At 57.1% G+C, this 54,626-nt stretch carries 59 protein-coding genes, 1 tRNA gene and 2 pseudogenes (1 of these 62 running past the window's edge); 43 read left to right on the top strand and 19 right to left on the bottom strand.

Annotated elements, in window-relative coordinates; all coding sequences use genetic code 11:
• Positions 1–352 (top strand): annotated as a pseudogene (locus A7P99_RS03485) (DUF4198 domain-containing protein) (it extends 398 nt beyond the left edge of the window).
• A 227-nt stretch (positions 353–579) separates the two neighbouring features.
• Here the strand turns inward: A7P99_RS03485 and A7P99_RS09600 are convergent.
• A pseudogene (locus A7P99_RS09600) lies at positions 580–816 on the bottom strand (NnrS family protein); the annotation flags it as partial.
• Positions 817–920: 104 nt separating this feature from the next.
• A complete protein-coding gene (locus A7P99_RS03475) occupies positions 921–1,529 on the bottom strand; it encodes a nucleoside triphosphate pyrophosphatase (protein WP_067448359.1) in 609 nt (202 codons plus the stop codon).
• Between the two features lie 224 nt (positions 1,530–1,753).
• Between A7P99_RS03475 and dnaJ the strand changes: the two genes are divergently transcribed.
• Together dnaJ and A7P99_RS03460 are read left to right on the top strand one after the other, a co-directional pair.
• Complete coding sequence (gene dnaJ / locus A7P99_RS03470; RefSeq protein WP_067528060.1) at positions 1,754–2,878, top strand: molecular chaperone DnaJ; 1,125 nt, start codon at positions 1,754–1,756, stop codon at positions 2,876–2,878.
• Positions 2,879–3,208: 330 nt separating this feature from the next.
• Positions 3,209–4,009 carry a class I SAM-dependent methyltransferase gene (locus A7P99_RS03460; protein ID WP_067528062.1) on the top strand — a complete coding sequence of 267 codons (801 nt, stop codon included), beginning with the start codon at positions 3,209–3,211 and terminating at the stop codon, positions 4,007–4,009.
• A gap of 165 nt (positions 4,010–4,174) precedes the next feature.
• Here A7P99_RS03460 and A7P99_RS03455 read toward each other — a convergent pair whose 3' ends face one another.
• Complete coding sequence (locus A7P99_RS03455; RefSeq protein ID WP_067528064.1) at positions 4,175–4,978, bottom strand: factor H binding protein domain-containing protein; 804 nt, start codon at positions 4,976–4,978, stop codon at positions 4,175–4,177.
• 385 nt (positions 4,979–5,363) lie between these two features.
• Between A7P99_RS03455 and A7P99_RS03450 the strand changes: the two genes are divergently transcribed.
• The gene (locus A7P99_RS03450; RefSeq protein ID WP_067528066.1) at positions 5,364–6,803 is read left to right on the top strand and encodes a porin family protein; all 1,440 of its coding nucleotides are present in this window, start codon (positions 5,364–5,366) and stop codon (positions 6,801–6,803) included.
• A gap of 278 nt (positions 6,804–7,081) precedes the next feature.
• Here A7P99_RS03450 and A7P99_RS03445 read toward each other — a convergent pair whose 3' ends face one another.
• From A7P99_RS03445 to A7P99_RS03435, 3 genes are read right to left on the bottom strand one after another with little or no spacing between them, the layout of a single operon-like run.
• Positions 7,082–7,873: an SPOR domain-containing protein gene (locus tag A7P99_RS03445; protein ID WP_067448365.1), complete on the bottom strand. Its 792-nt coding sequence runs from the start codon at positions 7,871–7,873 to the stop codon at positions 7,082–7,084.
• Entirely contained in the window at positions 7,870–9,600 is a 1,731-nt protein-coding gene (locus A7P99_RS03440; protein WP_067448367.1) for a biotin--[acetyl-CoA-carboxylase] ligase, read from the bottom strand. The genes A7P99_RS03445 and A7P99_RS03440 overlap by 4 nt, the downstream gene beginning before the upstream one ends.
• Positions 9,597–10,100 (bottom strand): adenylyltransferase/cytidyltransferase family protein, encoded by a 504-nt coding sequence (locus A7P99_RS03435; protein ID WP_067448369.1) that lies wholly within the window; start codon positions 10,098–10,100, stop codon positions 9,597–9,599. Before A7P99_RS03435 ends, A7P99_RS03440 begins: the two co-directional genes overlap by 4 nt.
• A gap of 181 nt (positions 10,101–10,281) precedes the next feature.
• On the opposite strand from A7P99_RS03435, the gene A7P99_RS03430 reads away from it, so the two are divergent.
• The 3 genes from A7P99_RS03430 (at position 10,282) to A7P99_RS03420 (ending at position 14,223) form a co-directional block, all read left to right on the top strand.
• Positions 10,282–10,935, top strand: a complete 654-nt coding sequence (locus tag A7P99_RS03430; RefSeq protein WP_003823759.1) for a cell division ATP-binding protein FtsE — start codon at positions 10,282–10,284, stop codon at positions 10,933–10,935.
• Complete coding sequence (gene ftsX, locus A7P99_RS03425; RefSeq protein ID WP_067528068.1) at positions 10,932–11,849, top strand: permease-like cell division protein FtsX; 918 nt, start codon at positions 10,932–10,934, stop codon at positions 11,847–11,849. Before A7P99_RS03430 ends, ftsX begins: the two co-directional genes overlap by 4 nt.
• Before the next feature lie 346 nt (positions 11,850–12,195).
• A complete protein-coding gene (locus A7P99_RS03420; protein WP_067448373.1) occupies positions 12,196–14,223 on the top strand; it encodes a site-specific recombinase in 2,028 nt (675 codons plus the stop codon).
• 210 nt (positions 14,224–14,433) lie between these two features.
• On the opposite strand, the gene A7P99_RS03415 is transcribed toward A7P99_RS03420, so the two are convergent.
• Entirely contained in the window at positions 14,434–14,832 is a 399-nt protein-coding gene (locus A7P99_RS03415) for a VOC family protein (protein WP_067528070.1), read from the bottom strand.
• 261 nt (positions 14,833–15,093) lie between these two features.
• On the opposite strand from A7P99_RS03415, the gene A7P99_RS03410 reads away from it, so the two are divergent.
• The 3 genes from A7P99_RS03410 (at position 15,094) to glnE (ending at position 18,769) form a co-directional block, all read left to right on the top strand.
• Positions 15,094–15,447, top strand: coding sequence for a hypothetical protein (locus A7P99_RS03410; protein WP_067448377.1), 354 nt, complete (start codon positions 15,094–15,096; stop codon positions 15,445–15,447).
• 65 nt (positions 15,448–15,512) lie between these two features.
• Positions 15,513–15,962, top strand: a complete 450-nt coding sequence (locus A7P99_RS03405; RefSeq protein WP_067448379.1) for an EVE domain-containing protein — start codon at positions 15,513–15,515, stop codon at positions 15,960–15,962.
• A 122-nt stretch (positions 15,963–16,084) separates the two neighbouring features.
• Entirely contained in the window at positions 16,085–18,769 is a 2,685-nt protein-coding gene (gene glnE, locus A7P99_RS03400; RefSeq protein WP_067686491.1) for a bifunctional [glutamate--ammonia ligase]-adenylyl-L-tyrosine phosphorylase/[glutamate--ammonia-ligase] adenylyltransferase, read from the top strand.
• Between the two features lie 50 nt (positions 18,770–18,819).
• Here glnE and A7P99_RS03395 read toward each other — a convergent pair whose 3' ends face one another.
• The 3 genes from A7P99_RS03395 to A7P99_RS03385 form a co-directional block, all read right to left on the bottom strand.
• On the bottom strand, positions 18,820–19,113 hold the full coding sequence (locus A7P99_RS03395; RefSeq protein ID WP_023887636.1) for a chaperone modulator CbpM: 294 nt from the start codon (positions 19,111–19,113) through the stop codon (positions 18,820–18,822).
• Positions 19,114–19,116: 3 nt separating this feature from the next.
• Positions 19,117–20,082: a DnaJ C-terminal domain-containing protein gene (locus tag A7P99_RS03390; protein WP_067686488.1), complete on the bottom strand. Its 966-nt coding sequence runs from the start codon at positions 20,080–20,082 to the stop codon at positions 19,117–19,119.
• Positions 20,083–20,338: 256 nt separating this feature from the next.
• Positions 20,339–21,886, bottom strand: a complete 1,548-nt coding sequence (locus A7P99_RS03385) for a polyamine aminopropyltransferase (RefSeq protein WP_255361748.1) — start codon at positions 21,884–21,886, stop codon at positions 20,339–20,341.
• 212 nt (positions 21,887–22,098) lie between these two features.
• On the opposite strand from A7P99_RS03385, the gene A7P99_RS03380 reads away from it, so the two are divergent.
• From A7P99_RS03380 to speD, 5 genes are all read left to right on the top strand, one after another.
• Positions 22,099–22,497, top strand: coding sequence for a DUF350 domain-containing protein (locus A7P99_RS03380; RefSeq protein ID WP_067442383.1), 399 nt, complete (start codon positions 22,099–22,101; stop codon positions 22,495–22,497).
• Positions 22,498–22,638: 141 nt separating this feature from the next.
• Positions 22,639–23,679 carry an SPFH domain-containing protein gene (locus A7P99_RS03375; RefSeq protein WP_067686696.1) on the top strand — a complete coding sequence of 347 codons (1,041 nt, stop codon included), beginning with the start codon at positions 22,639–22,641 and terminating at the stop codon, positions 23,677–23,679.
• A gap of 92 nt (positions 23,680–23,771) precedes the next feature.
• Positions 23,772–24,128 (top strand): hypothetical protein, encoded by a 357-nt coding sequence (locus tag A7P99_RS03370; protein ID WP_067686482.1) that lies wholly within the window; start codon positions 23,772–23,774, stop codon positions 24,126–24,128.
• 9 nt (positions 24,129–24,137) lie between these two features.
• Positions 24,138–25,697: a DUF4178 domain-containing protein gene (locus A7P99_RS03365; RefSeq protein WP_082881520.1), complete on the top strand. Its 1,560-nt coding sequence runs from the start codon at positions 24,138–24,140 to the stop codon at positions 25,695–25,697.
• A 152-nt stretch (positions 25,698–25,849) separates the two neighbouring features.
• Positions 25,850–26,203 carry an adenosylmethionine decarboxylase gene (gene speD / locus A7P99_RS03360; protein WP_067442389.1) on the top strand — a complete coding sequence of 118 codons (354 nt, stop codon included), beginning with the start codon at positions 25,850–25,852 and terminating at the stop codon, positions 26,201–26,203.
• Between the two features lie 77 nt (positions 26,204–26,280).
• On the opposite strand, the gene sstT is transcribed toward speD, so the two are convergent.
• On the bottom strand, positions 26,281–27,522 hold the full coding sequence (gene sstT / locus A7P99_RS03355; protein WP_067686480.1) for a serine/threonine transporter SstT: 1,242 nt from the start codon (positions 27,520–27,522) through the stop codon (positions 26,281–26,283).
• Positions 27,523–27,913: 391 nt separating this feature from the next.
• Here sstT and A7P99_RS03350 point away from each other — a divergent pair, with 391 nt between their 5' ends.
• Both A7P99_RS03350 and A7P99_RS03345 read left to right on the top strand, forming a co-directional pair.
• A complete protein-coding gene (locus tag A7P99_RS03350; RefSeq protein WP_067528084.1) occupies positions 27,914–29,755 on the top strand; it encodes an autotransporter assembly complex family protein in 1,842 nt (613 codons plus the stop codon).
• Positions 29,756–33,649 (top strand): translocation/assembly module TamB domain-containing protein, encoded by a 3,894-nt coding sequence (locus tag A7P99_RS03345; RefSeq protein WP_067686478.1) that lies wholly within the window; start codon positions 29,756–29,758, stop codon positions 33,647–33,649.
• 144 nt (positions 33,650–33,793) lie between these two features.
• Here the strand turns inward: A7P99_RS03345 and waaA are convergent, their stop codons facing one another.
• On the bottom strand, positions 33,794–35,062 hold the full coding sequence (waaA, locus tag A7P99_RS03340) for a lipid IV(A) 3-deoxy-D-manno-octulosonic acid transferase (RefSeq protein WP_067448399.1): 1,269 nt from the start codon (positions 35,060–35,062) through the stop codon (positions 33,794–33,796).
• Here waaA and A7P99_RS10560 point away from each other — a divergent pair.
• The 14 genes from A7P99_RS10560 (at position 35,061) to A7P99_RS10645 (ending at position 44,211) form a co-directional block, all read left to right on the top strand.
• Complete coding sequence (locus A7P99_RS10560) at positions 35,061–35,195, top strand: hypothetical protein (RefSeq protein ID WP_255361288.1); 135 nt, start codon at positions 35,061–35,063, stop codon at positions 35,193–35,195. The genes waaA and A7P99_RS10560 overlap by 2 nt on opposite strands.
• Positions 35,196–35,335: 140 nt before the next feature.
• Positions 35,336–35,605, top strand: coding sequence for a hypothetical protein (locus A7P99_RS03335; RefSeq protein WP_067442397.1), 270 nt, complete (start codon positions 35,336–35,338; stop codon positions 35,603–35,605).
• 178 nt (positions 35,606–35,783) lie between these two features.
• Positions 35,784–36,140 (top strand): RidA family protein, encoded by a 357-nt coding sequence (locus A7P99_RS03330; protein WP_067448401.1) that lies wholly within the window; start codon positions 35,784–35,786, stop codon positions 36,138–36,140.
• A 143-nt stretch (positions 36,141–36,283) separates the two neighbouring features.
• A complete protein-coding gene (gene lptF / locus A7P99_RS03325) occupies positions 36,284–37,396 on the top strand; it encodes an LPS export ABC transporter permease LptF (RefSeq protein WP_067448402.1) in 1,113 nt (370 codons plus the stop codon).
• Positions 37,393–38,463 carry an LPS export ABC transporter permease LptG gene (lptG, locus tag A7P99_RS03320; RefSeq protein WP_067448403.1) on the top strand — a complete coding sequence of 357 codons (1,071 nt, stop codon included), beginning with the start codon at positions 37,393–37,395 and terminating at the stop codon, positions 38,461–38,463. Before lptF ends, lptG begins: the two co-directional genes overlap by 4 nt.
• A gap of 84 nt (positions 38,464–38,547) precedes the next feature.
• Positions 38,548–39,168 (top strand): riboflavin synthase, encoded by a 621-nt coding sequence (locus A7P99_RS03315; protein ID WP_067448404.1) that lies wholly within the window; start codon positions 38,548–38,550, stop codon positions 39,166–39,168.
• Positions 39,165–39,797 carry a lysophospholipid acyltransferase family protein gene (locus tag A7P99_RS03310; protein ID WP_067686476.1) on the top strand — a complete coding sequence of 211 codons (633 nt, stop codon included), beginning with the start codon at positions 39,165–39,167 and terminating at the stop codon, positions 39,795–39,797. The genes A7P99_RS03315 and A7P99_RS03310 overlap by 4 nt, the downstream gene beginning before the upstream one ends.
• Before the next feature lie 6 nt (positions 39,798–39,803).
• On the top strand, positions 39,804–40,286 hold the full coding sequence (gene tsaA, locus A7P99_RS03305) for a tRNA (N6-threonylcarbamoyladenosine(37)-N6)-methyltransferase TrmO (RefSeq protein ID WP_067448406.1): 483 nt from the start codon (positions 39,804–39,806) through the stop codon (positions 40,284–40,286).
• Between the two features lie 135 nt (positions 40,287–40,421).
• Positions 40,422–41,228 (top strand): RNA methyltransferase, encoded by an 807-nt coding sequence (locus A7P99_RS03300; protein WP_067448408.1) that lies wholly within the window; start codon positions 40,422–40,424, stop codon positions 41,226–41,228.
• A gap of 303 nt (positions 41,229–41,531) precedes the next feature.
• Positions 41,532–42,155, top strand: coding sequence for a superoxide dismutase [Mn] (sodA, locus tag A7P99_RS03295; protein ID WP_067442411.1), 624 nt, complete (start codon positions 41,532–41,534; stop codon positions 42,153–42,155).
• 97 nt (positions 42,156–42,252) lie between these two features.
• The gene (gene yhbY / locus A7P99_RS03290) at positions 42,253–42,537 is read left to right on the top strand and encodes a ribosome assembly RNA-binding protein YhbY (RefSeq protein WP_067448410.1); all 285 of its coding nucleotides are present in this window, start codon (positions 42,253–42,255) and stop codon (positions 42,535–42,537) included.
• A 135-nt stretch (positions 42,538–42,672) separates the two neighbouring features.
• A tRNA-Leu gene (locus A7P99_RS03285) sits at positions 42,673–42,757 on the top strand.
• Positions 42,758–42,978: 221 nt separating this feature from the next.
• On the top strand, positions 42,979–43,434 hold the full coding sequence (locus A7P99_RS10650) for an Arm DNA-binding domain-containing protein (RefSeq protein ID WP_067448412.1): 456 nt from the start codon (positions 42,979–42,981) through the stop codon (positions 43,432–43,434).
• 27 nt (positions 43,435–43,461) lie between these two features.
• Positions 43,462–44,211: a site-specific integrase gene (locus tag A7P99_RS10645; protein WP_197474749.1), complete on the top strand. Its 750-nt coding sequence runs from the start codon at positions 43,462–43,464 to the stop codon at positions 44,209–44,211.
• A gap of 746 nt (positions 44,212–44,957) precedes the next feature.
• Here A7P99_RS10645 and A7P99_RS03270 read toward each other — a convergent pair.
• On the bottom strand, positions 44,958–45,176 hold the full coding sequence (locus tag A7P99_RS03270; RefSeq protein WP_067448416.1) for a hypothetical protein: 219 nt from the start codon (positions 45,174–45,176) through the stop codon (positions 44,958–44,960).
• Between the two features lie 353 nt (positions 45,177–45,529).
• Between A7P99_RS03270 and A7P99_RS03265 the strand changes: the two genes are divergently transcribed.
• From A7P99_RS03265 to A7P99_RS03255, 3 genes are read left to right on the top strand one after another with little or no spacing between them, the layout of a single operon-like run.
• Positions 45,530–45,787 (top strand): type II toxin-antitoxin system HicA family toxin, encoded by a 258-nt coding sequence (locus A7P99_RS03265; RefSeq protein ID WP_067442196.1) that lies wholly within the window; start codon positions 45,530–45,532, stop codon positions 45,785–45,787.
• Positions 45,777–46,127: a type II toxin-antitoxin system HicB family antitoxin gene (locus A7P99_RS03260; RefSeq protein WP_197476513.1), complete on the top strand. Its 351-nt coding sequence runs from the start codon at positions 45,777–45,779 to the stop codon at positions 46,125–46,127. Before A7P99_RS03265 ends, A7P99_RS03260 begins: the two co-directional genes overlap by 11 nt.
• A 47-nt stretch (positions 46,128–46,174) precedes the next feature.
• On the top strand, positions 46,175–46,465 hold the full coding sequence (locus A7P99_RS03255; protein WP_067448418.1) for an addiction module antidote protein: 291 nt from the start codon (positions 46,175–46,177) through the stop codon (positions 46,463–46,465).
• Between the two features lie 76 nt (positions 46,466–46,541).
• Here A7P99_RS03255 and A7P99_RS03250 read toward each other — a convergent pair whose 3' ends face one another.
• From A7P99_RS03250 to A7P99_RS03240, 3 genes are read right to left on the bottom strand one after another with little or no spacing between them, the layout of a single operon-like run.
• Positions 46,542–46,874, bottom strand: a complete 333-nt coding sequence (locus A7P99_RS03250; RefSeq protein WP_067448420.1) for an STAS-like domain-containing protein — start codon at positions 46,872–46,874, stop codon at positions 46,542–46,544.
• Positions 46,875–46,890: 16 nt separating this feature from the next.
• Positions 46,891–47,826: a hypothetical protein gene (locus tag A7P99_RS03245; protein WP_067448422.1), complete on the bottom strand. Its 936-nt coding sequence runs from the start codon at positions 47,824–47,826 to the stop codon at positions 46,891–46,893.
• A 16-nt stretch (positions 47,827–47,842) separates the two neighbouring features.
• Positions 47,843–48,556 (bottom strand): helix-turn-helix transcriptional regulator, encoded by a 714-nt coding sequence (locus A7P99_RS03240; RefSeq protein WP_067686475.1) that lies wholly within the window; start codon positions 48,554–48,556, stop codon positions 47,843–47,845.
• A 115-nt stretch (positions 48,557–48,671) separates the two neighbouring features.
• Between A7P99_RS03240 and A7P99_RS03235 the strand changes: the two genes are divergently transcribed.
• Complete coding sequence (locus A7P99_RS03235) at positions 48,672–48,851, top strand: Cro/CI family transcriptional regulator (protein ID WP_064084449.1); 180 nt, start codon at positions 48,672–48,674, stop codon at positions 48,849–48,851.
• Positions 48,848–49,138: a CII family transcriptional regulator gene (locus A7P99_RS03230; RefSeq protein WP_067528088.1), complete on the top strand. Its 291-nt coding sequence runs from the start codon at positions 48,848–48,850 to the stop codon at positions 49,136–49,138. The genes A7P99_RS03235 and A7P99_RS03230 overlap by 4 nt, the downstream gene beginning before the upstream one ends.
• A 330-nt stretch (positions 49,139–49,468) precedes the next feature.
• Here A7P99_RS03230 and A7P99_RS09590 read toward each other — a convergent pair whose 3' ends face one another.
• Positions 49,469–49,642, bottom strand: coding sequence for a DUF1508 domain-containing protein (locus A7P99_RS09590; RefSeq protein WP_082880713.1), 174 nt, complete (start codon positions 49,640–49,642; stop codon positions 49,469–49,471).
• A 20-nt stretch (positions 49,643–49,662) separates the two neighbouring features.
• Here A7P99_RS09590 and A7P99_RS03225 point away from each other — a divergent pair, with 20 nt between their 5' ends.
• The 7 genes from A7P99_RS03225 to A7P99_RS10550 all read left to right on the top strand — a co-directional run bounded on the left by A7P99_RS03225 (position 49,663) and on the right by A7P99_RS10550 (position 53,256).
• Positions 49,663–49,863, top strand: coding sequence for a hypothetical protein (locus A7P99_RS03225; RefSeq protein WP_067442183.1), 201 nt, complete (start codon positions 49,663–49,665; stop codon positions 49,861–49,863).
• A gap of 69 nt (positions 49,864–49,932) precedes the next feature.
• A complete protein-coding gene (locus tag A7P99_RS10210; RefSeq protein WP_067686474.1) occupies positions 49,933–50,481 on the top strand; it encodes an HNH endonuclease in 549 nt (182 codons plus the stop codon).
• Complete coding sequence (locus A7P99_RS09580; RefSeq protein WP_197481756.1) at positions 50,471–50,836, top strand: hypothetical protein; 366 nt, start codon at positions 50,471–50,473, stop codon at positions 50,834–50,836. The genes A7P99_RS10210 and A7P99_RS09580 overlap by 11 nt, the downstream gene beginning before the upstream one ends.
• A gap of 28 nt (positions 50,837–50,864) precedes the next feature.
• Entirely contained in the window at positions 50,865–51,281 is a 417-nt protein-coding gene (locus A7P99_RS03210; RefSeq protein ID WP_197481755.1) for a GNAT family N-acetyltransferase, read from the top strand.
• Between the two features lie 5 nt (positions 51,282–51,286).
• On the top strand, positions 51,287–51,610 hold the full coding sequence (locus A7P99_RS03205) for a hypothetical protein (RefSeq protein WP_067448436.1): 324 nt from the start codon (positions 51,287–51,289) through the stop codon (positions 51,608–51,610).
• 3 nt (positions 51,611–51,613) lie between these two features.
• On the top strand, positions 51,614–52,642 hold the full coding sequence (locus A7P99_RS10555; protein WP_197481754.1) for a portal protein: 1,029 nt from the start codon (positions 51,614–51,616) through the stop codon (positions 52,640–52,642).
• Entirely contained in the window at positions 52,627–53,256 is a 630-nt protein-coding gene (locus A7P99_RS10550) for a portal protein (RefSeq protein ID WP_197481753.1), read from the top strand. Before A7P99_RS10555 ends, A7P99_RS10550 begins: the two co-directional genes overlap by 16 nt.
• A 49-nt stretch (positions 53,257–53,305) precedes the next feature.
• Here A7P99_RS10550 and A7P99_RS09955 read toward each other — a convergent pair whose 3' ends face one another.
• A complete protein-coding gene (locus tag A7P99_RS09955) occupies positions 53,306–53,698 on the bottom strand; it encodes a surface-adhesin E family protein (RefSeq protein ID WP_156499673.1) in 393 nt (130 codons plus the stop codon).
• 8 nt (positions 53,699–53,706) lie between these two features.
• Entirely contained in the window at positions 53,707–54,459 is a 753-nt protein-coding gene (locus A7P99_RS03195; protein ID WP_067528096.1) for a hypothetical protein, read from the bottom strand.
• Positions 54,460–54,626: the final 167 nt, after the last annotated feature.

Here is a 54,626-nt window from a genome sequence, read left to right as displayed (position 1 = left end):
TGGTGGGTGATTTGCTGGAGATTGTGCCGTTGCAAAACCCGGCCAACGTGCGCGTGGATAAAGTGTTGCCGGTGCGGGTGTTGTTCCGTGGCGAGCCGCTACCGGATGCTACGGTGGTGGCCACGTTTGATGGCTTCTCCCACCGCGATCCGGTCGATAAATCACACCGCCTCGAACCACAGGCGTTCTCCGGCACCACCCGCGCCGACGGCATGGTGAGCACATTCCGCTGCGCCAAGGCAGCTGGAAAGTGCGCGTGGTGCACAAAACCGATTTCGCCGATCAGGCTGTATGCGACCAGCTGACTGCCTATGCCACGCTAACCTTCGAGATCGGCAGCAGCCATCATTGAGTTGGCGGTTTCAGGTAGCCTGCAACTCGACTTTTCTTGCCGTCTACCATCGGTGCGGTCAGCCAATGCAGGTAGTACCAAGTGTAGGGCAGCAGCGAGGCGGTAAAAGAGCTACAAGCCGGGCTGGTGGGCTTGCCGGGTGCAGATACATCAGCATCGCCGTGGTGGCCTGCGGCAAGGCGGCTGCCGCCATCAGCCAAAACGCCAGCGGCATGGAGGCGTACCCAAGTGCGTGGCTGTTTCGTCCAAGTGGTCACTGCCGTGAGCAGGAAAGCCACTACCACCGCGCCGGCATAGCCCCAAATCATTTCGTGGGCATGCCAGAAATAATTGGGCAGCGCGGCCGTGCCTTGATAGCCGAAGCTCCACAGCAGGATGGAAAGCGTACCGTAGAGGGCGGTCAGCGGGTAGAAGGGGCGGAAGGCCATGCCCCAAACGGGATGGTTTTTGGAAAGCAGATTCATGATGTGTCGATTATTGGTTTGTAGGGGGAGGGGTTAAACGGGGAAGGCTACCTGAAAAACGGCAGGCTTTTCAGGTAGCCCTTAAATCATGCGGCAATACGTTTTCAGGTAGCCTCGGCAAACGGCGGCACGGGCGCGCCCAATTGGCGCAGCAGCTGCACGGTTTCAAACACGGGCAGCCCCATCACGCCGCTGAAGCTGCCGGAAAGGTGCGCCACAAACACGCCGCCAATGCCTTGGATGCCGTATGCACCCGCTTTATCCAGCGGTTCGCCGCTGGCAATATAGGCCGCGATTTCCTGCGCGCTCAGTTCTTTAAACCTCACATCGCTGCGCTGTGCCGTTTCCAGCGTTTGGCCGCCGAGCGATACGCATACCGCCGTCCACACTTGGTGTTCGCGCCCGGAAAGGCTTTCCAGCAGCTCGCGGGCGTGCGCCGCATCGCGCGGTTTGCCCAAAATGGCATTGTCCAGCGCCACCACCGTGTCGGCGCTCAACAGCGGCTGTGCCAAGGCAAGGCCGCGTTGCGCCGCCAGCCGGCGTGCTGCCGCGTTTTTCTGCCGTGCCATCCGCGCCACATAATCCACCACCGCCTCGCCCGGCTGCGCCGTTTCGTCGGTTTCCGCCGTCAGCAGCACGGGCTGGAAACCTAATGAAACCAGAATTTCGCGGCGGCGCGGGCTGGCCGAGGCCAGATAGATGGTGTTGGGCATGGCGTTTCTTTTCTTTACATAGCTGCGGAAGCCGCTAAGGCTACCTGAAAATCCCGTTTCCCGCGATAGCTAAAACGGGTGAATTTGTGCGGGCGGGGTGGTGCAGCGGATTCACACGCTGCAACGCCGGCGGGTGGAAGCAAAGTTAATCTGCCATAGAGCTTGTTTTTCCCGCTCCTGCCCTAATCTTGCGCGGCAAACCGTTTATTTACCCATTAGCAACCATGAGCGATCAAGACTATTATCAAACCCTCGGCGTCTCCCGCGATGCTTCCGACGACGAAATCAAAAAGGCCTACCGCAAGCTGGCGATGAAATACCATCCCGACCGCAACCCCGATAATAAGGAAGCGGAAGAGAAATTCAAAATCATCCAAAAAGCCTACGAAATCCTTTCCGACCGCGAAAAACGCAGCCGCTATGACCAATTCGGCCAGGCCGGCGTAGACGGCAATGCCGGCGGCTTTGGCGGTTTCGGCGGCGCAGCCGGCTTCGATTTCGGCGACATTTTCAGTCAGATGTTCGGCGGCGGAGGCGGCGCGCGTCAGCAGAACTTCCAAGGCAAAGACCTGCGCTACGATATTGAAATCACGCTGGAAGAAGCCGCAGCCGGCAGCAAAAAACGCATCACCATCCCTTCGCACGAAGAGTGCGACATCTGCCACGGCTCCGGCGCCAAACCCGGCACTTCTGCCACCACCTGTTCCACCTGCCACGGTTCCGGCGTGGTGCACGTGCGCCAGGCCATTTTCCAATTGCAGCAAACCTGCCCCACCTGTGGCGGCTCCGGCCGTGAAATCAAAGAGCCGTGCGTTAAATGCCACGGTGCAGGCCGCGTGAAGAGCCGCAAAACTCTGGATGTGAACATCCCCGCCGGCATCGAAAACGAGCAGCCCATCCGCCTCTCCGGCGAGGGCGAACCTGGCTCGCACGGCGCGCCCGCCGGCGATTTGTATGTGGTGGTGCACATCCGCCGCCACGAAATCTTCGAGCGCAACGGGCTGGATCTGCATTGCGAATTGCCCGTGAGCTTCACCATCGCCGCGCTGGGTGGCGAAGTGGAAGTACCCACGCTCAACGGCCGCGTGAAGCTGAATATCCCGAAAGAAACCCAAACCGGCCGCCGCATGCGCGTGAAAGGCAAGGGTATGAAATCGCTGCGTTCTTCCTCGATGGGCGATTTGTATTGCCACATTGTGGTGGAGACCCCGGTCAACCTAACCGATCGCCAGCGCGAATTGCTGGAAGAGTTTGAAAAAATCTCCACCGGCCTCGACCGCGCCCAAACCCCGCGCCAGAAATCGTTTATGGACAAACTACGCGATTTGAAAAACGATTTGTTCGACTAAGGAGGCAGCCAAACGCGCAAAAGGCTACCTGAAATCCCGATAGGGCGTTTCAGGTAGCCTTTCTTTATTCAGGTAGCCAGCCGCTTGCCGCGAGCACGCTTTTGCAGTATAACCACCTCCGCGCCACATAAAACAACATCATCATTCATCGGCGCTTCAAACCACTTTTCCGTTTTCCCAAGCTGCCGCCAGCCGCACCGCATCAGCGCGTGTGGCTGAAACCGCCGCCTGTTTTTCAGGTAGCCTTTCGGAAATCATTTGCGTGGTCATGACACACGCAAGCCCTTGGGCGCGGCAGCCCCGCTCACCGCATCCACACAGGAGAATCTCATGAAGAAAGACCAAACCGGCCATCATTTCCTCGCCCGCCTCGGCAAAACCCTCCTGCGCCCCGGCGGCCGTTTCGCCACCGAATGGCTGATCAACCAAACCCGCTTCGCCCCCGATACGCAGGTGCTGGAAGTGGCCTGCAATATGGGTACCACCGCTGTGGGGCTGGCGCGGCGTTTCGGCTGTCACATTACCGGCGTGGATTTAGATGAAAACGCGCTGAACAAAGCCCGGCAAAACATCCGCGCCGCCGGGCTGGAAAGCCTGGTGCAGGTGCAGCACGCCAACGCCACCGAGCTGCCTTTCCCCGATAACAGCTTCGATGTCGTCATCAACGAAGCCATGCTCACCATGCTGCCGCTGGCCAACAAAGAAATGGCCGTGGCCGAATACTTCCGCGTGCTCAAGCCCGGCGGCGTGTTGCTCACGCACGATGTGGTGGTGAGCGAGCACAACACCGAAGAAGCCGTGGAACGCCTGCGTGACACCATCCAAGTGAAAGTTACCCCGCTCACCGAAAGCGCCTGGACCGATCTTTTCCACCGCAGCGGCTTCAGCAACATCACCACCATCAGCGGCGGCATGACCCTGCTTTCGCCCAAAGGCCTGATTTACGACGAAGGCTGGCGGCGCGCCTTCCAAATCGTGAAAAACGCACTCAAAGCCGAAAACCGCGCCGCCTTCAAACGGATGTACCGCACCTTCAACGACCCGGCCAAAACCATGGGCTATATTGCTGTGCACAGCTGCAAAGCTGTCGATGCCGTCAGCCCGGGTGCTGTAGGAGTGCAAAACGGTTGAATGCCTTGTGCTATGTCAGATGTAGGAAAGGCTACCTGAAAGTTTTCAGGTAGCCTTTTGCAATTTGCGGTGGCTGTGTTTTGCCGTTATGGGTTGGCGCGTTTTTGTTGGGAAACCGAGAAAAAACGCATGGGCAAAACTTGCCAGCTATCGCTCTAAGCAGGGTTAATTCACACGACTGCCGGAGAAGCCGACTTCCCGATTCACACTGCCGGGAGGGGTAGTAAAGTTATGTGCTTTACCAGCGATTTCGTTGGCATTCGGGCCGAAGATATTGAGATGGTAATTGCCGTTTCCTCGGCGTTGGGATTCGGCAACGCCGGTAATGTTGGAATTATGGCGGTCTAAATTACCGGTGCGCAGGTTGATGTCGCCGAAATCCGGCAGGCCGGTAATTCGGCCGGAGCCCGTACGACCGCCGTAATTGATGCTGTAATCTAACCTGCCGTTGCGTTCATCCGAGCCGGCGAAAGCATGGCCTTGATAACGAACGGTACCGGTGGTTGGCAGTTGGTTTTCTTGAGTAAGCGTGCCTTGGATGCTTCTGATCTGGAATTCGTTTGCTCCTGTCGCTGTGCCATCTGGAGCATAGCGGTTTCTAACGTGCGCACCAACGATAGCGCTATAAGAACGTTTGTACATCTCTAATTGGCCGTCTTCCAAACTACGACCGTTACTTTTCAGTACATAGTGAAAACCGGTTAGCCTGTTTTGCCAGTTATGGCCGATATCCAACGTGCTGTTATTCCTATAATCCCGACCGTCAATATTGATTGTGTCTGCCACCATATTATTACCAGTTCGCAACAATCCGTTACCGTTCTGGTCGTTAATCGCAAGAGAAGGTTTACCGTGCGGCTTTGGTGTAAACGGGTCGGTAATCGCATTGGCCAGCGAGTTGCCGGCGCTGCCGCAGCCTCCCAAAGCGAGGGCTGTAATCATGATGTAAAGAGTGTGATGTTTTTTCATGGCGAAATCCTTTCATTTTTCAGGGAACACTGCTTAAAGCAGAGACAGTATAGCACGCCTCTTGGTAGGAAATATGGGTGAATATTAAAATATTTGGAATTTATAGCATGATAGCGACAAGCTTGTTGGTTAATTTTGGCAATTAAGAGTTATGTTCTTTTTTTGGATATAAAGTGTATTAAAGAGGACGTGAATGGTTGAGATAAAGCAGCTAACCTGCTTGAAAACAGAATGGAAATTCGCCATTTTTTCTACAAAACCTACTGTGGAAGAGTGTAATCGTTATAGTTTTCTGTGCTTTACGAATGTTGGTTTAGGTTTGGCGGGCATACTGAATCCGCTATAATCCGCCCGTTTTATGGATTTGTCTCAAGGAAAGCGTTTAATGAGCATACAGAGAAAGCCTTGGCTGGTGGTTGCTTGCCTGCTGCTGTTGCCTTTTCAGGTGGCCTTGGCCGCGCCGCCGGAAGATAGGTTGGCAACCGAGCCAGATACCGGTTTCGACATCACACCTGCTGCCGCGCCGCAGGCAGAAACCCCGCCCACACCCGCCGCGCCGCCCGACAGGCGCCTGCAAATGAGCCGCGAAGAGCTGCTGCAACGCCCCGAGATGCTGCAACAGGCGCTCAGCTATGCCGTGCTCACCCACAATGCCGAAGGCGCGGCGCTGTTGCTGCCGATTTATCTTGAACTGCCCGGGCCGCACGATGCGCTGTTGGTGGCTTTGGCACAGGCGCTGATTGCTCGCGCTGAGGGCGACTACCAACACGCCATCGGCCTCTACCGCACCGTATTAGCAGCCGACCCCGACATCCCACCCGTGCGCCTTTCGCTGGCGCAGAGCCTGTTTGAAAACCGTGCCGACAAAGATGCGCGGCAAGAGTTCGAACATTTCCGCCAAACCCCCAATCTCGCGCCCGAGCTGCAACAGATTGCCGGGCAATACCTCGAAGCCCTGCGCAAACGCGACCGCTGGAGCTTCGGCGGCAGCGTAAACTTCATCAGCGACAGCAATGTAAACAACGCCGGTCGCGAGCGCGAAATCCGCACCCCGCGCGGTGTGTGGACACTGCCCGAGCCTGAATCCGCTCAAGGCTTCGCCTACCGCCTCAACGCCGATCGCGACTGGAACGTGCACGGCAACCTCTACTGGCGGCTCAGTCTCGATGACTACGGCAAATTCTATTGGAACAACCACAAATACGACGACCAAATCGCCCGCTTCAGCAGCGGCCCCGCCTATAAAACCGCCCGTGCCGAAGCCGCCGTTACCCCCTATTACGAACGCCGCTGGTATGGCACACACAAATACTCGCGCGAAGTCGGCGTACGTGCCGAATGGCAATATTGGCTCACCCCGCGCCATAAAATATTGAGTGCGCTTGAAATAGGCGAGCAGCGCCACGACCGCCGCCGCTGGCTCGACGGCGACAGCTACACCGCTTCCGGCACTTGGCTTTTCGTGCGAAGCCCCACCCAATATTTCAGCTTCGGCCTCGACTGGCTGCGCAAAACCGCCGCCGACAACAGCGAATCCTACACCCGCAAAGGCCTGCGCCTGGGCTGGACTCAGCAATGGGGCTGGGGGCTCACCACCTCCGCCCAAATCAGCGCCGGCCACCGCAGCTACGACGCCCCCGACCTATTCCGCATCACCCGCCGTGACCACGAGCTCACCGCCAGCCTCGCGCTCTCTCACCGCAAGCTCCAATTCGCCGGCATTACCCCGCAGCTGGTGGCCACCTGGCAGCGCGTAAACAGCAGCCACTTCTTCTACCCCTACCGCAAAGGCAACGTGTTTATCCAGTTTGGACGTTCGTTTTAGCAGGGCAGGGCGGTGATGGGAAAGGCTACCTGAAAAATTTCAGGTAGCCTCAAAACGGCGGCGCGGGGCAATGTTGCTTTACCGCGCAGCTATTGCAGCTCAGCATTGTTAGGCCAATATTTTAAGTTTCGCGCCTTTTGAATTTAGCTTCGCAGCAACTCGCATTGTTCGTTTGAGCTTTATGGGTCTGATTTGCGTATCTATGCCGCCCTGGTTGCCAATATGCTTAAAGGCTACCTGAAATTTCAGGTAGCCTTTTGCTTATTCGCTCAAATCGTTTATCTACGACAAGGGGCACGGCGTAGGTGGGAGTAGCGGCTGATAACGCTGCTGATACCGGCGGCAGCGTTATCGTCTACGTTCATAAACGTTATCTGCATTTTGGATTCGCCCAATTCGGCAGATTGTTCGCCGCCGCTTGAACCGGTACGGATGATTTGCGGATTGAGGCCGGCTTGGCGGGCTCTGGCGGCGGTTTGCTCGGCCTGCTGTTCGCTGCTAAACGAGCCGAGGCTCATGCGGCCGCCGGCGACGCTGGCGTTACGGAAACCCTGCGAACGCACTTTGGCGGTGAATTCCTGCACGTCACCTTCAATGGTTACACTCACTTGGTAGCGTTCGCTGCCGCGCTGGGGTCGGCCGGAATCGCGGCGGCGCTCCACTACGCGGGTGGCAGCGTGCGGCCAGCGGGCGAGCAGGCCTTTAATGCGGTGGTAGTCGTCTTCCGGCAACACGGCCACGGCGGTGCAGGCGGTGTTGGGTGCGCGGATACCGCTTTCGGGGGTGGGCTTGGGCTGGGCTTCGCCGGCGGGTTTGGCCGGGGTGTTGGAGCGTCCGGGGGCAGCAGGTGCAGTACGGGGGCGGTTGGCATCCACCGGCAGCACGGGTGTGGCCGTTTGCTGCGGTGCAGCGTGCTGGGCGGGCGCGGCGTGCACCACTACGGTGGTGGGCTGCGGCTGTTGTGGCTGCACAACAGGCGCGGGCTGCTGTTGTTGCGCCATGCGCGTTACCAGCATCCCGCCGAAGACGATGATGTTTAATGCCACCAAAACAGCAAACAGCCACTTCATGTTTGTGCAGCCCAGTTGAGTAATCCGTGAAGCACAAGATTATCCACAATTTGAATGGGGTTGTCCAAAGCAAATTGTTCAGGTAGCCCTTGTTTTACTTTGGCGGCACCGCCGCCGGTGATAATCACGGCCACGGTTTGGCCAGGGTGTTTCTGCTGCAGGCGGGTGTGCATCAACAAAACCGCGCCGCATATGGCATCGAGCATGCCGCCGGCCATGGCGTTGGCGGTGGTGGTGCCGAAGGGGTAGGCGCGGCCAGCGGGGCGGTTGAGGTTGGCTGTGTGTTGCGCCATCGCCTCTTTCATCAGGTTGAAGCCGGGCATGATGCTGCCGCCCAAGTAATGATTGTCGGCGGTGAGGGCGTCGATGGTTACGGCAGTGCCGCAGCTCACCACCACGCAGGCGTGCTCGGTGAAGAGGCGGCTGCCGAGGATGTTGAACCAGCGGTCGGCACCGTGTTCGTTCACGCGGCGGTAGTGGTTGCGGATGCCCAAGGCCTGCGGCATCGAGCCGAGCCACTCCGGCTTGCGGCCGAGCTGTTCGGTCACGGCCTGTTGTTTGGCTTCGCCGCACACTGCCGAGCCGATGATGCGCACGTGTTCGCCGCCGTGCTGCCGCCAGCTGTGGGCGAGCGGCTCGAGATTCCAATAGGCGGCTTTATCTGCCGCCGTGATGCGGCCGTTTTCCACCCATGCCCATTTGAGCTTGCTGTTACCGGCATCGAGCAGCAGTATTTTGCTTTGCTTGTCATCGGGTACTACGGCATTTTGATTGTGCAGCGGGCGCAAGCTGATTTCGCCGCTCACCACATGATGCTCCGTGCCTTCGGCATCGCGAATCCGCAACGCACCGCCCTCATCCACACCCAAGGCCGTGCCTTGCAGCAGGTTTTGCCCATCGCGCAGCAGGCGCACGGGCTGGTTTTGGTCGCGGTGGCAGGCATGGTAACCCGAGAGGAAGGGGGTGAGGCCTTCGCGGTCGAACTGCTCGAAAGTGCTCGCCAGCTCGGGCAGCAGGCGTTCGGTGAGACGGCTCACGGCGATGTGGGGCGCGCTGCCCTGCACGGCTTCTGCATCGGCCACGGCTTTGGGCTGCACGAAATTGATGCCAATGCCGATCACGACAGCGGTTTGGCCGTTGCAGCGCACGGTTTCGGTGAGGATGCCGCCAAGCTTTTCACCGCCGATGACCAAATCATTCGGCCATTTAATCTGCGCGGGCACGCCCAAATCGCGCAGCACGCGACAGCAGGCCAGCACAGCGGCGAGCGTGAGGCCGCCTAGTTCGGCCGGCGGGCGGGAAAAGCACCAGCCGGCGCTGAACATCAGGCATTCGCCGATGCGGCTCTGCCAACTGCGCCCCTGGCGGCCGCGGCCTTGGGTTTGATCGTGTACAAACGCGATGCGGCGGTGGATAGGGCTGCCTGCTTTGGCTTGAGCGATGAGGTAGCTGTTGCTGGAGGGGTGTTCGTGCAACAGTTCGGCCTGCCAGCCGGCGGTTGCGGCCTGCTGTTGCAAAAAGGCATTGTCCAAAATCGCCAGGGGGCGCACCAACCGCCAGCGGCCGTCTTGCTGGCGCAGTAAGCCGCGGATGTGTGGCGGCACTTGCTGCCAGAGCGCGTTGAGCTGCGGCGGCTTGCGGCCTACGCGGCGCGCCAACTCGGTAACGTGGTGCGGTTGGCCATCTGCCAAGGTGGCCAGCAGCTGCCAGTGTACGGCCTGCATCATGAGCCTTGCCCCACGGCACGGATTTTGGCCAGGGTTTGGGTGGTGGAGGTTTGGTGCAGGAAGGGGATGGAATACACTTTGCCGCCGCGCGCCAGGGTTTCGGCGGCGCCAACGATGTTTTCAGGTAGCCAGTCGCCGCCTTTCACCAAGATATCGGGGCGCACCAATTCGATGAGTTCGGCCGGGGTATCGCTGTCGAACCAGGTAACCAAATCCACGCTCGCCAGCGAAGCAGCCACGGCGGCGCGGTTGGCCAGCGGGTTGATGGGGCGGTCGCTGCCTTTGCCCAGCCGGCGCACGGAAGCGTCGGTATTGAGCGCGAGCACCATCACCGCGCCAAGCGCTCGGGCTTGGGCGAGGTAGGTAACGTGGCCGCGGTGCAGGATGTCGAAGCAGCCGTTGGTGAACACCAATGGGCGCGGCAGCTCGGCCAATTTCTCGGCCAGCGCTTCGGGCGGGCAGATTTTGCGTTCGAAATCGGGGGTGGGCCAGGCAGTCATGGCAGCTCTTCCAAGATAATAAAGCGCGGATGATACCATTTCTGCGCCGCCGCTTGGTGTTGGGCGGGCGGGAATTGCCGTATAATCTGCAGGCTGTTTTCAGGTAGCCCCCGTTTCAGGTAGCCTCAAACGGCGTTTTCCAAAAGGCTACCTGAAACCCATTCACTCCAAACCTCACATCATGATCCGTTTCGAACAAGTTTCCAAAACCTATCCCGGCGGCTTCCACGCCCTGCAAAACGTCAGCTTCAAAATCAGCAAAGGCGAGATGATTTTCGTGGCCGGGCATTCCGGCGCGGGCAAATCCACCGTGCTCAAGCTGATTGCCGGCATCACCAAGCCCACCTCCGGCAAAGTGTGGATGAACAACCAAGACCTCGGCACGCTCAACGACAGCCGCCTGGGCTATCTGCGCCAGCACATCGGCCTGGTGTTTCAAGACCACAAAATCCTGTTCGACCGCAACGTGCTGCAAAACGTATTGCTGCCGCTGCGCATCATCGGCTACGACCGCGCAACTGCCGAAAAACGCGCCCGCATCGCCATTGAAAAAGTGGGCTTGGGCGGGCGTGAAACGGCCGATCCGATTACCCTGTCCGGCGGCGAGCAGCAGCGCCTGTGCATTGCCCGTGCCGTGGTGCACCAGCCCGGCCTCTTGATTGCCGACGAGCCCTCCGCCAACCTCGACCGCGCCTACGCGCTCGATATCATGGAACTCTTCAAAACCTTCCACGAAGCCGGCACTACCGTCATCGTGGCCGCCCACGACGAAACCCTGATGGCCGACTACGGCCACCGCATTTTGCGTTTGCAGGAAGGCAGGTTTGCCGCATGAAACACTATCTATCTCTGCATTTGGAAGCCGCCTGCCAGGCCTTTGCCCGCCTCGTGCGCCAGCCCTTGGGCACATTGATGGTGCTGCTGATGCTGGCCGCCGCTATGACCTTGCCGCTGATGCTCTATTTGGGCGTGCAAAGCAGCACTGAAGTGCTCGGCCGGCTCAACCAAGCCCCGCAGATGACGATCTACCTCACGCCCGAAGCCGCCGAGGCCGACATCGCCGCCATCCGCGCCAAGCTGGCGGAAGACAGCCGCATCGAAAAAGCCGAATACGTGAGCAAACAACAGGGCATGGCCGAGCTGCAGCAGGCGTTTCAGGGGCAGGATTTGGTGTCGATGCTCGATGCCAACCCGCTGCCCGATGCCTTCGTGATCACGCCCAAAGACGGCGCCACCCCCGAAGAGCAAACCGCCCTGCGGGCCGATTTGGCCGCGCTGCCCAAGGCCGAGAGCGTGCAGATGGATGCCGAATGGATGCAAACCCTGTTCCAAATCAACGAATTCGTGCATCAGGTGTTCCGCTTCTTAGTGATCACGCTGGGCGCGGCGCTGGTGTTGGTGGCGTATAACACCAGCCGCCTGCAAATTCTCAGCCGGCGCGAAGAAATCGAAATCACCAAGCTGTTGGGCGCGCCCGCTTCCTTCATCCGCCGCCCCTTCCTCTATCAGGCCTTATGGCAGGGCGTGCTGTCTTCCGCCTTGAGCCTGGTGCTGTGCAGCTGGCTGATGCGCAGTACCCGCCCGCTGGTAGACCGTATTTTCAGCCCCTACGGCCTGAACTTAGACTGGCGCTTCTTCCACGGTTGGGAAATGGCCGTGATTATCGCCGTGGTGTGCGGCCTGGGCATGGCCGGCGCCTGGCTGGCCGGCAGCCGGCATTTGCAGGAATTCAAAGCCAAGAGTCATTAACAGCCAAAGGCTACCTGAAAGCCCTAAAACCATTTTTCAGGTAGCCTGATGCCATACCGATAAAGGCTACCTGAAAAACCAAAGGCTCCGATAAACCGCAGCCCCTTTGGCATAAAGTTTCAGGTAGCCTTTAATCATGCCATGAGGCTACCTGAAAACCGGAAACCCTTTGCCAATCAATCTTCAGCCCACCCTATATCTTCCCACTTCCCAGCCCGCCCTTTTTGCCCCAAACGGCAATCTGTTACAATCGCTCCCCCTTTTTTCGTGAGGCTACCTGAAAAGGTGGCCGCAGTTTTTCGCACATCCGCTGCCGACTCTGGCCAGAGCAACAAAAAGGAAGCCCATGTTCACACGCAAACCCCAACACACGCTACCTGAAACCATCAGCCGTGCCGCCGCCGAAGGCAATGCGTTGCGCGTGTTGCAGGCAGTGGTGACTTGGCTGCGGCAGGGCGGCGCGGCGGGTGCGCCGGTGTGCTTAGGCATCTTGTGCCGCCATTTGCGGCAAGAGGGCGGCGAAGGCAAAACCATCGCCACCCTGTTGTGCCGCTGGCTCTCCAGCGTGCGCGTGTATCCCACCCTGATCACCATCGGCATCTTCTCTCGCTCCGGCTTCGGCCACGAATTCCGCCACCGCCTCTACGAGCACATCAATCCCGCCTACAAAGACTGCAACGACCTGCGCGACGTGCTCGCGCTGCTGTTTTGCGGCAGCAACGACGGCGAATGGCTCGCCGCCATCCCGCTTTCCGCCTGGCTGCGCCTCCTCAGCACCATCCAACGGCAAACCGAGCCCGCCGTTCGCGAAATGTGCGGCCGCCACCTGCGCGACGAAAGCCTGTATGCCGTGGAAATGCTCTCCATATGGGTGGCCGCCGAAGACCTCGATCACGACCTCATCCGTCTCGAGCCCAGATTGCTCGATGTGGATTCGCCCTTCGTCAGCCTGATGCGCGAAGTGTCCGACTGGCTCGACTTCCAACGCAGCCGCCAGCCCGGCTCCCGCACCACCTATGATGCCGGCCATTTAGACGTGATGCTAGCGCAATGCCGCACCCTCATCGAACGCCTGCAACGCAAAGGCACCGGTGCCGGTGCCGGCTCCTCCATGGCCGTGGCGCACCTGTTGCAACGCCTCCAGCAAACCCTCACCCGCATGGAACGGCTCATGGCGCTGTTTGCCGCGCGCACCCGCACCCAAAGCCTTTTGCGCACCCTGCTTCTAGCCAACGAAATCGCCGTGGCCGTGGTGGCGCAGCGGCGCATCATGCCCCTGTGGCGCAGCAACGTGAAAATGCTCGCCCGCAGCATCAGCCAAAACTCCAGCCGCCACGGTGAACACTACATCACCCGCAACCGCAGCGAATACTGGGGCATGCTGCGCTCCGCAGCCGGCGGCGGCGTGCTCATCGCCCTGATGGCACTGCTCAAAATCCACATCGGCAGCCTGCCCGGCGGCCACCTCTACCACGCCGTGCTCGCCAGCCTCAACTACGGCATCGGCTTCGTGTTCATCCACATGCTGCACTTCACCGTGGCCACCAAACAGCCCGCCATGACCGCTGCCCGCTTCGCCCAAGCCGTGGAACGCAGCAGCAGCGGCCGCGCTGTGAACCAGAAGCTCGCCCAGTTATTGATTGACGTAATCCGCTCGCAGGGCGTGGCCGTGTTTGGCAACGTCATCGTGTCTGTGCTGCTTGCCGTTTTCATCAGCCACGCCTTCGCCCACCATTTCGGCAGCCCCCTGCTGGATACAGCCACCACCGCCTACCAGCTCAAATCCCTCGCCGTGTTCAGCACCCCCGCGCTCTTGTTTGCCGCCATCGCCGGCGTGTGGCTGTTTTGCTCCGGCATCATCGCCGGCTTCTTCGACAACCGCGCCGACTACCTCAACCTCAAACTGCGCCTGCGCGAACACCCCCTGCTCAAACGCATCCTGCCCGCCGCCTGGCGGCAGCGTTTGGCCGATTACATCCACAACCACTACGGCGCCATCATGGGTAACTTCTGTTTCGGCTGGCTCCTCGGCATGACCGGCTACCTCGGCCATCTCACCGGCCTGCCGCTCGACATCCGCCACGTTGCCTTCTCCTCCGCCAACCTGGGCTACGCCGCCGTGAGCGGCGACATCGGCTTCTTCTCCTTCGCCGCCCATTTATTGATGGTGCTGCTCATCGGCGCGGTGAACCTGCTGGTGAGCTTCTCCATCACCCTGTGGGTGGCCCTGCGCTCGCGCGACGCCGTGCTGGACAACCCGCTGCAAATCATCGGCAGCACCATCTCGCTGGTGAAACAAAAACCCAAAAGCCTGTTCTTCCCGCCCAGCGACACGCCCGAAGCCGAGAAAAAGCCCGCTGCGCCGAGCAAATAGCGGCATGGCGGGCAGGGAAAGGCTACCTGAAAAAGGTTTGGACGAAGCAGCCGCAAGTCGGATTCTTGAACCCGACATTTCAGGCATGGCGATAACGGGTAATAATGGCAGCGTTGCAGGTTTGCCGGATAACCAGTATCCGACCTATGCTTACTGCCGAGGGGAAAAAGGCTACCTGAAAATTTCAGGTAGACTCTCTCTCCGCCGAATCTATTCGTTCCAAGCCATTGCTTCGATTTTGTGCCCGTCCAAATCGCGCACGAAGCAGCCATAGTAGGCGTCGCCGTAGTGCGGGCGTTTGCCGGGCGCGCCGTCGGGCCTCGCGCCGTGGGCGAGGGCGGCAGCGTAGAAGGCGTCCACTTGTGCGTTGTTTTCTGCCAAAAAGGCGATGTGCACGCCGTTGGCGGTTTGCGCGGGCTGCCCGTCGTGCGGTGCCTGAATCCAGAATTCAGGGAAGGCGCGACCATAGGCGATGGCGCGGTGTTCGCTCAAATCCAGCACGCGGCGGATGCCCAACGGGGCGAGCACGGCATCATAAAAGGCAGCGGCCTGCTCGAATTGATTCGTGCCGAGGGAAACATGCGATAGGGCGCTTTGCAGTTGGGGCATGGTAAACTCCTTTTGCTAGGGTGGAAAACTATTTAGTGATTTTAATCGATTGGGAATGGCGGATTCAAGAATCCGACCTGCGCCCAAACATCATTTCAGCAAGCGTAGCCCGCATGGATAAGGGTGTGTGCGGAATGCACGCACGCGGTTTTAACTGCGTTGAAGCTGCGCTTTCAGGTAGCCTGCCGAGGAAATTATGTTAGAAGAGCCCAAACAAGATCATCTCAATAATTCCGCCTCCAACCGCCGTATTCGGGGCGGGTGCTGATTGTTTGCAGCCTGTTCGGCCCGCCCTTGGGCGCGGTGTTATTGCTGATCGGCCTATCCGACCCCAATTCACAGCAGGCTTTCCGGCTGATTCCTATTGCCACTCTATTCAGCTACCCGGTAGGCGGCATTCCCGCCTTCCTCACCGGCCTCTTGTCTATGCTGCTGCGCCTGAAGCGCAACCTGCCCGGCATCGCTGCCGTTACGGCAGCAGGCGCCCTACTGTCGGTCATCTGTCAGGCCGTCATGTTCGGCATTTTTGGTTCGGCTGATGACTGGATATTTTTGTGTTGCGGCGCGGCGGCGGCTTTCGTGTTATCGGTATTCCTACCCAAACCGTCAAAATAAATTTTCAGGTAGCCTTCTGCCAACAGCCTAAGGGCTACCTGAAACCCATCTGAAAAAGGACACCCATGAAATACTGGATCGGCACGGTTTCCAAAGAGCACGTCCTGCGCGGCGTGGCAGGTGGCTTTTGCCAAGTGTGCCACGGCAAAGCCGCGCCGCTCAACCGTATGCAACGCGGCGACTGGCTGCTCTACTACAGCCCGAAAATCCGCTTGGACGGCCACGACAAACTGCAAGCCTTCACCGCTCTCGGGCAGATTACCGACGACCAGGCCTACCCGTTTCAGATGAGCGCAAGCTTTATCCCCTTCCGCCGCAACGTGGCCTATGCCGAAACCCGGCGCGAATGTCCGATAGCGCTTATCCGCACGCATCCGGAATGGAAAAAATATGCCGCCCGGCTGCGCTATGGCCATTTTGAAATCAGCGAAGACTTCTTCAACTTCGTGCGCGCCTATATGCTGGCGCAGCCCGAAACACCGGAAACCAACGCCCGGCAGGAAAGCCTGTTTTAGCGGGCAGCCATGCCGAATCTGCCCCTCCATTCTTAATCTACTCAATCTAAGGCTACCTGAAAGCTTCAGGTAGCCTATAATCTGCCCGTTTGATTTATACCCTCCGCACACAAGGAATCCCCATGCCTGCCGATATGATTGCCCACGCCCGCCGTTTTTCCCTTTGGCTGTCGCGCCAGCTGGATGGCGGGCAAATCGATGTTGCACGTTTGCAGCCTATGCTCGCGCAGCCTTTGCAGCCGCAGGATTTGGCCGGCTTCGCGCCGTGGGCAGACATCGCGGCAGCGGCGGATGAGGCCGAATTGGCGCGCCAGTTGCGGCTGTTGCGCCGTTATGTGCTGGCGCAGATTATGGTGCGCGATTTGTGCGGCGCGGCCGAGCTTTCGGAGGTAACGGCTTCCATCACGCATTTGGCCGATTTTGCGGTGAACACCGCGCTCGCTTTTGCCGAAGCGCACTACACCGCGCTCTACGGCACGCCCATCGGCCGCTATAGCGGCGCGGCGCAGCATTTGAGCGTGGTGGCCATGGGCAAGGCGGGCGGGTTTGAATTAAACGTATCGTCTGATTTGGATTTGATTTTTGTCTATCCCGAATCGGGCGAAACCGACGGGCGGCGCAGCCGCAGCAATCAGGAGTTTTTCACCAAGGTGGGGCAGAAGCTGATTGCGCTGTTGAACGACATCACCGCCGACGGCCAAGTGTTCCGCATCGATATGCGCCTGCGCCCCGACGGCGACAGCGGCGCGCTGGTGTTGAGCGAAACCGCGCTGGAGCAGTATTTGGTGGCGCAGGGGCGCGAGTGGGAGCGTTATGCCTGGTGCAAAGGCCGCGTGGTCACGCCGCACGCCAACGGCATCCGCAGCGTGGTGCAGCCTTTCGTGTTCCGCAAATATCTGGACTACGGCGCCTACGAAGCCCTGCGCGGGCTGCACCGCCAAATCCGCAGTGAAGTGAGCAAAAAAGGCATGGCCGGCAACATCAAGCTCGGCGCTGGCGGCATCCGCGAGGTGGAATTTATCGCGCAGGTATTCCAGATGATTCGCGGCGGGCAAAACCGCAGCCTCCAGCTCAAAGGCACGCAGGAAACGCTGGCCGCACTGGCCGAAGCCGGCATCCTCGCGCCCGAAGCTGCCGCCCAGCTGCTCGAAGCCTACCGCTTCCTGCGCCGCCTCGAACACCGCCTGCAATACTGGGACGACCAGCAAACCCAAACGCTACCTGAAAACCCCGAACAGCAGCAGCTGTTGGCCGAAAGCATGGGCTTTGCCGATTACGAAGAATTTTCAGGTAGCCTCAACGCACAACGCGCCCAGGTAAGCACCCAATTCAACCAAACCTTAAGCAGCCCCGAAGAGAACGACAGCGAAGCCGAACAGCCGCTGGCCGGGCTGTGGCAAGACGACGCCGAAGCCGCCGAATGGGCGGCGCAGCTGGCCGACTTGGGCTTTGCCAACGCAGCCGAAGCCGCCGAGCGGCTGGCGCACATCCGCAGCAGCAGCCGCTACCGGCATTTGTCTGCCCGCGCCCAGCAGCGTTTCGACGCCGTGCTGCCGCGCGTAGTGGCTGCCGCCGCCGAAAGCAGCCGCCCCGAAGCCGCCCTGCCGCGCCTGCTCGACTTTCTCGACAGCATCAGCCGCCGCTCCGCCTACCTCGCCTTTTTGCAGGAATACCCCGCCGCGCTCGCCCAAGTGGCCGAACTCATGGCGCAAAGCCCCTGGCTGGCCGAATATTTGCAGCAACACCCCGTGCTGCTGGACGAATTATTGTCGGCACAATTAATGGAACACCCCAACTGGTCGCAATTCATCGGCGCACTTTCAGGTAGCCTCCAAACCGCCGGCGACCCCGAAGCCAAAATGGACGTGCTGCGCCGCTTCAAACACGCCCAAACCTTCCGCCTGGCCGTGCAGGATTTGGCCGGCCGCTGGCCGCTCGAAGCCCTGAGCGACCAGCTCTCCTACCTGGCCGACATCCTGCTCGAACACACCATGTGGCAGGTGTGGCAGGCCATGCCCAAAACCCACCGCTCCATCCCCCGCTTCGCCATCATCGGCTACGGCAAGCTCGGCGGCAAAGAGCTGGCCTACGGCTCCGATTTGGATTTGGTGTATCTGTATGACGACAGCGCGCCCGAAGCCGCCGACATCTACAGCAAATATGCCCGCCGTCTCACCACCTGGCTCTCCGGCAGCACCGGCGCCGGCAGCCTCTACCAAACCGACCTGCGCCTGCGCCCCAACGGCGACAGCGGCTTCCAAGCCCACAGCCTCGAAGCCTTCGCCAAATACCAGCACGAAAACGCCTGGATTTGGGAGCACCAAGCCCTCAGCCGCGCCCGTTTCGTGACCGGCAGCCCCGAAGTGGGGCGCAAGTTTGAAACCGTCCGCCGCCAAATCCTCAGCCTACCGCGCGAAGCAAACCCGCTGCGGCAGGAAATCGCCCAAATGCGCAGCAAAATGCTGCCCACCCACCCCGCCCGCGAAGACAACGTGAAATACGCCCGCGGCGGCGTGGTGGACGTGGAATTCATCGTGCAATTCTTCGTGCTGCTCCATGCCCGGCAGTATCCTGAGCTACTGGAAAACTACGGCAACATCGCCCTGCTCAATATGGCCGCCCGCCGCGGCCTGCTCAGCCAAGATGCCGCCGCGCGCACCGCCGCCGCCTACCGCCACTACCGCCAAGTGCAACACCGCCAGCAGCTGCACGGCGCGGGCGCGGTGCAAGTGGACGACACCCTGCGCAAACACTACGAACAAGTGGTCGCACTGTGGCGCGAAGTGTTCGGCGAAGAGATTCGCTAAAACGAAAAAGGCTACCTGAAAGTTTCAGGTAGCCTTTTTACTTAGCGACATTACAGCGGCAAAGCTCGGTTTGAATCCTCCAAACGGCCTTTACGCAGAGTTTCCAGTTCATCCAGCAGTTGCAGGATTAGCGCAGTGGCGGGCACACTGGCTTCGAAGTCGCGGCTGATGCGGCGGGCGCGGCGGATACGGGCGAGCTGCCAGCCGCTGAAACCGGCCTCGCGCGGGCTGCCCTGCACGGAAATGATTTCTTCCTCGATTACGTTGACCACCCAATCGGCATCGCCGTCGCAGGCGCGCACAATTTCGTTGAAGGTGAGCTGAATATCTTGTTCGCGGTTCATGGTTTATCCTTTCACGCCGTAATGCTCGGCCAGCTGCTGCCAGACTGCACGGTCGGCTTCGCTCATGGTTTCCGGCAGAGTGATGTTGATGATGAGGTAGAGGTCGCCGGCTTCTTTGGCGGGAATGCCTTTGCCTTTGAGGCGCAGGTTTTGGCCGCTGCGGCTGTTGGCGGGAATATTGATGTTGAGTTTGCCGGCGGGCGTGTCGATAGCGGTTTTGCCGCCGAGCGCGGCCACCCAGGGCATCACATCGATGCGCTGGTACACGTCTTTGCGGTTTTTCACATACAGCGTGTCGCTTTCGCGGAAGCGGATTTTTAAATAGAGGTCGCCGTTTGCGCCGCCGTTGAAGCCGGGCAGGCCTTGGCCGCGCAGTCGGATTTGCTGGCCTTCGCTGATGCCTTTGGGGATTTTCACCTGCAGGGTTTTGCGTTCGTAGGCCATTTGGCCGCCCGCGCCGATGGTGGGCATATCTAGGCTGAGCGAGCGTTCGCCGCCGGTGTAGGCTGCGGCGAGGTCGATCGCCAGCTCGGCGTGCTGGTCTTCGCCGGGAAGGGGGCCGGTTTGGCGCTGGCGGCCTGCACCGGCGTGGCCGAAGGCGGAGAAGATGTCGTCAAAGCGGAAGTCACCGCTGCCGAAGGGCTGGCCTTCACCGAAGCGGCTGCTGTCGAAGTGGTAGTATTGCCCGAAGTCTTGGCCGGGGTCGAAACCGCCCGCGCCGCCGTGGGCACTGCCGGCGCGGCCGAAGGGGTTGGCCAGCATTTCATCGTATTCGGCGCGTTTGGCCTCGTCTTTCAGGGTGTTGTAGGCGAGGTTGATTTCGCTGGTTTTTTGGTCGGCATCGGAGTCTTTGCTGATGTCGGGATGGTATTGGCGCACCAGCTTGCGGTAGGCCTTTTTGATGTCGGCCAGGCTGGCATCTTTGGCTACGCCGAGGATGTCGTAGTAGGTTTTCTGGTTGGCACTCATATGTTGGATATTTTGTGGAATGGATAAAATTAGGAGGCACCTCTTGAGCTGAACGCGAGGCTAGGGCTTGCTGAAAGCCGTAGGGCAGAGGTGTTGCGGCTGCAAATACAAAGAACAGGTGGGGCTGGACATAGGGAAATCAATACACGGTTTGCAGCAGGCAAATCCCGCATTCGCTCGATAAAGGTATACTTAATCAGGCCGTTTTGTTTGAGCGGTTGGGAAAGGCTACCTGAAAGTTTCAGGTAGCCTTTTCTCAGCGCATCACATTGCGCCAATCCTGCTCGAAATAATGCACCAGAATCTGTGTGTTCAGATAGTTTGGCTGCACATCGCGGCGTGCCATGTCGGGCGGGAAGCGGAACATTTCGGCGGCGGTGTCGGCGTTTAGAAAGCGGGTGGGCACGCTGAATTGTGCGGGCACGGGGAAATCGGGCTCGCGGGCGGCCAGCACAAAGCCCCATTCGCCGAAAGAAGGCACATACACATGATAGGGCGCGGTGGCGAGCCCGGCGGCCTCCAGCGTGGCCACCACCGACCAATAAGCATTCGGGGCGAAATAAGGCGAGGTGGATTGCACCACAATTTTGCCGCCGGGCGCGAGATGCCGCGCCACCAGCCGATACATGGGCACGGAATAGAGCTTGCCCAGCGAGAAGTTGGAGGGGTCGGGCAGGTCGATGATGATGACGTTGAACTTTTCCTGCGCCTGTTCCAGCCATTTGGCGGCGTCGTCGTTCACCACGCGCACTTTGGGGCTGGCGAGCGAGCCGGCGTTGAGGCGGCTTAATTCGGCGGAGGTGCGGAAGGTGCTGGTCATTTGCGGGTCGAGGTCGACCAGGGTGATGCTCTTCACTTGCGGGTATTTCAGCACTTCGCGCGCGGCCAGGCCGTCGCCGCCGCCCAGAATCAGCACGTTTTGCGCCTGCCCGCCCACCATCTGCATGGCGGGCAGCACGAGGGCTTCGTGGTAGCGGGCTTCGTCGCGCGAGGAAAATTGCAGGTTGCCGTTGATGTAGAGGCGTAGGTCGTCGTGCCATTTGGTGATTACCAGGCGTTGGTAGGGCGAATGGCTTTCGTACACCACCGGGTCGCCGAAATAGCTTTGCTCGGCCAGAAAGGTGATGCGGTTGGCGGCGGCGAAGACGGCCAGCAGGCAAGCCAGCACGATGCCGCCGCGCAGCTGGATGGCGCGGTAGCGCGGCAGCTCTGCTTTAAAGGCGCGCGCGGTGAGCACGGCCACGGCGGCGTTGAGCAAACCGAACAGCAGGGCGGAACGCGCCATACCCAGCCGGGGCGCCAGCACCAGCGGGAACAGTAGCGACACGGCCAGCGCGCCCAGGTAGTCGAAGGTGAGCACTTTGGCCACCAGGTCTTTAAAATCGGCCTGCCGCCGGTTCAGCACGCGCATCACCAGCGGGATTTCCATACCCACCACGATGCCCACCACCAGCACCAGCGCATACAGTAGCGTGCGGAACGGCGCGGCAGCCAGCCCGAAAACCACAAACAACACCAAGGCCGACACCCCGCCGATGATGCCCACCAGTAATTCGATTTCGATAAAGCGTGAAAGTGCGTCTTCATCGCGGATGTATTTGGTGAGGTGCGCGCCGATGCCCATGGCGAAGAGATAGAGGCCGATGATGGAGGAAAACTGCAGAATGCTGTCGCCCAGCAAATAGCTGGCCAGTGCGGCAATGATGAGTTCATAGGCCAGCCCACAGCTGGCCACGATGAAGACGGAGATGATTAGGGTGCGGTCGGGTTTAATTTTTAACTTCATTGAAGCTGACGCTTTCAGGTAGCTTTGATTATGTGCCGAATTATATAGCAGGCAGTAGATGCTGGAGATGCTGGATGAACAACGGGCTTTTGTGTGGCATAATCAGTCGCATCATAAATATAGCTGAAACACTTATTTCTTCCCACTGCGCCAGCCTGCCTGGTAAAAAATAATTGTTTCAGCTACCGCCGCCGCGGCTTCTCTTCCCACCCTGATTACAAAGGCAACCCATGAGCATTTCCCTGCAACAATATCTGTCGTATCTGCAATACCTGGCCGTGGGCCTGGGTATGACCGCGCTGTTCGCCGCCGTGTATCTGCGCATCACCCCGGCCGACGAATTGAAGCTGATTAAAAACGGCAACTTGGCCTGCGCCCTTTCCTTCGGCGGCGCGCTCATCGGCTTCTGCCTGCCTTTGGCCTCCAGCATCGCCCACAGCGTTGGGCTTTTGGATTTCGTGCTTTGGGGTTGGGCTGCTGCGGCGATTCAGATTGTGGTGTATTTCGCCGCCACCCGCCTCGTGCCTGATTCCGCTGCCGAGCTGGCCGGCAATAACGTGGCCGTGGGCACGCTCTGTGCCGTGATTTCCGTGGCGGTGGGGCTGCTCAACGCCGCCTGTTTGGCGTAATAACGCATGCACAACAGGCTACCTGAAATTTCGTTTCACAGAAATTTGTCCCATTTTAGCTTCGCAGAAACTTAGCTTCCTGCGGAAACCTCGTTTTCAGGTAGCCTTCCCCTTATCCTAATCAAGAAAGGAATCCCCATGCTGGGCAATTTCATCAAGAAGCAGTTTATCGACGTTATCGAATGGCCGAATCCCGAAGAAGGGCTGCTGATGTGGCGCTTCCCCGTGGCCGACCAGGAAATCCAAAACGGCGCCAGCCTCACCGTGCGCGAGGCGCAGGCCGCCCTGTTTGTGGACGAAGGCAAAGCCGCCGACGTGTTCCAGCCCGGCCGCTACACGCTCACCACCCAAACCCTGCCCATCCTCACCAACCTGAAAAACTGGGATAAATTATTCCAGTCGCCCTTCAAATCCGACGTTTACTTCTTCAACACCCGCCAGCAACTCGCCCGCCGCTGGGGCACTTCCCAGCCGGTTACCGTGCGCGATGCCGATTTCGGCGTGATCCAGCTGCGCTCCTTCGGCATGTATGCCTACCGCATCAGCGATCCCGCCGCCTTCTTCCGCGAAGTTACCGGCGTGGGCGCCTCCTACAGCGGCGAGCAGCTCGAACAGCAGCTGCGCAACCTCGCCATGACCCAGCTGGCCGCCGCCTTCGGCACCTCTGGCATCCCGTTCCTCGATATGGCCGCCAACCAAGTGCTGCTGTCGCAGAAAATGAACGAGCTGCTGCTGCCTGAGTTTGTCAAGCTCGGTCTCACGCTGGAAAACTTCACCGTAGAAAGCGTGAGCCTGCCCGAAAACGTGCAAAAAGTGCTGGACAGCAAAATGTCGATGGGCATCATCGGCGACATGGGCAAATTCACCCAATACCAAACCGCTACTGCCATTTCGATGGCCGCGCAAAACGAAGGCGGCATCGCCGGTCTCGGCGCCGGTTTCGGTGTGGGTGCAGGTATCGGTCAGGCCATGGCCGGTGCCATGAGCGGCATGACGCAGCCCCAACAGCCTGCCCAAGCCGCGCCCGCTCCAGCTGCCCAGCCTGCTGCTCCGGCTGCTCCTGCCGCCGAAGACCCGCAAGCCAAGCTGGCCAAACTCAAAACCCTGCTCGACGGCAACCTGATTTCAGTCGAAGACTACGAGAAGGCTAAAGCCGAAGTGCTCAAGCAGCTGATTGGTTGATCAGCTGAGGCTACCTGAAAATCATCATCCGTAAGCTTTCAGGTAGCCTCAAACACGGCTTAAAGGCTACCTGAAAGCCAAATCTCACCATCATGCCAACCACAAACCCCGTACAAGTCATCGCCAAACATCTGCAAAGCCGACCCACCATTCTCGATTTTGCAGAGGAATTGCAAACCATTGCCAACTTGCAGGCTGTTGCGCCGGAGCAGGCTGCCGCCGATTGGGATGCGTTCAGCGCCGTGGTGAACTGCCTCCGCGATTCGCATCAAATTAACGGCATTTTCTGCCTTACGCCGCAAAACCAGCCTATCTTTCTGGAGTTTGCAGGCTACCTGAAAACCGTTGCCCAATTAGCCAGCCGTGATTATGCCCGTTTGTGCGACAGCTTCGATTTAACGGCCGCCGAGATTGCTGCTAAATTTGCCGCCAAACTGCCCGCCCTTTAGGAACCCATCATGAGCGAACCCTTCTTCAAAGCCGACTGCCCCAGCTGCGGCGCGCCCGTGCACGCGCATTCGGCCACGGTGGTTACGCTGGTGTGTGGTTTCTGCCACAGCCTCTTGGTGTGCCAGGGCGAAGACATTATCAACAGCGGCCGCGATTCTGCCCTTTTGGAAGACTTTAGCCCGCTGCAAATCGGCACGACCGGCACATTCGCCAACCGCCCGTTTTCCATCATCGGCCGCCTGCAGGCCAAATACGATGCCGGCATGTGGAATGAGTGGTATGTACAGTTTGACGACGGCAGCAACGGTTGGCTCTCCGAATCGGACGACCAATACGTATTCACCCTGCCCGCTGCCGAGCCCTTGCAGGAAATCCCCGATTTTTCCAGCTTAGTGGCCGGCCGCAGCAACTTGGTGTACCGCAACAAACGCTTCTGGGCGGCCGACGTGCGTGATATTGTGCTGGAGCAGGCCGCCGCACAGGGCGAGCTGCCTTTTGCCGTGCCGCCGCAGATGAAAAACCAAGTGGCCGACTGGCGCTGCGAGCAAGCCTTCCTCACACTGGATTATGCCGAATCGCCGCCCGAAATCTTTATCGGGCAGGGAGTGAGGCTGGCCGACTTACAACTCGCCAACATTCGTAGCAGCGAGCAGGTGGCCGATAGCGCAGGTCGGCTAAAAGGCACACGCCAGGCCGAAAGTTGCCCGAACTGCGGCTCGCCCGTCCAATGGATTACCGGCCTCACGCCTTCCATCCTCTGCCCCAGCTGCGGCAGCGGTTTGGATGCGGCAGAAGGCAAGCTGGAATTGCTAGAAGCCAATAATAGGCGCGATGCGCAAACCTATGCGTTCACCCTGAAAATCGGCTCGGAAGCCCGCATTAACAACCGCACCTACACCCTCATCGGCGCGGTGCGTAAAGACGAACTGGAGCCGGAAGATGCGTTCAACCTGATGTTCGGCCAAAAGCCGCTCGGCATCGTGCCCGTCGGGCGTTGGACGGAATACCTGCTCTTCGAGCCGCAGGCCGGCTTTATGTGGCTGGTGGAAAGCGGTGACGGTGAATGGAGCGTGTCGGAAACGCTCAATGTGTGGCCGCGCCTGTATGGCGATTTGTTCCAGCCGCAAGGCCTACCCAAACTCTACGATTATGGCGGCCGCGTGGTTTTCGCTGCCGGCGCGTTTTACTGGCACATCCGCCAAGGTGATGTGGATTTCTACAGCGACTACCGCCTCAACAGCAACGGCAAACTCTGCGCCGAATGCAACCGGCACGAAGCCGCCTGGAGCCAAAGCACCACCGTTCCCTACCGTACCGTGTTTAGCTGGTTCGGTATCGAGAACGATACTCCGCAATACAGCACCAATATGCATGCGGACCGTCCGTCGAACGGGCTGATGCTGCTGCTTATAATAGTGTTTGTCATCATCAACGTGCCGGCGTGGTTGAATATGCTGGCTTCAGAAGAAGATGTATCCCTTGCCGCCATGCTGTCGGTGATGGTGCTGTATTTCCTGGGGAAACGCGGCAATGTGTTCAGTGGCGATGACGACGATGAAGATGAGTGAAACAAAATGTCGAGAAATACTTATTTGATTTTCAGCATCATAGCTATGCTGGTCAGCACCTTTTACAACTACAGCTTCATGGGCAGCAGCGGCAGCAACCGTTCCTACAACGGCTCGCGCGTGGGTGGTGGCTATTCTTCTGGATGGCATAAATGAGCCACAGCCCCGGCAGCCACGGTCTGCTTGACTTATACGGCTGCCCGCCTGAATTGCTGCGCAACGAAGGCTACCTGAAAACCGCATTGGAGCACACCGCCCACCACATCGGCGCCACCGTACTCGAAAGCCGTTTCCACACCTTTGGTGGCGAAGGTGGTGTAACTGGCGTGCTGCTCTTGGCCGAATCCCACCTCAGCATCCACACCTGGCCCGAACACGGTTTCGCCGCCATCGATATCTTCCTCTGCGGCCACCTGCGGCCTGAAGCAGCAAAAGAAACACTGCAACACGCCCTGGAAGCTGAACACAGCGTTTGGCAAACCCATCCGCGCGGTAGTGAGTTATAGGTTTGCGGCAGATAGATGGGAAAGGCTACCTGAAAATTTTCAGGTAGCCTTTCTTATTTAGCTCTTAATCCAAACAATCAGCGTTTGTTTGACTGATCCACGGCAGCGGTAAAAAGCACGTCGGTGGAGGAATTAAGGGCGGTTTCGGCAGAGTCTTGAATCACGCCGATGATGAAGCCCACCCCCACCACCTGCATGGCGATGTCGTTGGGGATGTTGAACAGGCTGCAGGCCATGGGAATCAGCAGCAGCGAGCCGCCGGCCACGCCAGATGCACCGCAGGCGCCGATGGCGGCAATCGCGCTTAAGAGCAGAGCCGTCCAGAAATCCACGGTGATACCCAAGGTGTGCACTGCGGCCAAGGTGAGCACAGTAATAGTGATGGCGGCACCAGCCATGTTGATGGAAGCACCCAGCGGGATGGATACGGAATAGGTGTCTTCATGCAAACCGAGTTTTTTCGCCAAAGCCATATTCACGGGAATGTTGGCAGCGGAAGAACGGGTAAAGAAGGCGGTTACGCCGCTTTCGCGCAGGCAGGTAAACACCAGCGGGAAAGGATTGCGACGGGTTTGGGCGAACACGATGATGGGGTTCACCACCAGTGCCACAAACAGCATCGCGCCCAGCAATACGGCCAACAGGTGCAGATAGAAGCCCAGTTTATCGAAACCTTCTTTCACGATGGTGACCAACACCAGCCCGAAAATGCCCAAGGGGGCAAAGCGGATGATGCCGCGCACCACTTTGGAAATGGCTTCGGCCACGTCGTTGATCAGTGTGCGGGTTTGCTCGCTAGCTTGGCGGAAAGCCGTGCCGAGCACCAACGCCCAGGCGAGGATGCCGATGTAGTTGGCATTGGCCAGTGCCTGAATCGGATTGGAAACCAGGTTCATCAGCAGGTGGCGCATCACTTCGCCAATGCTGGTGGGCGCTTCATTGCTGGCCGCTTCCACGCCGCTGAGCAGCAGCTGCGAGGGGAACAGGAAGCTCGCACCCACGGCCACTACCGAGGCAGCAAACGTGTTCACCAGATACAGCACCAAAATCGGGCGGATATTGGTGGGGTTGCCGCTACGGTGCTGCGAGATGGCGGAAGTTACCAGAGCAAACACCAAAATCGGTGCCACAGCTTTGAGCGTGCCCACAAACAGGCTGCCCAAAATCACGCCTACTTCCACCACCGCCCCGGCGGCAGTGGTGTTGCGCGCCAGTACGCCTACCAAAATGCCGAGCACGAGACCGATGGCAATCTGCGTTACCAGCCCCAGGCTGCTGAAAAGGCCGAACGGGCTTTTCCTTTGAGTGTTGTTTTGCATATGAATCCCTAGATTGTGTGATTGTTATAGCTAAAGCCCATTGTTTTCTAGTGTATCGGCTCGCTTCAGCTATGGTTCTGGGTGAAAAAAGGAGCCCAGTTTAACACAAACGAACGTATCAGCACAAATATTTACCAACAGAAACTGCCTGCACAAGCTGCCTGTGGCGGGGAGAGCGAGTTTTTCAGGTAGCCTTTGAGCAGATAGAGGCTACCTGAAACACACAATAACAGACCGTTTGGATAATCAAACTCAACCATCCCTTTCAGGTAGCCTTAGCCGGCTGGCTTTCTTTTGCCTGCCTTTACTATAAAACGTAAGGCAAAAATGCTAATATGCGGTAGTTTGCCGCACACACACCGGCTTGATGTTTACCGATTGCAGATTGCCCATGAAAACCCCTCTGTTTCCCTTTGCCGTAATTGCCGCCTTGCTGCTGAGCCTGCCCGCCCGTGCCGACGGCAAGGCAGGAGAGGCGGCTGCTAATTCGGTGCAAAAAAATAAAGAAAAAGAATCAATCGAGCAGCCCACCACGGTTAATCCAAACAAACTGCCTTTCCCCATTTCCATCAATGCGCCTGCCGATTTGGCCGCACTTTTGCGCGAGCATCTTTCTATTATCAACCGCCAAACCGAGCCGGACGCGGATATTGATTATGAACAAATGCAGTTTCTGGCCGAGGAAGCGCCGGACGAAATCAAACAGATTGTGCGTTCGCAAGGCTATTTCCGCGCTGATATTCAGGTAGCCCCGCATGGCCGCGGTTGGCGCATCACGATAAAACCCGGGCCGCGCACGCGGGTGAGTAATGTGGAAGTGTCGATTGTGGGTAAAGTGTTGGAAGACGCCGAGCTGGCCAACTACTACAAACGCGCCATAGCCAACTGGGCCTTGCCGGTGGGCCAGCCGTTTGTGAACAGCGAATGGAGCAGCAGCAAAGATGCGGTTCTCTCCGCCGTGCGCCGCTATAAATACCCGCTGGCCTTGCTCACTGAAAGCCGCGCCACCATTAATCCGCAAACCAGCCAAGCCGTGCTCGCCGTGAGCGTGGACAGCAAACAGCCGGTGTATTTCGGCGATATTCAAGTGAGCGGCAACGAACGTTACCCCGCCTCGGTGATTACCGGCATGGCACAGTTCAAGCCCGGCGAACCCTACGATTTCGACAAAATCCTGGATTACCAGCAGGCGCTGGAACAAGACAGCCACTACAGCCGCGCGCAGGTGGAGGCTGATTTTTCCAAAATGGTGAACGACCGTGTACCGCTGTTGGTGTCGGTGAGCGAAGTGCCGCGCCAGAAGTTCGACATCGGCCTGCGCTACGATTCCAAAGACGGCCCCGGCATCCGCCTGGGCTACGAACACTACAATGTGTTCAACCGAGGCTATGTGTTTGCCGGCGCCACCGACGTAAACCGCTACGAAAAAAGCGCCAGCATCGGCCTGAGCCAGCCGCGCAACAGCAACGGCTGGTATTGGACGGGCAACATCGCCTACGACAGCTCCACCACGCAGAAGCTGGATAAAAACACCCTCCAATCCGGCATCTGGCGCGTGCGCGACCGCGACGGCATCGAAGCGCGTTTCGGGCTGGAATACATCACCGAATCACGTCGCGTTGTGGGCGGCCCCGACTTCGGCCGCAGCAATGTGCTGATGCTCACTGCCGCCTGGCGCCGCCAAAACATCGAAACCCTGCTGCGTCCGGCCAACGGCTATTATTTGGAAGGCAAGGTAGGTTCCACCGTCGGCTCGCTCGGCTCGTCCGCCGTGGTGCAGCGCGTGCACGGCCGCGCCGGCTACTATTTCACGCCTGAAGAACACAAAAACATCGGCACCTTCATCGCGCGCGGTGAACTGGGCTACACCCATTCCAACCAAGATTTGGATGTGCCCTCCGTATTGCTGTTCCGAAGCGGCGGCGCCAACAGCGTGCGCGGCTACGAGCAAGACAGTATCGGCCTGAAAGGCCCGAATAATTCCGTGCTGCCCGACCGCGCCCTGGCCGTGGCCAGCTTCGAATATCAAAAACCGATCGGCAAAAACTTCGCGTTGGCGCTGTTTCACGATATGGGCTCGGTGAGCCACAACTTCACCAACATGAACTGGCATCACGGCAGCGGCGTCGGCCTGCGCTGGTTTAGCCCGATTGCCCCCTTCTCCTTCGATTTGGCCTACGGCCACCAAGACCGCAAACTGCGCTGGCACATCAGCCTGGGAACCCGATTCTAAATGACCGACACCGCCCTACCCGTTGATTCCGACACCCTGCCGCCCGAAGCTGAAAATGAAGCCGCTGCCGGCAACACTCCGCCGAAGAAGCCGCGCCGCCGCTGGCTGCGCCGCCTGCTTTCCGCCTTTTTGCTGCTGCTCACGCTTCTGGTGGCAGCCGTGGTGTGGCTGGTGGGCACCGAATCCGGCCTGCGCTTCGGCATCACCAAAATCCCCTCCTGGTTCGGTGTGAACATCAGCGTGAAGGAATTGAACGGCAGCCTGTGGCGCGGCTTTCAAGGCAGCGGCATTCAGGTAGCCACCGAGGGTACCGATTTAGACATCAGCAGCGTGGCGCTGCAATGGCAGCCTAATGAATTGTGGCACCGGCAGCTGCACGTCAACCGCCTGGCCGCCGGCGATATCCGAATCATCAGCAAACCCATCCCGCCCAAAGAAGACCGCCCGCCGATGAAGCTACCTGAAAGCGTGGATTTGCCCTTGGGCGTACAGATCGAGAAAATCGAAGTCGGCCGCATCCTGCTGGGCAAAAGCAACAACCCGGTGGTGGAATCCGGCGCGGTCAGCTACCAGTTCGACCACCAAAACCACAAGCTCAACATCGTTTCCCTGCGCCTGCCCTGGCATAATTTCAGCGGTAGTACCACACTCAACACCGCCACCCCCTTCAAGCTCGACGGCCAAATCGTGGGCAGCGGCGAGCTGGACGGCAAACAGGCCGACAGCGCCGTGGCCATGAACGGCAGCCTGCAAAACCCCGAGCTGCTCGTCCAGCTGGACAACGGTGATTCCCACTTTGCCGTAAACGGTAAACTGCGTCCCTTCGAGCCGCTGCTCAACCGCAAAATCGTCAACCTCAACATCGACGGCCGTCAAATCAACCCCGCATGGTTCGATCCCTCCCTGCCCACTGCCGATTTGGTGTTCAACCTCGCGCTCAATCCCGCCGAAGAAGCCGATACCCTCGCCGGCCTGCTCGAAGTGCGCAACCAAGCCCCCGCGCCCATCAACGGCAACGGCATCCCCGTAGCCGGCATCAACGGCAAACTCAAAGTGGACACCAGCGGCAAACTGCATCTGGACAATGTCGATACCGAGCTGGCCGCCGGCGGCCGCATCACTTTCAACGGCAACATCGACAGCGCCAACCAAAACATGGCCGTAGATGCCGCCGTGCAGCAATTCAAACTGCAAGACATCCTCAAACAAAAGCTCGACCTCAGCCTAGACGGCGACATCAAGCTTTCAGGTAGCCTCGGCAGCCCGCAGGCCGATTGGCAGCTTAAAGCCGGCCAAACCGCCACCAGCGGCACCTTCCAGCTGCTCACCGACAAAACCAACCGCCAGCGCAGCATCAGTCTGCAACAAGTGAAAATCACCCCCGCAAACGGCGGCGAAATGCAAGGCGAAGCCCTGCTCGAGCTCTTCCAAGGCCGCAAAATCACCGCCCGCGTTAACAGCACCCGCTTCAACCCCGCCGCCGTGCTGGCCGATTTGCCGCAAGGCAGCGTGAACGGCAGCGTGAAGCTCGACGGCAGCCTCGGCCAAACCCCCGATTTGCACCTCCTGCTCGATTGGCAAAACAGCCAGCTCTCCGGCGCCCCCCTCGCCGGTAAGGCCGATTTGCGCTATCAAAACGACCACCTGCCCAAAGCCGACCTCCACCTTTTGCTCGGCCGCAACCGCATCCACGCCGACGGCAGCTTCGGTAAGGCAGGCGACCGCCTTAATCTCGACATCGACGCGCCCAACCTCAATCTCTTCGGCTTCGGCCTCACAGGCTACCTGAAAGCCCAAGGTTTCCTCTCCGGCGACCCCGCCAAGCTTACTGCCGACCTGCACGGCCACGCCGACAGCCTTGCCGTGCAAAACGCCGTGCGCATCGACCACCTCGATTTCGACCTCAAAGGCTCGCCCGACCTCAACCAGCCGCTCAACATCAAGCTCGACGGCCGGAAAATCCACATCGGCAGCACCCAAATCGACAACATCAACCTCAACGCCAACGGCAGCGGCAAAAGCCACAGCATCACCGGCAACAGCAGCCTCAGCCTCAGCGGCAAGCCCTTCCGTCTCAATCTGGCCGCCAACGGCGGGCTGAACAACGAACAGCAGTGGAACGGCCGCATCGGCCAGCTCGACATCGGCGGCGCCTTCAACCTCAAGCTGCTCAACCCCATCCAAATCGAAGCCGGCGCCAAACGCGTGCGTCTCGACAACGCCCGCTGGGCAGCCATGGGCGGCAGCCTCAACCTGCACAATTTCGTGTGGGAAAAACAAAGCGGCATCAGCAGCAAAGGCAACGCCACCAACCTGCACCTGCAAGAGCTGGACAACCTGATCGGCCTGGGCAAAGACGACAAATCTGTCAAGCTGCAGCTCGTGGTGGCCGGCGATTGGGACTTGCGCTACAGCCGCGATGCCACAGGCTACCTGAAACTCACCCAGCAATCCGGCGACGTGGTTATCCCCTATCGCCAGCAGGCGCTGGGCTTGAGCAACCTCGTGCTCGACACCCGCTTCCAAAGCGGCCGCATCGACAACCGCCTCACCGGCAAAACCCGCTACGGCACGCTCGACGCCTCCGTGGCCGTGAGCCAGCAGTTTGGCAACGCCATCAGCCAAGCTCCGATCAATGGCTACCTGAAACTCGACATCCCCGAGCTCGACGCCATCCGCAACCTCCTGCCCGGCGGCATGAGTGCCAAAGGCGCGCTCGCCATCGACACCACCGTGTCCGGCAACGTGGGCGAGCCCCGCCTCAACGGCACCGCCACCGGCAAAAACCTCTACTACCGCGACCGCAACACCGGCGTGATTTTGGATAACGGCAGCCTCAGCTCCCGCTTCCAAGGCCGCGACTGGGTAATCGACTCGCTCAAATTCACCCGCAAAGACGGCAGCGTCGAACTTAAAGGCCGCGTCAACCTCACCGGCACCACCCCCGATGTAGACGTAAACGCCCAGTTCACCCGCTACCCCATCCTCGACAACCCCAACCGCAAGCTCACCCTCAGCGGCAACAGCCAACTGCTCTACAACCCCGGGCGCGGCATGGCGCTCAACGGCGAGCTCAAAGTGGATAGCGGCCACTTCGGCTTCCAAAAATCCAGCATGCCCGGGCTCGATGACGACGTGGTGGTGCTCGGCGAAGAAAAACCCGCCGACACCAGCACCGCCACCCCCATCGAGATGAACCTCACCCTCGACTTGAACGACAACTTCCGCTTCAGCGGCCAAGGGCTGGATGTGTTGCTCGGCGGCAAGCTCACTCTCAGCGCCAAACCCAAAGAGAACGTGCGCGCCGTGGGCACCGTAAACATCGTGCGCGGCCAATACAAAGCCTACGGCCAAGACCTCGTCATCAATAAAGGCCACATCTCCTTCGTCGGCCCCATCGCCTCGCCCAACCTCAACCTGCGCGCCACCCGCAAATACTCTCCCGTGGGCGCCGGCGTGGAAGTGCTCGGCAGCCTCGACAACCCGCGCGTGAGCCTCGTCTCCAACGAGCCGATGAGCGACAAAGACAAACTCTCCTGGCTCATCCTCGGCCGTGCCAGCAGCGGCAACGAAAGCGACGAAGCCACCGTGGCCGCCGCCGGCGCCTTCCTGGCCGGCAACATCAACGACAAAATCGGCCTCCTCGACGACTTCGGCATGACCACCCGCCGCACCCGCAACACCCAAACCGGCGAGCTCAACCCCGCCGAACAAGTCATCACCTTCGGCAAGCGCATCACCAACGAGCTCTATCTGGGCTACGAATACAGCGTAACCAGCGCTAACCAGGCCGTGAAGCTGATCTGGCAGATCAACAGCACTCTACAGGCCATCAGCCGCGTGGGCACTGACTCTGTGGGCGGTGAAGTGCGCTACACCATCCGCTTCGATTAGCGCGCCATTCGACCAAGCTGCCGCTACAAAGTTTTGGCTTGGCTGGATGTTTGGTTGTGCAGAAATTTGCGTTGCCCGTTTGAACGGCGTTGAAGCTCACATTTTAGCTTTGTAGAAACCCGGCTTCCTTCGGAAACCTCGTTTTCAGGTAACCTCATCCAAGGCCGTGCATATGGCTTCGGCAATCCGCTCGCTCGCGCCTTGGTGGGCTTGGATAAAACCGGCGGCTTGGGCGGAGAAGCGTTCGCGTTCGGCGGGGTTGGCCAGCCAGCGTTGTACGGCGGCATACCATTCGGCGGGAGTGGCTACCTGAAGCGCGGCGCCGGCAGCCAATGCGCCCGCGCAGGCGGCGGCGAAGTTGTAGGTGGAATAGCCGAACAGGGCGGGTTTGCCGCAGGCGATGGGTTCGATGATGTTTTGGCAGCCGGTGTCCACCAGGCTGCCGCCCACAAAGGCCAGATCGGCGGCCAGATAGTAGGCGAACAGCTCGCCCATGCTGTCGCCCAGCCACACTTGCGTTTCGGGGCGCACGGCGGCTTCGTCGCTGCGCCGCTGCACGCGCAGGCCGAGCGCCGCCGCGCCTTCGGCCACGACATCGAAGCGTTCGGGATGGCGCGGTACGATTACTAAAAGCGCATCGCCTTGATACTGCCGCCACTCTTGCAGCAGCAGCAGCGCTTCGTCTTGGTTTTGATGAAAACGCGTGCTGGCGCACACCACAACGGGGCGGCTGCCGATGCGTTGCTTAAATGCCGCGGCCAACTCGCGCATGGCTGCGGGCGGGGCGATGTCGTATTTGGTGTTGCCGCACACCAGCACGTTTCCCGCACCGATGCCGCGCAGGCGTTCGGCATCGGCTTCGGTTTGGGCGAGCACGCGTCGGAAGGATTGCAGGGCGGGGGCGAACAGGGACGGCCAGCGGCGGTAGCCCTGCGCGGATTGCTTGGAGAGGCGGGCGTTGGCCAGGAACACGGGCAGATTGGCCGCGCGGCAGGCGGCCAGCAGGTTTGGCCAGATTTCGGTTTCCATGATGATGCCGAAACGCGGCTTATGCTGGGCGAGGAAGGCGGCTGTCCAAGCCGGGTGGTCGTAGGGCAGGTAGCGGCATTGGGCATCGGGAAACAGGCTCTCGGCGGTGGCGCGGCCGGTGGGCGTCATTTGCGTGAGCAGCAGCGGGGCATCGGGAAAACGGCGGCGCAAAGCCTGCACCAGCGGCACGGCAGCACGGGTTTCGCCCACGGACACGGCGTGCACCCAAATGGCGTGTTGCACGGGATTATCCAGCGGCTTGCCGAAACGCTCGCCTTGATGCAGCAGATAGTCGGGAGAGCGGCGGCTGCGCTTGGCGAGCAGGTGGCGGGCCAGCGGGCGGCCGAGGAGGCGGGTAAGCAGGCGGTAGAGGGCGGGGAGCATGGGATGGTTTGTTTTTGCAGAGATTCAGCCTTGGCTGCGCCAAGACATTATTTTAGCTGCGCCGAAGCTTACGCTTTCAGGTAGCTTGGGGGTAGTTTGGAGGCTACCTGAAAAAATGAATTTGGTGAAGTGAAATATAACGCTACGGCCGGTGTTTTCAGGTAGCCTTTGTTATTGCGTGGATGAGGTTACCTGAAAACGAGGTTTCCAAAGGCAGCTGAGTTTCTGCGGAGCTAACATTTCAGGTAGCCTCACAGTGATACAGAAAGGTCAATGGAAATGGAACAAAACAAACCGCAAGAAGCAGTTTCCGCCAAACCTCCTTACCCATGGCGGGTGCCGATTGTTCGCGCACTATTAGGTGGCCCGCTGGAGGTGTGGTTGATGGCTTTTTACCTATGGTTTCAAAACGGCTGGATTTCCCGAGTCGATTTTGTTGAAGTGATTGGTGCAGCAGTTTTGTTTTTATGGGTTGCGTTGATAAACTGGGATGTCAGCACGTTGTATAGCCGCCAGCAAATGTTTATAAAATGCTGGTTATGATGAGCTGCAGTGCAAATATCTATGATTTTGTTGGAATTTCTGTCCAAGCCGCAGCCGCAATAAGTCGGGCACTCATACCCAGCCTACGGGCTACCTGAAAGCATGAGTTTCAACGAAATTAAAAATTTCAGGTAGCCTTCCCCCCGTTTCTCCCACTCCTCCAAAGAAAGGATTTGCCATGACTATCTGCCACCATCTCCCCGCCGCACGCTATTCTGAAGCTGTGATAGCCAACGGTTTCGTTTTCCTCTCTGGCCAAGTACCTGCCAACCCCGAAGCCGATATCGAAGCGCAAACCGCCGATGTGCTTGCGCAAATCGACCGGATTCTGGCCGACTGCGGCTCAGACAAGGCACATATCTGCGAAGCGGTAATCTATTTGCCCGATATGGCCGACTACGCGGGCATGAACCGTGTTTGGGATGCCTGGGTAGCCCCTGGCAAAGCCCCCGCCCGCGCCTGCGTACAAGCCGCATTAGCAGATGCAGGCTGGAAAGTGGAAATCAAGATTACGGCTTTGCAGCGCACGGTATGACAGGCAGTGGCCTTCTGTCGTACAATCCGTGCCGTTTCTTTATTATATAGCTAAAGCACTTAATTTCTTTTTACAACAGTGGTTCGCCTCGTATGAAAGAATGTGCTTCAGACCACCTGAAATCGGCACAACTACGGAACGATATGGTTTATCAAAGAAAATTTATTAAAGAAGTGTCGCAAACGGCGGTGGGCGTATTCGTACTGCTCTTGGCTACGCTGGTGGTGGTGCAGGCGGTGAAACTGTTGGGCGGCGCAGCCGGCGGCAAGGTGGCGGCGGATGCAGTGGCCACGCTGGTGGCGTTTTGGACGGTGGCGCTGATGCCCATCGTGCTCATCCTCACGGCCTACATCAGCGCGCTCACGGTATTTTCCCGCTATTGGCGCGACAGCGAAATGACAGTTTGGCTTTCTTCCGGCCTCTCCCTCTGCGGCTGGATTAAGCCGCTGATGGCTTTTGCCGTGCCTTTCGCCCTGCTCACGGCGCTGGTGTCGATGCTGGTGATGCCGTGGGCGGATGCGCGTAGCCACGAGTTTGCCGAGGTGCTAAAGCAGCGGCAGGATACTTCCATGGTGCGCCCGGGGGTGTTTCAGGAATTCGGCAGCAACACACCGCGCGTGTATTTTGTGGAAAAATTCGATGCGGGCAGTGGTGATGCAGCCAATCTGTTTATCCGCGAGCAAAACGTGCAGGGGCGCGACACGCTGATTACCGCCGAGCGCGGCCGTTTTGCCGAAGCAGGCAATAAGCGTACGCTGGAATTGTTTAACGGCCGCCGCTACAGCGGCACACCCGGTATGGCGGATTACGACGAAGTATCGTTTGAGCGGCTGCATTTGGTGGTGGGCACCGCGCCCAAGCTGGTGCAGCGCGATATTCACCGCCGCACCGTGCCCACCGCCAAACTGTGGGGCAATACCAACCCAGAGTTGCGCGGCGAATTAATGTGGCGTATCACCATGCCGGTGAGCGTGCTGATTTTGGCGCTGTTGGCGCTACCACTTTCATATATGGATAACCGCAGCGGCCGCAGCTACAGCCTCTTAATCGCCATCGGCATGTTTCTGCTCTATCAGAACGGCCTCACGCTGGTGCGCGATGGCATCAGCAGCGGCAAGATTCCGCTGTGGCCGGGTTTGATTGTGCCGCATCTCTTGATGCTGATGCTAGCCGTATTACTGCTGCGTGTACGCAGCCAGCCTTCACGGCCATTTTGGCAGGCCTTGCGCCTGGCCTTAGGAGGCAAGCCGGCATGAAACTGCTCACCCGTTATCTGATCCGCCGTTTGGGCACGGCCACGCTCTACGCGCTTATGGCCTTAGTGGCGCTGTTTTCGTTTTTTGAAGTGATTAATGCCGTGGACGACGTGGGCAACGGCAACTACACCGTGCTCACCCTGATTCTGTATGTGGGCATGCGCCTGTTCGGGTACATGTATACCCTGCTGCCGCTGGCTGTGCTCATCGGCTGCCTGGCCGCCTTGAGCCAGCTCGCCTCCGCCAGCGAATGGACGGTTATCCGCACCAGCGGCACTTCGCTCAAGCGCATCATTGCCACCGTGGCCTCGGTGGGTTTGCTGGCCGGGCTGATCGGCGTGGCGTTGGGCGAATGGGTTGCCCCCTATATGGAACAACGCGCCGAGCGGCTGCGCCTGCACGCCGTGCAGCAAACCGTAAGCCTGGGCGGCAGCGGCCTGTGGTTTCGGCAGGGCAGCGACAACATCAACGTGCGCGAAATGTTGCCCGACGGTCGCCTGCTCGGCATCCGCATCTACCGCTACAACCAACACGCCGCACTGGAATCCGCCTGGCAGGCCGCCGAAGGCCGCGTCAACAGCAACGGCACTTGGACGCTCAAACAAGTGGCGCGTACCCATATTGCCGCCGATCGCACCCAAACCGAACGGCTGGCCAGCGCCGAATGGCCAAGCGACGTGGGCGTGGAGCTGCTCGGCGTACTTTTGGTGGACACCGACCAAATGTCGGCTCGCAGCCTGAAAATGTATATCGACCACCTGCAAAGCAACGGCCAGCAAACCGCCGCCTATGCCACCGCCTGGTGGCGCAAGCTGCTCTACCCGCTGATTTGCACGGTGATGGCCTTGGTGGCACTCGCCTTCACCCCGCAAAGCTCGCGCCACGGCAACATCGGCGTGCGCCTGTTCCTCGGCATCTGCCTGGGCCTCGCCTTCCACTTCGCCGGCCTGCTCTCCGGCTATGTCGCCCAACTCTCCAGCATGCCGCCCTTCGGCGCCGCCATCCTGCCCGGCACAGTGTTTGCCCTTGCCGCTGCCTGGTTGATTAGGCGGCAGGAAGTGCGTTGAGGAAAGGCTACCTGAAAAACCGGGCTTGGCATTTTTCAGGTAGCCTTTATTCCGTTGCAAAACCAATATAATCAAGGAGAAACCATGTTTACAGGAATCGTACAAGGCTTAGGCGAAGTGCTGGCCATAGATCAGCGTGCGCCCGATTTCCGCAGCCACACCGTGCGCCTGCCCGAGGGCGCGGATGCCGATTTGCGCGTGGGCGCATCGGTGGCGCACAACGGCTGCTGCCTCACCATCACCCGCGTACACGAAAACGGCGCGGCGGATTTCGACCTGATGGGCGAAACGCTGGCCAAAACCAATCTGGGCGCATTGCAGCCGGGCGACAAGGTAAACATCGAGCGCGCCGCCCGCTTCGGCGACGAAATCGGCGGCCACAGCATGAGCGGCCACATCACAGCCACTGCCGAAATCAGCCGCATCGAAGCGAACGGGCTGAATCGCACCGTGTGGTTTAGGCTACCTGAAAACCTGAAAGGCTATGTTTTCCCTAAAGGATTCATCGGGCTGGACGGCTGCAGCCTCACCATCGGCACGGTAAGCGACAGCGAATTCAATGTACACCTAATCCCCGAAACCCTGAACCGTACGCTGTTTGGCAGCCGCCGCGCCGGCGAGCGGGTGAATGTGGAAATCGATCCGCAAACGCAGGTGATTGTGGATACCGTGGCGAGGATTTTGGCAGAAAAGGACAACGCATGATGCCGCTGCCGCCGCAAGTGCCGCGCCGGGACGGCGGAATCAGCCGCCGTGTGGCGACCGCTTTACTCCGGCTGCTGGGCTGGCGCGTCGCAGGCAGCGTGCCGGATGTAGCCAAATGCGTGGTGGTGGCCGTACCGCACACATCGAATTTCGACGGGCTGTATGTGCTGCCTGCTCTGCTGGCTTTGGATTTGAAAATGAGCATCTTCGGCAAGAAAAGCCTGTTTGCCGTGCCCGGTTTGGCGGCGTTTTTGCGCTGGGCGGGCGTGATGCCGCTGGATAGGGAACGCGCCGGCGGCGTGGTGGACGAAGCCGTGGCCGCCTTCCGCCGCAGCGAGCAGCTGTTTCTCGGCATCTCGCCGGAAGGCACGCGCCACGCCGCGCCCAAATGGAAAAGCGGTTACTGGCGGATTGCCCGCGGCGCCGGTGTGCCGGTATTGCCGGTGGCGATCGACTACGGGCGGCGCGAAGTGCGCTTCCTGCCGCTATTTACCCCCACCGCCGACATGGCCGCCGACATGGCCGCCGACCACGCCGCACTGGCCGCACTGTTTCGCGGCATCGAGCCGAAGCATAAACATCGTTTGTCTTTGCCGCTGCGTGAAGCCCAGATGGCCGAAACCGATTGATGACATATGGAGATTACACTTCAACCCATCGGCTACCTCGAAACGCCGTTTAACGACATCGCCGATATGCCGATACAGCCGTCTGTGCTGGCCGATACACGCGGCAAAGCCGTGCTGGATGAAAAATTTGCGCCCGGCTTAAAGGATTTAGACGGCTTCTCGCATATCATCCTGCTGTTCTTGCTGCATAAAATATCCGGCTATCAGCTGGAGGTAGTACCGTTTATGGACACGCTACCGCACGGCATTTTCGCCACCCGCTCGCCCAAACGGCCAAACCGTATCGGCATGTCGATTGTGCGCGTGGAAAGCGTGGTCGGGAATATCGTGCAGTTCAAAGGCGTAGATATGCTCAACGGCAGCCCGCTGCTCGACATCAAGCCCTACTATTCCTATTTCGACCAGCAAACCCAGGTTCGCAACGGCTGGCTGGAAGGGAAAACGCTGCGGCCGGAAAATTTGCGTTCCGACAAACGCTTTGAATCATGAGCCTACCCACTCAGCACAAAATGCCTTGAATGCCCAAAATAACGCTTAATCATTGCCCGTACAACTCTTCCAACCAAGCCAGCCAATGCCGCTGGCAAGGAAGCCGTGCTTTGATCGCCGCTGAAACCGATTGATATGACAGACACCCCCACCGTTCCCGACTATCTGCGCCACATCCACGTGGTGCTCACCCGCACCAGCCATCCCGGCAACATCGGCGCCGCCGCCCGCGCCATGAAAACCATGGGCTTGAGCCGCCTCACCCTGGTCGCACCCAACCTGATGGCCACGCCGATGACCCCCGAGCCGCCTACTTTCGATGCTGCCCAGGCTGCCGCGTTCCGACTGCCGGAAGAAAGCTTCATCCTCGCTTCCGGCGCGCGCGACGTGCTGGAGCAGGCGCGAATTGTGGCCACCTTGGATGAAGCGCTGGCCGACACCGTATTGAGCTGCGCCCTCACCAGCCGCCGCCGCGAACTCTCCGCCCCACTACACACCCCGCGCGAACTCGTGCCCGAGCTATTACAGGCCGCGCAGCAAGGTTTTCAGGTAGCCCTCGTATTCGGCAACGAAACCTTCGGCCTGAACATCGACGAAGTGCAGCACTGCAACCGTCTGCTCACCATCAGCGGCAATCCCGCCTATTTCTCGCTCAACCTCGCCCAGGCCGTGCAAGTGGTGTGCTACGAAATTTTCAGCCAAACCGGCATCGGCATGAGCCAGCTGCAACAGGCACATACGCCCGCTACACAAAGCCAAACACGCGGCATGGTGGACCACTTGGAGCAAATCATTGAGCAAACCGGCTTTGCCAACCGCCACAACCAAGAACGCATGATGCGCCGCCTGCACAGCCTCTTCGATCGCGCCTCTCCCAGCCGCGAAGACATCGACCTGCTGCGCGGCCTGTGGAACAGGATTTTGCAGCGGCTAAGGGATTAAGGGCAGGGAAGGGGAAGGCTACCTGAAAGTTTCAGGTAAACTTCCATCTTGTGTAGTCGTTCCCAATAGGGATGAGACAAGGTGGCGAGCTGTAGATGGTATAAATAGTACGGCAAGGCGAGTCAAAGCCGTATCACCCCTATTATGGAAGGCTGTAAAAAACCTTGAATTGCCAGGGGATAACACTTATCATTGCCACCCTTGTAGCTGAAGCAATTATTTCTTCCTAACAAGGCGAGTCAACGTAGCAGGAAGAAATAATTGCTTCAGCTATGCAAAACACATCTGAAAAAGGAAACAAATATGGCATACCAACTGCCCGAACTACCCTATGCTTATGACGCGCTGGAGCCACATTTCGATACGCAAACCATGGAAATCCACCACAGCAAGCACCATCAGGCCTATGTAAATAATGCCAATGCCGTGTTGGCCAAACTGCCCGAGTGGGAAAAACTGTCCGCCGAAGAGCTGATTGCCCGCCTTGCCGAGTTGCCCGAAAACGTGCGTACTCCTCTGCGTAACAATGCCGGTGGCCACGCCAACCACAGCCTGTTTTGGCAAATCCTGAAAACCGGTACCACTCTGCAAGGCAAGCTCAAAGCCGCCATCGAGCGTGATTTCGGCAGCGTGGAAGCTTTCCAGGCCGAGTTTGAAAAAGCTGCTGCTACCCGTTTTGGCTCTGGTTGGGCCTGGCTGGTATATGAAAACGGCAAGCTCAAAGCCGTTTCCACTGCCAACCAAGACTCCCCGCTGATGGGACAGGCCGTATCCGGTGTGTCCGGCTACCCGATTATTGGCTTGGATGTGTGGGAACACGCCTACTACCTGAAATTCCAAAACCGTCGCCCCGACTACATCAAAGCCTTCTGGCAAGTAGTAAACTGGGACGAAGCCGCCCGCCGTTTTGAAAGCGTGGCTGCTTAAGTGTCTATCTTTCTGAAACAGGCTACCTGAAAGCCCGTTCGGCATTTTCAGGTAGCCTTTTCCAATTCCAATCACTTAGCAAATACCAATCAATAAAATGGCAACACTCAGCAACGAAGACATCCACTGCTTCAAACAACAAGCCCACCAACTGCGCCCCACCGTGCTCATCGGCAAACAAGGGCTCACTGAGGCTGTTATCAAAGAAACCGACACCCGCCTCACCGCTCGCGAGCTGATTAAAGTGCAAGTGGCCGGCGACGACAGGCAGGAGCGCATCGCCATTGCCGAAGCCCTCTGTGCCGCCACCGGCGCCGAACTGGTGCAGCACATCGGCAAACAGCTGGTGTTGTGGCGGCCGAAGCCCGAAGAAAAAGAGTAGGGCGGCTGCACATTTTTTCATGCAGGGCAGGCCAAAGCTGTATCGGTGTCGGTTGATTCGTTATTCCACAATATAATCCGATTTCAAACAGCATCTTGCCAAACCGGCATATTGCAGTATAATGCCGCCTTTCCCGCGGACGTGGCGAAATTGGTAGACGCACCAGATTTAGGTTCTGGCGCCGAGAGGTGTGAGAGTTCGAGTCTCTCCGTCCGCACCATCTTCACAAAACAGCCCAAATTTTCGGGCTGTTTTTACGTCTAATACCATCCAATGCAATCAGTCAAATTCAAGACAGGCAAGGATTTCAGGCTGGTTCAATCTATCCTTTCCCCTTCCCTATTCAGCTAATCCCGTCTAATGCCGTCTAATTGAATTGCCCCTTTTGTGGGGGTATGATTGGGGGCGTCCAGAAAATACCCTCAAAAATATACCCCCAGAATGCCCCTAAACGACCGCCAAATCAAGAACGCAAAACCTACCGGCACAGGAAAGAAATCCAAACTGTTTGACGGCAGCGGCCTGTATCTGGAAATTACCCCGGCAGGCGGCAAAATCTTCCGCCTGAAATACCGTATCGACGGCAAGGAAAAAACGCTGACTATCGGCAAGTATCCTGCCGTTTCCCTATCCGAAGCCCGGCAAGCTGCCGAAAACGCCCGCCACCTGCTTTCAGGCGGGCAAGACCCCGCTGCCGCCAAGCAACAGGCCAAGCAGGAAAGGCAGGCTGCTTTACTGAATACTTTTGCCGCCACTACCCGCCGCTGGCACACCGACAATCTACACCGCTGGAAGCCAAACCATGCAGAGCGCATCATGCGCTATTTTGAAACCGATGTTTTTCCGCTGATTGGAGAAATACCGATAGATAGCATCACGGTAGGGCAAATCAAATAAGTTTTAGACCGTATCACAGCGCGGGGCGTGAGCAACACAGCCGAAAAAGTAAGGGAATGGATAGGCGCAGTTTTCGATTATGCGGCCATGCTGGAAGTAACCGACCGCAACCCCGCCCGTGCATTGCGCAAATACATTGCCAAGCAACCGCCCAAAAACCGTGCAGCCCTACCGCGTGAAGAACTGACAGAGTTTTATCGCCGCCTGATACTGGCCGAGATTGAACCGGCAAATAAAATCGCCCTATTACTGCTGATGCTGGTGTTTGTACGTAATACCGAACTACGCGGCGGACAATGGGCAGAAGTAAATTTTGCAGCGGCGCAATGGGTAATTCCCGCCGAACGAATGAAGCACGAGAAGACCGCCCCCAAACCGCCGCACACCGTGCCGCTTTCCGATTGGGTGCTGGAGCTACTGCGGGAACTGCACGGCCTAACCGGCAATACTCCCTATCTATTTCCCAGCCGCACCAAAACCACCGGCTTTATCAGCGATGCCACCCTAACCTGCATCATTGAGCGCCTAGGCTACAAAGGCATAGCCACCCCGCACGGCTTCCGCAGTTTGGCAAGCAGCATCCTGAACGAACAGGGCTACAACCCAGATGCCATAGAACGCCAGTTAGCGCATGAAGAAAGCAACCGGATTAGAGCCGCCCACAACCGGGCGGAGTATCTGGCCGAGCGGCGGGAGATGATGCAATGGTATTCAGACTATCTGCGGGAGCGATACCGCCAAGCCAAAGCCTTGATTGCAACAGATGGGGCTACCTGAAAAACAAAACACCAGCAGGCGGGCTGGTGTTTTATTTCGCTTCGCATTATCCTTAATCCAGCCTAATGCCGTATAACGCTGTATTGTGCAGATAGCGATAAGGTATAGCGCATTTAGTAAAACTTAGTATTTTGAGCTTCAACATTTTTCAACAGGAGGCATGGGTAATTTATGCCAAATACTGATTATAGTTATTTAAAAAATTTAGATAAACATCATAAAGTAGCGTATCTAAACTTAGATACTGTCTACACTGTACTGTCAGAATACTTTGATAAATTAACAAACTTAGAAATTTCAAAAATACATAATGATTACATATTGTTATGCAAAAACTTTAAAGAGCGAGCAGGGTTCCCTCTTGAAAAATCATTGATAATGAGTGATTTACTATTTTTTTGGGAGATAATATAAAAACAACAGAAAAAGACATGTCGGCTTTTCTTGCAGTTAATGAAATTTATACTCTAATTAATGATTATGATGGATTGGAGCATTACGAGTTAATAGATAGGATGGGATAACCCTGCTGACACGTCTAGAAGTCTGCAACGCTGTCCTAATTGGCAGCGGTATGAGCTATCCGGAGCGCAAGGCCTCTCTGTTTGATATGGCCGCATCCTACCGCCACGGCAGCCACATCTGCTGCATTGAGAAAACTGCTGTTCTGACAGCCTAGACAGCATCCCGAAAAGGAGCAGAGAAATGGGCAATCGAAAGAAAAAGGCAGAGAGATGGCAGCACAATTACGCTGCCATTTCCCATGTGGCTTGGTCGTTGAGGTCGTAGTTCTCCTCGCCATCTCTGATGGATACTTCCGCCCATTCACGGATGATGGCGCTGCGGTATTCTTTCTCCAGCCGCAGGGCTTCGGCTTCTTGCCTGCTCTCTTCGTCCTGTGCCGCGCTGATTTCGTCCAAGTAGGCGGCTAACATGCCATCGTAGTTTGGCTGGATGGTGTACATGATTGCTCTCTCCTTCAATCACAGTGAATGTTTAATAAAACCATCTCTTAGAAATGGTTACGTTAAACATTCACTTACCGTTGATAAGGGCGGCGGCATCCCGGCCTGTCTGTTGCCCCAGTTCCCCTCCGGCCTGACTGCTGCTTGAGGGTGGCGGTGAAGCGGTGTTGTGCTTCGTTGGGGTGTAGTATAGAAAACTATACTTTCCTTTGATTTGAAACAGAATTTATTTTTTCGCGGGCAACAAAAAAGCCGCACTTGGCGGCAACAGTCGGCTACGGGTTTACGGTTGGGATTGCTTAAATCTTATTGCAACTGTAAAATAGTTGCATATAGCAAACAAAGGCAAAATAATGGGCAAGGCGGAAAAACTGCTGGCACGGCTGTTGAGCCTGCCGCGTGATTTCACTTGGGGCGAGCTGACTGCCGTGATGAACAAACACGGGTTTGTGCTGCACAAGGGCAGCGGCTCGGGTAGGAAGTTTCTGCATCGGGAAACGGGGATTGCGGTTACGCTGCACGAACCGCACCCGGGCAAGATTTTGAAGCGTTACCAACTGCAAGACGTGATTGAGGGCTTGCGTAAAATTGGAGTGATGGATGATGAATGATTTATTGAGCTATAAAGGCTACGAAGGCACGGTGCAATACAGCAAAGAAGACGACTGCCTGCACGGGCGGGTGCTGCATATCCGCAGCGTGCTGGGCTATGGCGGGGAGACCTTGGCCGAAGTGAAGGCGATGTTCGAGCAGGCGGTGGACGAATACTTGGCGATGTGTGCCGAAGAAGGGATCCCGCCGGAGAAGCCTTATAAGGGCAGCCTGAACGTGCGGCTGGGGGCGGAACTGCACCGGCAGGCAGCCGCGATGGCGGCACGACAACATACCTCGCTGAATGATTTGATTGTGCAGGCGGTGGAAAGGCAGGTGCGGGAAGCACTGCCTGCCTGACTTTTAATTACGGCGAATTCGCCATATTTGAATTGAAGGAGCGGTAAATGAAAATGCAAAAATTTGATATAGCCGAATACTTGGACAGCGAGGAAATGATTGCGGCCTATCTTTCTTCTGTGCTGGAAGACGGGGATGCGGACGAATTTATCGCCGCGCTGGGAGACGTGGCGCGAGCCAAGGGGATTAGCGAGCTGGCCGCGCAAACCGGGCTGGGCCGGGAAAGCCTGTATAAAACCCTGTCCGGCAACAGCAAGCCGCGTTTTGATACGGTATTGAAGATTACCCGGGCGCTAGGGGTGGAGATGCCCTTGGCTCCGGCTGCCTTGATCGGATAATAGACACAACCGCCTGCGGGCGGTTTTTTGGCGGGCAAAAGAAAAGCCCGCGCTGGGCGGGCTGTGGTTGAATTAATTAAGCGAAAGCGTGCTGCATCATTTCTTGATGCTGTTCAGCGTCCTCCGCTTGCCTACGAATTAGGATAGCTTCGGCAATGTTCCTTTCTGTAATGCCGTTTCCGTTTCGCAAGCGGAGTTTATTTTTAACCTTGTCCCATCCGTAGATTTTTACCAAGATGGCAATGCTTTCATCAGCAAAAGAGCCAGAGATAACATCAACACCTTGCAGGTCAATTATAATTCTGCTAACGGCTGGGTTCTCAAAAGCTTTAATAATTTGGTCTCGGATTGGGATGGCAGCTCGGCGGGAAGCAAGACTGCCACTTGGCAAGTGGATAATTCTTTCCATGTCAGCCTCCTTTAATTTAACCTATTAATGTATCTAATATATCTGCAATTTCTGCATTAGCAGACGGTGTTGTGATTTGGTTTAGATTACTAGTCTGCAATCTGCATTGGATAATTACCCCATCCCAAAATAGGTCTTGGGGACAGGGTCTGATGCGTTTTATTCTATTCTGAAAATTTGATATTGACAACTCGGCATTACCTGTGATTATGGTTAACTCTCCACCAAAACTTTCCACCACATCAATAAATCGAGGTAGACCTAAGCCTGCATGATTGTTCCCACTGCTATACTTGGCAAGGCTTCCCATAGGATTGCCTATTACGTCTGGCGGCAATTGTTGCGCCCAGTCGTCTTTTGGTTTGATAGTCTTGGATGAGTTCCCTTTTTTGATGCACCACTCAATAGCATCTTCGTGATTATCTATTTGAATACCAACACGGTTTAACTCCTTCAGAAACCCACTCCCACAATCTGCCAGAGCGAACTCAATCCATTTGTTGTATTTTTGCGCCATCGAGAAGCCGGTGGATTTTCCATGTGACCACACGTTATCGTGTACTTCACCAATAGCATCAATCAAAGGGGAGATGGCTGCCCTGTTCTCTCCATCCCCCATCACATTGATGCAACTGCCTATCTGTGTAGTGGCACTATCAACAGATTCTTCACAGTCAAGCATAGTCAATAAAGAGTAGCTTTTCCCTAGATTCGGCCTGTCCCAAGTATCATTAATCCCCCATACCTTGTTGAAAAATCCAATTGTTATTAGATAGTTCATTCGAGAGTCGTCCACATTAAAAAAGTGTGTGGGCGTCTTATGTTTGTACAGATAGGCTGCCATACACACTAAATAGGCAGGTTTGATAAAGTCTTCGTTATAAATACTGACAGGGTTATTTTTAATGATGGTTTGACAATCTTGTAGAGCTGAAATTAAGTCTTTAGCCATAAGTTAAATATCCATTTCAATCCAACACGCTCCACCAGAACACGCGGCCTATTATTTGAATATCGGATGCATCGACTTCTTCGTTCGGGTGCTCATCTTCATTGTAGCTATGGATACGGATTCTATTGCCTGGCAGGCGGTAAAGGATTTTGGTGCGTAGCCAGCCGTCATGATTGATGGCGTAAATCTTGCCGTCCTTAATGTGCTTTTGGCTGGTGTCTACGCCTAACGTAGCGCCATCAGGGAATACCGGCTCCATGCTGTTGCCATCGGCAGATACACATACTACGTCTTTAGGGTTGATGCCTTTGCGGTGCAGGGTGGATTTGTGAAAGCGCAGCTTATAGCCGTTGAAGTCGGACGCTTCAAATGCACCGGAGCCGGCAGATAAGCGCACTTCTTTCAGGAATGGCACTTCACACTCTGCATTATTGAGCGGTGTGCCGTCCTGCCATGTTTCTACCATGGCGAAAGCGGTCGCGTTTGATTCTATCGGTTTGCCGGTAGAGGCTGGCTGATATTTTTCGCCCGTGCCATCTGCCAGCCATTGGGTAGAGAAGCGGGTTTTCTTTCCGAAGGCCAATAACGGCTTCGCGCCTAGCCCCGTACTTCCGTTAAACCATTGTCCAACCAGTCCTTTTGATACTCCGGCGAAGTCTGCGAGTTGCTGCTGCGTGGTTAAACCATGCTCGGCCATCAACTCTTCCAATCTATCTTTAAGCGTGTTCATATCAATATCCTATCTGATTGTTTAGCAGTCTAAACTAAATATTGTTTAGACTGCTTGACTTTTATATGTTTAGTATCCTATACTTTAGGTAAGTTTTCTAAGATGAAAGAAGAAAATGAAACATATCGAGTTTATTGAACTACTAGGCGGCACATCCAAAGTTGCCGGCTTGTGTGGCATTTCCAAAGGGGCGGTATCCCAATGGAAAAAGAACGGTATCCCGTTGGCACAAAACAATTATCTGAAAACCAAATTCCCTAAAGAGTACAAGAAAATCTTTGGGGCTAGGCCATGACTGAATTATCAGTAGAAGTGATAACAAAATCCCACAAGGTGCAAGCTACTGTTTTGAGGATGCTTGCGGACAAATCACAGCACGAAATAGCGCTGATGCTTGGTGTGGATGATGCCACCGTGAGCCGGTGGAAGTCTGATGAACGCGGGCTATTGAAGGCCGCGCGAATGATTGCTGCCTGTGGCGGCAAGGTAGTGGATGAAGATGCCGTGGTGGTGAATGCCGAAGAGTACCGGCTGATGTGCCGTATCTCGGCTGAATATTTTGGCCGCCAGGCGGATAGATGACGGTCGCAAATATTTTTGAGGAAAGGAAAGAAGATGAAGGAAAGACAAGAGATTGAGCAAGTACTGTCTTTGGAAGAAACCAACCAAGCGGATTCCAGTAAATGAGTGGTGCTAATTCCCCCAATGACTTTAATGACGTTGGTTAGTCCGGAGTAGTCTCTCCCTGGTTTCTTCAGATCGTAGCTGATTAGTAGGTAGCGGGCCATGATTTTACCTTTCGTGGTGGGTGGTTGTGAGAGGCAGCCATTCTGCCACGGCGGGCAAAGCGGAAAGACGCTTGGCAGCCCGGACAGATGGGCAAAAGAAAGCCCGCTAAGGCGGGCTGGAAAATCACACTTCTTTAACCTGGGTGTTAGCAGTAGTGGATTTAACTAAGTCTATCGAATGGGAACAACTTTGTTTGGATGCGTAGCCTTCGGAGCTGACGGCAATGATTTCATGATTACCGGCTTTTAACCGCCAGCGCCATTCATTACGGGCATCTCTATATATTTCAAAATACATATAAGGAACTCCTATGGATTATGCGAAAAAACGAATACACGTTCTCCTACCGTTTCAAAGGCAGGACGTGGTCATTGAGCATTTGGGCGGACAGCCCGGAGGAAGCTAGGGAGAAACTGGGGGCTGCGGCCAATGCGCGTTATGACGGGCAAATCATGCAACGGATTTATGTGCCGGTCAAGGCTGCTTGGTTTCGGCGGTTTCGGGAATGGTGGGAGTGAAAAAAAGCCCGCCGGAGCGTGGCGGGCAAAAGTCGTATGAAGAAATTCCCTTTTCAAGGAGACTTGATTATGACAAATAAAGCCATGCAAAGCAAGCGCAAATCGATAACAAAAAAACTTAGGTTTGAAGTTTTAAAGCGAGATTCCTTTACTTGTCAGTATTGTGGCAAAGCTGCACCTGATGTGGTGTTGGAAATAGACTATATTAATCCGGTCAGCAATGGTGGCGATAACGACATCATGAATCTGATTACTTTGTGCCGGGACTGCAATCAGGGTAAGAAGCATCGGACGCTGGACGATCACTCTGTGATTCAAAAGCAGAAAGCCATGCTGGATGAGCTGAACCAGCGGCGTGAGCAGTTGGAAATGCTGATGAAATGGCGCGAGGAACTGCAAGAGATTGATGACCAATGCATTGATGCTGTCGCGGCAAGAATCAATGAATTTCTCCAGCTACGGTTAATGACCAGGGCAAAAGAAGTATCAGGGGCGGCCGCACGATTTGCTGATATTCGACGAGGCGGCGAATTTCTTGGAAATTCAGGTGCGGGCCTTGCTGGGCTGGCTGCGTTCGACCGACCCGAATCAGAAATGCCAGGCGCTCTTGACCTTTAATCCGCCGACCACGGTGGAGGGGCGTTGGATCGTGGATTTCTTTGCGCCGTGGCTGGATAAGAAGTTTCCTAATCCGGCGGTGGGTGGGGAAATCCGCTATGCGGCCAGTGTGGATGGGAAGGATGTGTGGGTGGATGACGGTCGGGAATTTGTGTTGGCGGACGGGGTGCCGGTGTATGAGTTCGAGCGCGGGGCTTTCAAACCGGAAGAGGTGGTGAAGCCTTTGGCCCGCACGTTTATCCCCAGCCGGGTAACGGACGCCTACTGCCTGGCGCTGTTGGATACGCCGAAAATCGACAGCTTGCGCGCGGCAGGCGGTAATAGAAAAGTGATGGAGTACAACCCTTATGCTTGATGTGCGGACAGATGACGGCTTGCGCCATATGGATTGGATTGAACGGCATCTGGCCGAGGCGCACCGCTCGGAAACGGAGGCGGCATGGGCCGGGCAGGTGAGCTTGAACCGTGAGCTGTATCAGGCGGTGGCGGCAGCGGGGAATCTGTTGTTTGCCGGGGCGTTTGCTGACGGTGAGCTGGTGGGCTACTGCTCGGCGTTCCTGTTGCGCCATCTGCATTATGACTGCCTGATGTGCCAGCATGACGCGTTGTTTTTACTGCCGGCATATCGGGCGGGGACGGCAGGCTTGCGCCTGGTGCGGACGATTGAGCAGGAGGCGGCGCGGCGTGGCGCGGCTTATGTGGCCTGGCATGCCAAGCCGGGCAGCAGTTTTGAAGGCATACTTGCGCGGCGTTGCCACCGTGAGGATGTGGTTTATTTACGGCAACTGACGAAAGGATAGAGACGATGCCAGCAGCACCAGTGATCGCCGCCGTAGCAGCGGCAGTGGGAACCAGTTATTCGATTTACTCCGGCGAGCGTGCGGCCAAGAAACAAAGCCAAGCGCAAGCACAGGCGGAAAAGCAGGCGAAGGAGCAGGCTTTGCAGGCGGAGCGCGATTTCAATAAGGCCAACAGCAAGAAGGCCAACACGGCAGGCTTGCTGCAGGCGGCGCAACAGGACGGGGGCGGGGTGGGCAGCACCATGCTGACCGGCTCGGAAGGGGTTGGAAACGACAAGCTGAAACTGGGCAGGCAGGGCCTGTTGGGCAAAACCTCTCTCTTGGGGTAAGACATGGACACGACTTTACGCAAACGCATCCTGAAGCGGCATGCCGACCTGAAGAAGGAGCGTGCCTCTTGGGATGATCATTGGCGCGATATTTCCCGCCATCTGCTGCCGCGTTCGGGGCGTTTTTTGGCAGATGAACGCAATCGCGGCGATAAGCGCTTCAATGAGATTTACGACAGCACCGGCACGCAGGCGCTGCGCATCTTGGCGGCGTGGATGATGAGCGGCATGACTTCGCCGGCACGGCCTTGGTTTAAGCTGGCGATTGAGGATGGCGGCTTGATGCAGCACCAGCCGGTGAAGTTGTGGCTCGACCAGACGACTAAGCTGATGCACACCGTCTTCCAGCGCTCAAATACTTACCGTGCCCTGCATGCGATGTATGAGGAGCTGGGGGCGTTCGGCACGGCGGCCAGCATCATCCTGCCGGACTTCGATGATGTGCTGCACCACTACCCGCTGACGGTGGGGGAATATGCGGTGGCGACCAACTGGAAAGGCGAGGTGGATACGCTGTATCGTGAGTTCCAGAAGACGGTGGCGGAGACGGTGCGCGAATTCGGCTACGACAATTGCAGCCCTGCCCTACGCCGCTGCTATGACAATGGGCGGTATGATGACTGGGTAAACATCATCCATGCCGTCGAGCCGCGCTTGGAGCGGGATGCTTCGCGCCGTGATGCGCTGAATATGCCGTGGCGTTCGGTGTATTTGGAAAAAGGGGCGGGGGAAAACGAGGTGCTGCGCGAGGGCGGTTTTAGGCGTTTCCCGGCACTCTGCCCGCGCTGGACGGTATCGGGCGGGGATATTTACGGCCACAGCCCGGGCATGGAGGCATTGGGCGATATTAAGCAGCTGCAGCACGAGCAGCTGCGCAAGGCGCAGGGTATCGACTACAAGACCAACCCGCCGCTGCAAGTGCCGACCAGCCTGAAATATCGGGATGTGGACAGACTGCCCGGCGGGATTATGTACACCGATTCCGCCGGCTCGCAGGCATCCGCCCGCTGTATGAAGTGCAGCTGGATTTAAACCACCTGTTGCAGGATATTCAGGACGTGCGCGGGCGCATCCGCAGCACCTTTTATGCGGATTTGTTCCTGATGTTGAGCAATCAGCAGAATCCGAACATGACGGCCACGGAGGTGGCGGAACGGCATGAGGAAAAACTGCTGATGCTGGGGCCGGTATTGGAGCGTTTGCAGAACGAGTTACTCGATCCGCTGATTGAAACCACCTTCGACTTTATGCAGGAAGCGCAGATGCTGCCGCCGCCGGAAGAACTGGCGGACGTGGATATCGATATCCAGCTGGTATCGATGCTGGCGCAGGCGCAGCAGGCGGTGGCTACCAACAGCATCGACCGCTTCATTTCGACCGTGGGCGGGGTGGTGCAGTTCAAGCCGGAGGTGTTGGACAAGATCGATGCCGACCGCTTGACGGATGTGTACGCTTCGGCCTTGGGCGTGGATCAATCCATCATGCTGCCGGATGAGCAGGTGCAGGCGGTGCGCGAGCAGCGGGCGCAACAGCAACAGCAGGCGCAGCAGCTGGAGATGGCCGGCCAGGCGGCGGATGCGGTGCAGAAGGTGAGCCGGGCTGCCGGCAATACGGATGTGACGGAGGCGTTCAGCGGCTATGCTTAGGCAAGGCGGGAATAAAGGGCGGCGCAGGCTACCTTTTTTGTTGGGATAGTTAGCGATAACGGCGGCAAATATACTCCAACATTCTTTCTGCTTCAGAATCTGGAATTACATCATGAAAAATAGCTGTATTGCCTTGATTACGCAAAACTCTTTCCCCTTGTTCTTCATCATAGAAAGCAAAAAAAGTTGTAGCAAATTGGCGCTGCCTGCATTTGATACGCATATGTATTTTTGTATAACTGCCGCCTGTATTTTCATTGGGATTGTAATTACTATTATTGCCTACAAGGATTGACCAGACCCCATTTCTACTTGCCGTTCTAGTGTCAATATATGTTGTTGTTCCTTTGTCATCAGTATAGATTGGCTTCCATCTATTAGTTTGTGCCTGAGCAAAAGCAGCCATTCCAATCAGTAGCACTATAAATATATACTTTTTCATGATACCCTCTATTTAATTTGTCCAAAGTTATTGATAAATGTAGAAATATCATCTTTGTTGTTCAATAGATACCGCTTCCCTTTATCTAAAATTGAGATGCTGATAGATAGTGAATCTTGACCTTTGATGATACCTCGGTTTTTAAGCGTAGTAATGTGGCTGCTCGGAATAACGGCAAAGGATGTTTTAGTGAGTTCGCGCAAGGCGAATACATAATAGGTATTGCCGCTGTGGTTGGTTTCAAAAGATTTTTGGTTGATACTGAAACCAAAACTGCCATTGGCACGCGGCTGAGATGTTTTCACTTGGATATGGTAATAAACGTTTTCTTTTGATGCGACAATATCAATCCCTTTATCCACTACCATTAACGATGCATTAAAGCCCCAGAATAATAGCTCGCTCATCACCGCTAGCTCGCCAGCTTTGCCTAAAAAGGCAGAATCCACAGGCGGAGCAATGTTTTGTTCTGTAGGGTTGGCTACTCTCAGTTTCTTCAGACGGTACACGCCACGCTTGTAGGAAACAACCTTCCCTTTCGCATCTTTTTTACTGGCAACCTTAGTAAAAACGGCGTCTTTCTTTTTCACATGGGCAGCAAGCGCTGATGATAGTTTGTTGCTGAATGTGTCAGCATCCATTCCCATATTGTGATTTATCCTGACAGCTTCAATAGCAATATCAGATACATGGCCTTGTTTCCCTGGCATGTCAGCTAGGATTTTATATGCGGCTTGCAAGATTTGGCTGAGATTTTCCATAAGTAGTCCTTGATAATATTGACTTCCATCTGCCCAACAATTATGATGATCTCACTACTAAATCACAAGCGGATATCTGCCCCGTCAGTGCACATTTTTTGTGCCTATCGGTTTCGTTGCTCTCTCCTTGCATGAGATTAGCGGCACAAAACGCCAAGTTTCTCTGG

Source organism: Eikenella sp. NML120348 (genome assembly GCF_001648435.1).
GTDB lineage: Bacteria > Pseudomonadota > Gammaproteobacteria > Burkholderiales > Neisseriaceae > Eikenella > Eikenella exigua.
Note: the sequence above shows the minus strand (reverse complement) of the source record. Positions and strands in the feature narration are given on the sequence as shown.

What these genes read in the sequence shown, in the direction of transcription:
- A7P99_RS03405 (WP_067448379.1), top strand. Translation starts at nt 15,513, where the DNA reads ATGAAATACTGGATCGGCACGGTTTCCAAAGAGCACGTCCTGCGCGGC.
- A7P99_RS03350 (WP_067528084.1), top strand. Translation starts at nt 27,914, where the DNA reads ATGAAAACCCCTCTGTTTCCCTTTGCCGTAATTGCCGCCTTGCTGCTG.
- A7P99_RS03330 (WP_067448401.1), top strand. Translation starts at nt 35,784, where the DNA reads ATGACTATCTGCCACCATCTCCCCGCCGCACGCTATTCTGAAGCTGTG.
- A7P99_RS03380 (WP_067442383.1), top strand. Translation starts at nt 22,099, where the DNA reads ATGAGCATTTCCCTGCAACAATATCTGTCGTATCTGCAATACCTGGCC.
- A7P99_RS03265 (WP_067442196.1), top strand. Translation starts at nt 45,530, where the DNA reads ATGGGCAAGGCGGAAAAACTGCTGGCACGGCTGTTGAGCCTGCCGCGT.
- A7P99_RS03300 (WP_067448408.1), top strand. Translation starts at nt 40,422, where the DNA reads ATGACAGACACCCCCACCGTTCCCGACTATCTGCGCCACATCCACGTG.
- A7P99_RS03225 (WP_067442183.1), top strand. Translation starts at nt 49,663, where the DNA reads ATGCGAAAAAACGAATACACGTTCTCCTACCGTTTCAAAGGCAGGACG.
- dnaJ (WP_067528060.1), top strand. Translation starts at nt 1,754, where the DNA reads ATGAGCGATCAAGACTATTATCAAACCCTCGGCGTCTCCCGCGATGCT.
- A7P99_RS03310 (WP_067686476.1), top strand. Translation starts at nt 39,165, where the DNA reads ATGATGCCGCTGCCGCCGCAAGTGCCGCGCCGGGACGGCGGAATCAGC.
- A7P99_RS03445 (WP_067448365.1), bottom strand. Translation starts at nt 7,873, where the DNA reads ATGAAGTGGCTGTTTGCTGTTTTGGTGGCATTAAACATCATCGTCTTC.
- waaA (WP_067448399.1), bottom strand. Translation starts at nt 35,062, where the DNA reads ATGCTCCCCGCCCTCTACCGCCTGCTTACCCGCCTCCTCGGCCGCCCG.
- A7P99_RS03460 (WP_067528062.1), top strand. Translation starts at nt 3,209, where the DNA reads ATGAAGAAAGACCAAACCGGCCATCATTTCCTCGCCCGCCTCGGCAAA.
- A7P99_RS03430 (WP_003823759.1), top strand. Translation starts at nt 10,282, where the DNA reads ATGATCCGTTTCGAACAAGTTTCCAAAACCTATCCCGGCGGCTTCCAC.
- A7P99_RS10650 (WP_067448412.1), top strand. Translation starts at nt 42,979, where the DNA reads ATGCCCCTAAACGACCGCCAAATCAAGAACGCAAAACCTACCGGCACA.
- A7P99_RS03435 (WP_067448369.1), bottom strand. Translation starts at nt 10,100, where the DNA reads ATGACTGCCTGGCCCACCCCCGATTTCGAACGCAAAATCTGCCCGCCC.
- A7P99_RS03255 (WP_067448418.1), top strand. Translation starts at nt 46,175, where the DNA reads ATGAAAATGCAAAAATTTGATATAGCCGAATACTTGGACAGCGAGGAA.
- A7P99_RS09955 (WP_156499673.1), bottom strand. Translation starts at nt 53,698, where the DNA reads ATGAAAAAGTATATATTTATAGTGCTACTGATTGGAATGGCTGCTTTT.
- A7P99_RS10555 (WP_197481754.1), top strand. Translation starts at nt 51,614, where the DNA reads ATGGACACGACTTTACGCAAACGCATCCTGAAGCGGCATGCCGACCTG.
- A7P99_RS03245 (WP_067448422.1), bottom strand. Translation starts at nt 47,826, where the DNA reads ATGGCTAAAGACTTAATTTCAGCTCTACAAGATTGTCAAACCATCATT.
- A7P99_RS03335 (WP_067442397.1), top strand. Translation starts at nt 35,336, where the DNA reads ATGGAAATGGAACAAAACAAACCGCAAGAAGCAGTTTCCGCCAAACCT.
- A7P99_RS03240 (WP_067686475.1), bottom strand. Translation starts at nt 48,556, where the DNA reads ATGAACACGCTTAAAGATAGATTGGAAGAGTTGATGGCCGAGCATGGT.
- glnE (WP_067686491.1), top strand. Translation starts at nt 16,085, where the DNA reads ATGCCTGCCGATATGATTGCCCACGCCCGCCGTTTTTCCCTTTGGCTG.
- A7P99_RS03370 (WP_067686482.1), top strand. Translation starts at nt 23,772, where the DNA reads ATGCCAACCACAAACCCCGTACAAGTCATCGCCAAACATCTGCAAAGC.
- A7P99_RS03260 (WP_197476513.1), top strand. Translation starts at nt 45,777, where the DNA reads ATGATGAATGATTTATTGAGCTATAAAGGCTACGAAGGCACGGTGCAA.
- ftsX (WP_067528068.1), top strand. Translation starts at nt 10,932, where the DNA reads ATGAAACACTATCTATCTCTGCATTTGGAAGCCGCCTGCCAGGCCTTT.
- A7P99_RS03195 (WP_067528096.1), bottom strand. Translation starts at nt 54,459, where the DNA reads ATGGAAAATCTCAGCCAAATCTTGCAAGCCGCATATAAAATCCTAGCT.
- A7P99_RS03235 (WP_064084449.1), top strand. Translation starts at nt 48,672, where the DNA reads ATGAAACATATCGAGTTTATTGAACTACTAGGCGGCACATCCAAAGTT.
- A7P99_RS03365 (WP_082881520.1), top strand. Translation starts at nt 24,138, where the DNA reads ATGAGCGAACCCTTCTTCAAAGCCGACTGCCCCAGCTGCGGCGCGCCC.
- A7P99_RS03475 (WP_067448359.1), bottom strand. Translation starts at nt 1,529, where the DNA reads ATGCCCAACACCATCTATCTGGCCTCGGCCAGCCCGCGCCGCCGCGAA.
- A7P99_RS03270 (WP_067448416.1), bottom strand. Translation starts at nt 45,176, where the DNA reads ATGTACACCATCCAGCCAAACTACGATGGCATGTTAGCCGCCTACTTG.
- A7P99_RS03395 (WP_023887636.1), bottom strand. Translation starts at nt 19,113, where the DNA reads ATGAACCGCGAACAAGATATTCAGCTCACCTTCAACGAAATTGTGCGC.
- A7P99_RS03250 (WP_067448420.1), bottom strand. Translation starts at nt 46,874, where the DNA reads ATGGAAAGAATTATCCACTTGCCAAGTGGCAGTCTTGCTTCCCGCCGA.
- sodA (WP_067442411.1), top strand. Translation starts at nt 41,532, where the DNA reads ATGGCATACCAACTGCCCGAACTACCCTATGCTTATGACGCGCTGGAG.
- A7P99_RS03210 (WP_197481755.1), top strand. Translation starts at nt 50,865, where the DNA reads ATGGATTGGATTGAACGGCATCTGGCCGAGGCGCACCGCTCGGAAACG.
- lptF (WP_067448402.1), top strand. Translation starts at nt 36,284, where the DNA reads ATGGTTTATCAAAGAAAATTTATTAAAGAAGTGTCGCAAACGGCGGTG.
- A7P99_RS03205 (WP_067448436.1), top strand. Translation starts at nt 51,287, where the DNA reads ATGCCAGCAGCACCAGTGATCGCCGCCGTAGCAGCGGCAGTGGGAACC.
- lptG (WP_067448403.1), top strand. Translation starts at nt 37,393, where the DNA reads ATGAAACTGCTCACCCGTTATCTGATCCGCCGTTTGGGCACGGCCACG.
- A7P99_RS09590 (WP_082880713.1), bottom strand. Translation starts at nt 49,642, where the DNA reads ATGTATTTTGAAATATATAGAGATGCCCGTAATGAATGGCGCTGGCGG.
- A7P99_RS03345 (WP_067686478.1), top strand. Translation starts at nt 29,756, where the DNA reads ATGACCGACACCGCCCTACCCGTTGATTCCGACACCCTGCCGCCCGAA.
- A7P99_RS03440 (WP_067448367.1), bottom strand. Translation starts at nt 9,600, where the DNA reads ATGATGCAGGCCGTACACTGGCAGCTGCTGGCCACCTTGGCAGATGGC.
- tsaA (WP_067448406.1), top strand. Translation starts at nt 39,804, where the DNA reads ATGGAGATTACACTTCAACCCATCGGCTACCTCGAAACGCCGTTTAAC.
- A7P99_RS03420 (WP_067448373.1), top strand. Translation starts at nt 12,196, where the DNA reads ATGTTCACACGCAAACCCCAACACACGCTACCTGAAACCATCAGCCGT.
- A7P99_RS10560 (WP_255361288.1), top strand. Translation starts at nt 35,061, where the DNA reads ATGGGATGGTTTGTTTTTGCAGAGATTCAGCCTTGGCTGCGCCAAGAC.
- A7P99_RS10210 (WP_067686474.1), top strand. Translation starts at nt 49,933, where the DNA reads ATGACAAATAAAGCCATGCAAAGCAAGCGCAAATCGATAACAAAAAAA.
- A7P99_RS03415 (WP_067528070.1), bottom strand. Translation starts at nt 14,832, where the DNA reads ATGCCCCAACTGCAAAGCGCCCTATCGCATGTTTCCCTCGGCACGAAT.
- yhbY (WP_067448410.1), top strand. Translation starts at nt 42,253, where the DNA reads ATGGCAACACTCAGCAACGAAGACATCCACTGCTTCAAACAACAAGCC.
- sstT (WP_067686480.1), bottom strand. Translation starts at nt 27,522, where the DNA reads ATGCAAAACAACACTCAAAGGAAAAGCCCGTTCGGCCTTTTCAGCAGC.
- A7P99_RS03450 (WP_067528066.1), top strand. Translation starts at nt 5,364, where the DNA reads ATGAGCATACAGAGAAAGCCTTGGCTGGTGGTTGCTTGCCTGCTGCTG.
- speD (WP_067442389.1), top strand. Translation starts at nt 25,850, where the DNA reads ATGAGCCACAGCCCCGGCAGCCACGGTCTGCTTGACTTATACGGCTGC.
- A7P99_RS03390 (WP_067686488.1), bottom strand. Translation starts at nt 20,082, where the DNA reads ATGAGTGCCAACCAGAAAACCTACTACGACATCCTCGGCGTAGCCAAA.
- A7P99_RS03230 (WP_067528088.1), top strand. Translation starts at nt 48,848, where the DNA reads ATGACTGAATTATCAGTAGAAGTGATAACAAAATCCCACAAGGTGCAA.
- A7P99_RS03315 (WP_067448404.1), top strand. Translation starts at nt 38,548, where the DNA reads ATGTTTACAGGAATCGTACAAGGCTTAGGCGAAGTGCTGGCCATAGAT.
- A7P99_RS03455 (WP_067528064.1), bottom strand. Translation starts at nt 4,978, where the DNA reads ATGAAAAAACATCACACTCTTTACATCATGATTACAGCCCTCGCTTTG.